Raw genomic sequence first — 57671 nt, 5'->3', positions numbered from 1 at the left:
AGTCAACAGTGTTAAAGGTAGTATGCAACAAGAACAAAAAGTCTTTGGTGATATTGCTAAAGCCCGTGAAGCATACGGATCTGCAAACAATGATTCAGATAAAATCAAAGCAAGCCAAGAGTTGGATCAATCTGTAGGTACTTTGATCAATGTCATCAATGAAAATTATCCAGAACTAAAATCAAACGACAATGTACAAACGTTAATGACTCAATTAGAAGGAACAGAAAACCGCATTTCAGTTGAACGCAAACGTTACAATGATGTTGTTAAAGAATACAACGAACAAGTGGTTTCTTTCCCTAAAAACATCTTTGCAAATATGATGGGTCTAGGTAAGAAGGATTACTTTAAAGCTGATCCAACAGCTAGCACTGTACCTTCTGTGAATTTTGATAATTCTACTAGCACATCTAGTGGGAAGTGATGATTCATGAAATTTTTTAGACGAGGTTTATTACCTAGCGTATTATTTTTCCTTGTCACCCTTTTCGTTAGCTTTCAAACACCAGCATTTGCTGAAAGCTTACCTGCTTCACCAGATCATTTTTATTTAGACCAACCAGGAATCTTGGATGAGACAACTAAAAATTTAGTTGAACGAAAAGGCGAGCTTTATAAAGAAAAACCAGAAGCTCCTCAAGTTGTTTTAGCTGTAATCAATTCGACTGATGGTGATAGTATTGATAGTTACGCACCCGATCTTTTTCAAAAATGGAGCATCGGAAATCAAAAAGAAAATAACGGTGTTTTGATTCTTTACGCAGTAAATGACGGTGAGCGGAATGTTCGGATCGAAGTTGGTTACGGCTTAGAAGATGTAATCACTGATAGTATTTCTGGAAATATTCTGCAACAGGCTAAGGATGATTTAAAATCAAGTAACCCTGTTTCAATCAATAAAGGTCTGCAGTATACATTTAATGCCGTAACGACCTTGATTGATAAACATTATGACTATCCTGCAGATAAAAATGCCTTGTCAAATGATGAAATAGAACAAGTTGAATCCGAAGACAGTTCAGATGGGGAAGGATTTTTCAGTGTTTTCTTTGTCCTTCTTATTATCTTACCGTTTCTATTCTCTAAAGGAGGACGTGGTGGTCGCGGCGGTGGTCCTTGGTATTGGGGCGGCGGCGGCTTTGGCGGCGGCTCTTCAAGCGGAGGCGGAAGCTTTGGTGGCGGTGGCGGCTTCTCTGGAGGAGGCGGTTCTTCCGGCGGCGGTGGCGCTAGTATTTAAGAACTGATCGCACCTATTTTGGCTATCTAAATAAAAAAAGAGTAGACCTTTTTGGTTTACTCTTTTTTTGCTCCCTAAAATAATATATACTCTTTAAATATAAAAGTATAGACATTTATAAAGTAAAGTGGTATATTATTTTTTGTAATCGATTACAAATCAAATATAAAGGACTGATTAGTATGAATGGTTTTATGGATTCTCTTGGCGAAAAAATCATGCCGCTTGCAAATAAACTTGGGCAAAATCGCTATCTCTCTGTTCTCAGAGATGCGTTTATGTTATCTTTTCCATTAACTATGTTCGGATCGATCATCGTTGTGATCAACAACTTACCTTTTTTCAGTGATGCGACCAAAGGAACTTTATCCTCTTTGTTTGGTAATGGTCAAAATGCAACAATGAGTATTATGGCAGTCTTCGTTACGTTCGGTATCGGCTATTATTTATCTAAATCGTATGATGTTGAAGGTATCTTTGGCGGAGCAGTTTCATTTGCTAGTTTTCTACTTTTAACGCCTTTCATGATGACGCTTGAAGATGGTACAGAAGTTTCTGGTGTATTATCTTTAGATCGTTTAGGTGCTAAAGGGATGTTTATCGGGATGATCGCGGCTTTTCTTGCTGGTGAAATTTATTGTAGAGTAACCAAAAAGGGCTGGCAAATTAAAATGCCTGATGGTGTCCCACCTGCTGTTGCTAAGTCATTTGCTGCGTTGATTCCTGCTATTTTAACGTTATCTGTTTTCCTATTTATCAATGCGATTGTGACAGGTCTATTCAATACAAATCTGCATGATGTTATTTACGAAGTCATTCAAAAACCGTTAGTTGGTTTAGGTAGTAGTTTACCTGCAACATTGATTGCCTTATTCTTTGTTCAATTCCTGTGGTTCTTCGGTTTACATGGTCAAATCATCGTCAATTCCGTAATGGATCCTATTTGGAACACCTTAATGTTAGAAAACTTAGATGCTTATAAAGCAGGAGAAAAATTACCACACATCATTACAAAACCATTTATGGAAACCTTTACGGTAGGTCTTGGTGGCTCCGGTATGACACTTGCAGTTATTTTGATCATGGCATTTATCATGAAGAAAAAACAATACCGAGATATTGGACGTTTAAGCTTAGCTCCTGGAATTTTTAACGTAAATGAACCCGTGATTTTTGGTCTGCCGATCGTTTTGAATGCAACGATTTTGATTCCTTGGCTCTTAGCTCCACTGATCGTTACAGTGCTTAATTATCTTGTAATGGTAGCAGGCATTGTTCCACCTCCAACTGGGGTTTCCGTTCCATGGACTGTTCCGATTTTCTTTAGCGGCATGTTAGCAACAAATTCCATCTTAGGTGGTATTTTACAACTTGTCGATTTAATCCTTGTTGGTTTGATTTGGTACCCATTCTTACGCTTATTAGACAAAGAAAAAGAAAGTGCGATTTAACTGCACTTTCTTTTTCTTTAATTGTCTATACATTCATAATCAGTTACAATACAGAAGAGGAGGTTGTAACGATATGAAGCCAAAATATGAAGAAATCGCAGATACCTTGCGTGAACGAATAAAAAATAATATTTACAAAACAGATACCTTGATTCCTAACCAAACCGACTTAGTAAAAGAATTCAACGTAAGTCGAATGACTGTAAAAAAGGCAATCGGGATTTTAGTCATGGAAGGTCTTTTATACTCTCAACGAGGTTCTGGAACCAAAGTATTGAATCGGTCTTTTTGGGATAAAGATACTTCACCTGCCAATGAATATGATGGTCTTAGCAAACAAATGCATGACCGCCATAAAGAGTTAAAAAGTGAAGTCATTTTATTTGAAGTGGAATTCCCTTCAAAAGAAGTCCAAGAACGGTTAGCTATTTCTAAAGAACAGCCTGTTTATAAAATCATCCGTCTTAGAATTCTGGAGAATGAGCCTTTTATTTTGGAACATACTTACATGCCTTGTGATCTAGTACCTGGTTTAACAACGGATATTCTGAAAGAATCGATTTATACCTATATTAAGGAACACTTATCGCTTGATTTTGCAGGAGCGTATCGAAATATTCAAGCAGATAAATCTGATAAATACGATCAACAATATCTAAACTGTAAAAAAGATGATCCGGTTCTTGAAGTGCAGCAAGTCGTCTATTCAAAAAATGGACGTCCTATCGAGTTTTCTTGTAGTCGAAATCGCTACGATCAAAGAAGTTATTCTATTTTAAATGTTGACTATGCCTAGTTAGAAAAAAGAATGGGAGGCCAAACCGTTTTCAGTTTGACCTCACATTCTGCGTTTTATTTATCTGTTACTGTATTTGTTTGAGCGACGGTTTTAAACCAATGCCCTGATTTCTTGATGGTTTTGATTTGTGTATGGATATTTGTAGAGATAAAGCCATAGCGGTTCTTATATGCATTTGCCCATGACCAACAATCGATCGGTGTCCATAAATGGTAGCCAAAACAATTTGAACCCTCTTCAATCCCTTGATGAACCCATTCTAAATGTTCTCGAATAAAATCAATCCGATAATCATCTTCAACTACTCCGTCTTCGTTCATAAAACGTTCCTCGCCAGAAATCCCCATTCCATTTTCAGAAACAAACCATGGAATATTATTGTAATTATCACGAATATTGATGGCAATATCATACAATGCTTTAGGATATATTTCCCAACCTCGGTCAATATTCATACGACGTCCCGGCATATTGTACTCGTCAAAATAACGATTTGGAAGCCACTCGCCCACACTATTGGGTGCAATATCTGGCGCTTTTACACGATTTGGATGATAGAAATTCACACCTAGAACATCGATCGTATTTTCTTTGATCACCGCTAATTCTTCTGATGTACTTTCCCAAAGGACACCATCTTTGATAAATAAATCAACTAACTCTTGTGGAAATTCACCATGAACAGCCGTATCTAAAAACATACGATTGTTAAATAATTCCGCAATATTTGCCGCCGCTAAATCTTCTGGACTATCAGAAGCGGGATATGTCGGTGTTAAGTTTAAAATGATTCCGATTCTGCCACCATCATTTTGGAGTCCTAATTTTCTAAATGCTTGAATCGCTTTAGCTGATGCCAGATTTAGATTGTAGGCTACTTGCACCGCTTTTTTACCATCCACTATTTTTGGATAATGGAACTGGTGTAAATATTCACCTTCAACAACTACGATGGGTTCATTATGTGTAAACCAGTCTTTCACCCGATCACCAAATAATTCAAAACATTTTTCAGCAAATTTCACATACAATTCCACCACATGTTTGGATTCCCAACCACCATATTTATGATACAGCTCAACAGGCAAGTCAAAATGATGTAAATTCATCACAGGACGAATTCCAGCTTCTAAAAACGTATCAATTACCTCGTTGTAAAAACGAACTGCATCTTCATTAACCGTTCCAAGCTCCAAATCATCCATCAAACGACTCCATTGAATCGAGGTACGAACGCTATTTAAGCCAATTTCTTTCATCAAAGTAATATCTTCTTTGAAACTATTGTAAAAATTTGAGGTTACATCTGGACCCACTTGATCGTAAAAGTCAGTTGGCTCGATCTCATACCAATAATCAAACATATTCGCATGTTTTTTATTAAAACGTCCTTCACTTTGTGGACCTGATGTTGCAGCTCCCCACCAAAAATCTTCTTTAAATGTTCTTTGCATCGCTATCCCTCTTTCATCGAATCATTTTTCACTCATCGTATTCACTATTATTATAAAGCGAACCTCAATAAATGTCTATACTTTTAATTGCAAAGTATACAAAAAAAGATAAGATGGATGTCATCTTATCTTTTAGAAAGTTTACTAAATAATCAATTGTTTTCTTTCATTATAATACTGTTTATACGCTAAATAAGTCGCAATGACCGAACCAATGCTTGTTGCAGAAAGCAGCATAAAAGTCACCATGATTTGATACTTTATCGCATGAACAGGATCCACACCAGCAAAAATCAACCCTGACATCATCCCTGGCAAACTAACAATACCAACCGTTTTCGCAGAATCGATTGTCGGCGCCATCCCTGTTCGAATGCTCGCTCTGACGATTGAACGTGAGGCTAGTTTGATATCTGCACCTAAAGCAAGTTTTTCAAGAACCGCTTGTCGTTGGTCATGAAACAAGCTATCCATATTCCGATAACATAGCCCAATCGCAATCATGGAATTGCTTGCGATCATCCCACTAATTGGAATAATTTGTGAAGGAATAAAACGAATCGCACCGGATAAAACCAGGACACCAATCGTCACTCCTGTACTGCAAAAGATCGCTAACAAAGAAATCAAAAAACTATTTTTAAGATGATTACTACGTTTTCCCGCATTCAATGCGGCATTAATGATGATGACCCCTGCCATCACGACCGTCAAAAGTGCATTATCTACTTGAAATACATACTTCAGCAGATACCCAACTAAAACTAATTGAATGATTGCGCGACACACACTAATAACAATATCCTTCGTAAACCCTAGTTTTTCTTTATAGCTGATTAGTAAGGCAACAATGACCAACATTCCAGCAAATAATAATGAAAGATCATTCACGGCTAAGTTCATTTTTCCTCCTCCAATCTTCCTGCTACGATTTTTTTAATGATTGTTGATTGCGCAATTTCTTCTGCGTCATGAGTCACACGAATCAAGGTCACATTTTGTTCTTGATTCAACTTCAATAGCCATTGATTGACGATTTGTTTACTCTCTTCATCTAAACCAGCGGTAACCTCGTCTAAAAGCAGAACTTCTGGTAGAAATATCACATTACGAATCAACGCAATACGCTGCTTTTCTCCGCCAGACAATTCGGTGATTTTTTTGTCGAGATAGCTTTCAGGTAGTTTTACTTCTTCTAGCAACTCTAGTACGTGGCTTTCTTGAAAGTCCTTTTTGCGTATTTCATATGGGAATATGAAATTATCCCGTACGGTTTCACCGAATAAAGAAGGTTGTTGAAAACAGTATGAGACTTGCATACGGTAATTTTCAGGTGTTAGTGTTGCGATATCGTCACCTTTAAAATAAATTTTTCCTTTTGTTATCGTTAATAACGAAGCAAGCAGCTTCAAAAAAGTACTTTTCCCCCCACCAGATGGGCCAGTGATCGTCAGGTGACTGCCTTGTTCGATTTCCAATTCAATACTGTTGATAATTTGTTTATTTTCGATTTCATAAGAGATATGATCCGCCTTTAGAATTAGTTCCAAATTCTTTCACTCCTCGTGATTTCTTCACTTTTTATCATATCATATAATATCAACAATATTTCATAATTTATTAATCAAAAATAAGTTATCAGATGAGAATATGGCTTGAACCATACTCACACCTGATAACTACTTATAGTATATCTTGTATATGTTTTCTTTGTGAATAGTCAAATTTAAACCTTTGGTGGCGTTACCTTTATTCCTGGATTGTTGTCAGTCTGATAGGTTCCTTCCTTAAGTTTTAGATTTTTGCTTAAATCTAGTACTGATAATTGATTATTCCGAACATCTAGAGAAATCAACTGTAAGTTTACGCTTAAATCAAGAGCTTTTAGCTGATTCTCCCCGATGCTTAAAAAGCGAATCGCTGGATTATTTTTTAAGTTAATAGCTGTTAGTTGATTTTTAGAAATATATAGATTCTCAAGTTTCGGATTCTTGGTAATATCAATCTCTTTTAACTGATTTCCAACAAGTTCTAAATATTTTAAGTTAGGAAGTTTTGACGTATCGATGTTTCTCACACTTGTTTTACCCGCACCTAGCTCTAATAAGGATGGATTGTTTGAGAGATCGATTTTTGCAATTTTAGAATTGGAGTCTACCCTTAAATAGTACAATTTGGGATTTTTGGTCACATCAATTGCAGCCAACTCATTTAATCCTAAATATAGATGATTCAATTCTGGATTTTTACTGACATCGATTGATTCTAATTGATTACGATAGATACTTAAAAAACTTAGTTTAGGATTTCGGCTAAGATCAATTGTCTTTAATTTATTCGTGCCTAATTGCAGCGACTCTAATTTAGTACAATTAGTTATATCAATTGAAGTTAGTTTGCTTCCTGTAGCGTCAATCCATCTCAATTCTGGATTATTCTTTAAATCAAGAGTTGTTATTAACGATCCCGAAACTTCAAGCCAGTTAAGCTTTTTATTTTTACTAAGGTCTAATGTTGAAAGTTTTCCATCTTGAAATTGTAGATACTCTAAATTAGACAAATACTCAATACCTTGAGCATTATCTACTTCCTGATTGTGATATCCGCTTAACACAATAGATTTTATTTTATCTGCTTCTTCTTGTGTCAGCGAATCATGTATCGATTTACCTAGTTGTTTAGCAATCTCAGCAGCAAAATTTGGTGCTGGGAATACGTCTTTAATACGTCCTAGGTTAACAGGCTCATTGCTGTTCGTATAAACATTAAATAGGTAATTTGTATCACTCTCTTTTTTCCAATTGTTATTTTCATCTAAAGAGTGGCCTCTAAATATTTCTCTGCCTATTGCACCCAGTTCTGCTGGAATAGGCATTTTATCCAAATTACTTGGTTTAGTAAGCTTAATTACGACAGAAAACTTCTCTTTCGATGTAATTGGAATTGATTGCTCTAGTTTGATTGTTGCTGCACCAATGTCGGCTTTGGTTCCAACTGCCACTTTGGTAAACCCTTCTAATCCTTTTGTTGGTACACCATTTGGATTAACATATATCTCATAAGGAACATTTTCAACGGCTGTCCGAATACTGATTGCATCAATTTTTTCTGCTTCTTTTGGTGCATCAAATACATGACCGAATGTTTTGCTGCTCTTTGTCTCTATGCGCCTTCCTCCATTTATAACTCCTTCACCATATTTTGCTTTGTAATTGTCAGGGCTTTCGACAGAATTAACAAAATATAGCTCTTGATTACGAAGGTAAGCATCTTCATAAGAGATATAATAGTACCCCTTTTGTCCCCAATTCGTTCCCCACGTATTTTTTGCAATAAAGGCGCCATCTCTAGCAGGTTTATATGTGAATTTATTTTTCGAAAAAGAATCATCCCAACCAACAATAGTGACCACGTGGTCAGGGTAATCAACTGCGTTTTGCACCAATACATTTTGTGAATCATGGTCAGTCCGATAAGATTGTAGACCATTTCTAGAGGAAGTAACATTACCATGGTTATAAATTGCGCTCTTAATTTTATTGATTCGATTGGTAATTTCATCTGCCGTATTCGTTTGGAAATTTGTCAATGCAGGTAATGTTGTAAATCCTTGAACATGAACCGCTGCTGGAACTTTTTCCAGTTCTTCTTTTGAATGAGAGCCTGGTCCGTCACTAGAAAAATCTTTTTCTAAGACTGGTCCTTGCCAGCCCATCGCTCTTTCAAAAACCATATCTGCACCTGAATATCCATTCTCCTCTAAAAGACGTGCATAGTAATCTCCGGATAGATCCGCTTGAATACCAGTTTTATTTACATAATTTTGTTCAGTTGCCGTCACTGCCGCATACGCCCAACAAAAATTACCTACTTGTTGTTTTACAGGTGTCACAGTTCCCATTTGCCTCGGATCAAAAGCAGCTGGATAACTTTCTGCTATCGCTTGCTTTGATAAACCAAAACTACAGAATGAAAATACCGCTAACACACCAACACACCATTTATTTTTCTTTTTACTAATCATTTCACAACCCCCAATTTTCTTTTTTCAAAAATACAAACTTTAAGTATTACAATGATAAGTATAAACAGATAACATTATTAAAAAAATAGATTTTCGTCAGACAAACATAGAATTTCTTTAGATTTTCACTATTTTTCTGGATCAAAAAAAAGAAAATCAAAATCTTCATCAAAATGGAAGCCTGATAACTAGGTGCATATTATCCATAGAATAAAATACAACCGTTTTTGAATAACAATTCATGGAGGAGAGAGACTTATTCGATAAAAAAATATATCCTAACTTCTGCTTTATTTTTTCCATCTTCAGTTATTGCCTTTAAAAATATTATCATGTTTAAAGGCAATAAAAAAAGTACATGAAAATCACATCATGCACTTTTTATTTTTCTATTCTATTAAGCAATCTTTTTGAGAGTTTTATTGCGTCCATTTGTCCAAGAAAGATAATGTTTTTGACAATGCCTCTTCTGATTCCGGTGTACGCATATTCATCTGATATCCGTGGTTGACATCAAGTGTATCCGGAAAGAACAGGCTAGTAGTATCAACCCTGTGTTTTTTCAACGCCTCTTCATACTCTTTGGCTTGTTGCGTAAAGGTCTTCTTATTTCCATCTGTTATGAATACAGGAGGAAATTGAGTTGTAATATATGGTTCAAGATTGTATTTGTCGCCTAATTTAGGATCATTTTTCCAAAAACGCTCACCAGTTAAAGCCCAGCCCATTTCAAAAACGCTCAATTTAAATAACCAATTATCGACTGGATAATCTTGAATAAAAGATAACTTATAAGGGGCACTATACAGAATTAGGCCTTTTATCTTGATCTCATCATCAATCGTTTGTTTATCTATTTTGTTATACGTTTTATTATACCTAGCTGTACCTAATTGCGCTGCAAGATACCCACCAGCAGACGATCCAGATAAAAAGATATTATTATTGTCTAATTTGAATTTATCCGTGATTGTTGGAAGATCATTAATAAAATCAGTTGCTTGTAAAATTTGATCATCTAAAGTTGCTTTAGGAGCTAATTCATAATTAACAGATATAACCGCATACCCTTCAGCTGCCAATGTTGGCCCAAAATATTTAGCCATGTTCTTATCTCCAGTAATAAACCCACCTCCATGGAAAAATACGACTATCGGAGGATTGGATTTTCTTTTAGGAATATATATATCGTATTTATTATTAGTGAAGCTTGAATTATATGATATATTTTTTTCAGTATAACTATCATTTTTAAGTTGCGAAAAGTTATGGGGCGGAGTGTATCCAGGAAGCTTAGGCGTTCTACTTTTTACTACGTTTAAAAATGGAACTGGTGAAATAAAAAGAAGTAAAATTGTTAGGACTAAAACACTGGAGATAAATAAGATAAAAATTTTTACGTATTTAGGCATGTTTGTCTCCTTAATTTTTCTTGCTAATAGAAAATTACAACTGATTTAATCTGTTCGACTGAAGATTACCTCGAATACAGAATTTAACCAACTTGGTAATGTATCGAGATAAGAGTACCGGTCAATATATATACTATTAGGTATATCCGTATAAAATGTATCTTTATTCGTATAGATCAATAGATCTATATCTTTGACCTCCATATTCTGAATACTATCTACAAAAACATTAGAATATACATTTAATGTTTTCGTTAAAAAATGAATAAACTTCTTTTCTTCAAGCATATTCATATCTGTATTAACAGCGATCACTTTTAAAGGATATATTGCTTCTGGAGGGAACATATTCATGATAATCTGTTGATATTTATAAAAAAGGAACTGTGCATTTTCTTTAAAAATACCATTACTATTTTTATGAAAATAGTTTAAATAGTTTTCTAAAAGGCTTTCTACCTTAGGGTTTGCTTCTAATTTAGATTCTTTTCGTTGATAAATATGATTTGTATTAATATACAACAAACAATATACATGAGACGAAAGCAGAAAGTAATTTAATTCTTCTATTTCTGTATCACTAAAATTCGTAACATATTCAGAAAAATAGTTCTTAAACAAATCATTTATTTTAAACATATCGGATTTATTAAAATTTTTAGTCGTTTTATAATTTCTATTCGCAATTATTGATAATGAAAAATAAGCTACTTCATCAACAGACAATAAGAATTCCTTTTGAAAAAGTTGATTCATAAAGTTGAAAAAAACATTCCCTTTAAATAGCTCATTAAATAAAGGCTCGGTATTTTTATAATAATAAGACTTATTGAATCTTATTAGTAGTATCGCTAATCTATATTCTAACACTCGTTTTGACGACAATTTGATTTTTTCGTTTTTGAAAAGATTAGATAAGACTCTTTTTACTTTATTTTCATCAATTACATCAAAAGGCCATTCGTAACCTTTGAAGATCTCCCAAACAATCTCTTCCAATATTCTTCGAATCAGTGGTTCTGGTCCTACTAATTCATATGTCCCCTGTCGACTTTTTATATTTATCCCAAAATGATTTGCCAAAATATTTATGTCGCTTATTTTTTTTTCAAATGTTGATTCACTTAAAAAAAACTCTCTACAAAAATCTGATTTGCTTATTTTACCATATAACAAAAGTTGAAAAACTAACTGTGTTGGCCACATGTCAAAGATTTTTCTTCTATAATAAACTCCAAATAAAAATTCATCATAGATTTCTAAGCGTATTCCTTGAGATTGAGAATATTGTAGGGAAAAACTTTTATCGTCATTTTTCTGGATAATTCCTATATATTTTAGTAACGTCGGTTTTGAAATATTCACTCGACTTTGAATTTCTTCTTGATGCATCCACTGATCGTTACTTCTGTGTAACAATTTCAACATTTCTAGTATGGTTTTCGTTTCCGAATCCAATAGTTTTTCTAGTCCTACTATAAGCATATCCATCTCTCCAATATATCTTATTAGTTACATGGTATTACAGTTGATATTTTTATTAAAATATAAGAATACCAGTTTAGTCAATAATAATGGATTACGCTCTTGGACATATTTTTACAGAGAGAATCAAAATAGTTTTCTTGATCTTTAAACTATGAAAAAATTAAATTATCAATAAAACTATATAATCATCATTCGAGTTGAGTTCCCTTATGCCATTTATTTTTGACACTTATTTGCTTTTTTGGTCTGAAATCTCTGCATAAAGTTCTCTAAAGGTTCCTACTTCGTCATAGACTGCTGCGATTTCTTTCAAAAATTCTTGTTCTTTATCTAAACCACTTGTATTTGAAACGATTGGTAAATAATCGTCGGTGATTGGATTTTCTGATTCCTTCATTCGTTTCTCATAGCCAGCTAAACCTGTTTCAAGTTTTTTTTCTGGCAGTTTCATATTTTTTCCGATTGCTGTGATCAATTCTCTTTGATTGTCATTTGGCAATGTCCCTTTAATAGGTGCAATTTTAACCGTTACGATCTGGGATTTTAAATAGGTTTGTGCTTGATCTACTGAATACGCATAGGTCAAAATAACTTCTGAAAAAACTTGCAGTTCTTCTCCTCGATAAAATGGATATAAAGTCCGAAATTCCAGTTCCTTATTTCTGGCAAAAATGGCATATTGTACAGCGCCAAGTTTAACTGTTTTAGAGGTTAATTCTTTGGTAAGCGTGTGTTTGGTTGTCTCGTAGTAGTTTGAAACCGTTACGTTGTATTTATCTTGAAGTAAATCAAAAGCCTTCGCTTCTTTTTCGATTTTTGAATAATCTGCATCGCCAAACGATCGGTTTCGCTCACTAGACCAACTAAGAGCGTGTTCTGCTTGTGAGAATCCCGCATAACGATCCGTTTTTCCACATCCTATCAAGACCAGTAGTAAAACAAGAATCATTAGACTCATACTTCGCTTTTTTTGACTCATCCTGGTACCACCACCCGAACAGATTCTTTTCCTGGAAAGGCGTCTTGTGAGAAATTCAATTCAACAGGACTTTTATCCTGTAATTCGTACAGAACAACACTTTCTATTTGTTCTCCCAAATTTACAGTGTTTGTTTGTGTTGCAGCTAATTCTTTTACGTCTAATAGATCAGATTCTTGTGGTAAATTTCCTATTAATAAGGTTTTGCCATTTTGAGTCGCGGTCACAACTTCCTGCCAGACTGAAGGGTGTGCCGTTTCTAGTCCTAAGTTGGTAAACATATAACGGATCGCCAGCATTTTTTTCCCTTCTGCTCCTGTTACTTGACGCACGGCCGTTGTTTCTATTTTTATGTCCTTATTTTCAATTGTTACAATATCCCCTGCTTCTTTTTTCAGAGCTTCTTGCTCTTTTTCAGCTTCTAACTTATCAAAAGAACGCTCTTTGAAGGTCTCAACAGACGCATCTATTTGTTCGGATCGTTTCTTATATGCGTTATCATCTGCGGAATAGAACGTCACTTGGACAAAGCCATGTTCTGTCCAGATGTAGTATAAATGAGCCCAGACACTTTTCTCTTTAAACGTTGTATTTAAAGTATATTTATACGCTGGTGCCTCTCCTATGGTGATTTTTTTCATATAGATATCCTTTGCTTCTTTATAACGATAGCGTTCCTTGAGTTTTTCTCTGGTTTGTTCTCCAAATCCTTTTTGCACAACATCTTTTACCGGAATAGTGGAAATAAAAACATAAGAATTACTTTTAGTATCTTCTCCACTAAAAGCGGTTTGAAGACCATATTCTTTGTTCGGTTCTTGATCAGCTTTCCAAGCACCAGGTAGTTGGAATTCATAGGTAACACCTTCATCATTAAACTGTGTGTGTGTTTCGTCTAATTGTTTGGTGCAGCCTATTAGAAACAAACTACTGATGACAATTGTTAGCAGTGCCAAACTAAATTTTTTCATTGACTTCCAGCCTCCGTCTCTCTTTTTTATGCCAATAAACGTATCCAATAAACAACAAAAAACTGCTAAGACATAAGAAACTGCCAAGTTTCATGCCTTTGGGATAATAATTCAATTGAACAGTATGCGTCCCTTTTGGTACTTTGACGGTAATCAGCGCATCCTGCACTGCCTTGATTTCTACTGGCTTTCCGTCAACTTGTGCCTGCCAACCAGCATCATACGGAATCGTTGTAAAAATTACTTGTTCTTTTTCAGTTGTAACTTCCGCGTACACATGATTTCCTATTACTTCAAAATCGACTTCTTTTTGTTTGATTGCTGCGATTTCTTGATCCAGGATTGCTGTTTTTAGCATCAGAACAGATGGACGAAGCACTTTTACAACAGAACTACCTGTAAACTTGGCTGTTACTTTGACTTTTTCGGCTTTTTCATAGTAGCCAATCGTATAATAAGAACCCGTTGCAGAAAGACCACTGCTCGTTTTATTACCTGGGACACTAACTTCTACAGAGCCGTCATCTAATCCGTTAGATGCTCTAGTGTCTAAGGTTAAATAGGCTTGGGTTTTTTCAGGAATATTGACCTCCCAAGTGATACTTTTTTCTTCATTATTATTGGTTTCTTCTGAAAAATAAGTAAAATCGCCTTCTTCCCGAATAAACATATTTTTTCGAGAAACTTCATTTAATCCAGTAAATTGGAATAATGGTTCTTTTTGTTCAGAAAGATACTGAAGCAATGCTGTTTGGTTATTATTGTTTTTTTTCTGAAAAATGCCTTGATCCGTTAACATCCCTAAAGGTAACGCATTCTTATTTTCATATAGAGCATAATTTCCTTGGGTTGCGATTTTTTTAAACCCATATTTCTTTGGATCATTTTTGGCTATATTGTATTTCACACCTAATAAGTCATCCATCAAAATGGTATTATTTTGATATTGAATCGTAAGATTGGTTCCAGGAGATCGATACCCTAAGCGGTCTAAGTACTGAGAGGAGTGGCGATTACGAATCGAAGAAAACATGGTGACTCCAGAATAATTGTAATTAAAACTATCTGTACGGCTAATTGAATCAATATTTTCCAATCGATAGAAGCTATCATTTCTTGATTGGGCTTTTTTCACAAGCGGCTCGATTTGTTTATATCCGTCTGTATAGCGTTCTCGGCTCGTATAGCCCCACTCTCTATTGATACCAACCATGATTTGCTGTGTATTAAAAAAGAGTTCACCGCAGACACAAGCGACAATCAAACTTGGCACTAACCACACATGTTTGTCGACTTTTTCTTTTAATACGAATAAAAGAAGGTAAACAATCAATAACACTACTGTTAGAATCAATGATTCTTGCGTGATATAGCCATATCTTTTTTTATTGGATATGATTGCTACTAGAATGAATAGCCCCATGATAGACAAGGCACAATTCCCAAGCACATTCAACTCTTTTTTCTCAAACTTCTCTAAACCAAAGCCAGCTAAAATCAAGATAAGACTCGAGTATAAAAAGCTAAATCGAAACAAAAACATATTTGGTGAATGAAGTCCTTGCCAAAATAGATTCAATGGCTGTATATAAACACTCACTACCATAAATAGAACGAGCCCTCCATATAACAGCTTATTTTTCAAAGGGATTTTTTTACTAACAAAATAGAAAATAAAAAATAGCAATGGTAACAATCCGATCGAAATAAATGGACCACTGCCAAACTTTGAGGTATCATAGACACCAGACATACTTTTGACAATAAAATCCCAAGGTCCTAAATCATTCGTAAAAAAGCTCGTGACTGCATCTAGTTTTTCTCCGTTTGCCCGTAAATCAATCACAGAAGGTAAAATAATGATCATCGAAGCACCACCAGCAAGAATCGATGTGATGAAATAAGGAATCACCGCTTTTTTATATAAAGTCCAGTCTGTCAGCGCACGAACAAAGAAGTAACAAAAACTAAAAAGCCCTACCATGAACGCCATATAATAATTTGACACAAACAATAAAAAGTAAACTATAAATAACAAACCAGGCTTTTTTTTATCCATTAATCGTTGAATGCCCAGTAGAACAAGTGGAAGGTAAATCAACGCATCCATCCACATCAACATAATCGAATAAGCCACAGTAAAGCTCATCAACGCATAATAAACGCTTAATGAGACTTTTACCCATTGCGGGAGACGAAATGTCTGTTGCGCAAAAATCCAAAAGGTCACACCCATGGCACCGATTTTGGTCAGTAAGATAACATACATTGCATCCGGCATATTAAGATTATCAAAAAAGAACACTAAAAAACTGAACAAACTATTTATGTAATAGCTCATCAAAGAAACAAAATTCAATCCCAATGACCCATTCCATGTATAAAAGAACGACTGCTCGCCATGGAGGAGATTGTTAAAACCAGAATAAAAATTGACCAGTTGACCAAATGCATCGCTTGCCAAAATCGTTCGATCACTTGTTGGATAAATCCCTAATCGATAATAACTCATCGCCATGATCAAAACGGGTAGAAAAAAACTAAGAGCTAACGCTAAACTTTTTTTATTTAAAAAAACTTTTTTTACTTGTTGCTTCATTTATTTCCTCACTTTTCTTTACTTAACCAAACCGAGCCTATTTAATGGATAATACCTAAAGGTCACGACTCCTTCGATCTTATTTTTATCAATCAATCCTAATTCCCGACTATCTGTTGAATGTCTTCGATTATCTCCTAAAACAAAAAACTGATTCTTAGGAATCGTAGAAAGTCCTTCTAATTGAGCGGCTACTTCCCAACTAACACGAATTTTTAATGTCCCATCTGGTAAATCAACGCCAGAAAGGTGTTCTTCATTTGGCGGAGTTGGATTACTTTCGGCCATCTGAAAATTTAAATAAACCGTATTTTTATCCAACCAAATACGATCTCCAGGTAGTCCAATAACTCTTTTAACATAAGATTCATGCTTTTCTTCTCTCGGCTGAAAAGTGATCAATGAATAGCGGGTTGGTTCTGCATTTTTCATACTAAATAAGCGATCCTTATTATGTAAGGTAGGAAGCATAGATTCACCACTGACTACGTGTGGCTTTACCTTTACTAAAAATAGAATGCCGAAAAGCAATAATAGGAAAAAACTGATGCGTCTTAAAACAGTCCCCATGTTTTTCTTCGATCGTAACTCTTGTTTACTCATTTGTTTGACGTCTATCGTAACCATCCTTCTTTCATTTTGACTCATCCTATTAAAATTGTTGGATTTGATGAATAGGAAGTACTCTCATTTCGACAACCCCTACAATCTCTTTTTCGTCGATATAGCCATATTCTCGACTATCCGCTGCATAGGGACGATTATCTCCTAAAACAAGATACTTTCCTTTCGGTATCGTGGTGATTTTAGGGAACCAATCTTCGGTATAGGAACTTTTCGCACTCTTTGCCCGTTGAATTTCTGTTTCCAAAAAGCGCTCGTATACTTCAGTATCATTGATATAGAGCTTATCTTCTTTATAATAGATTGTTTCTTGCGGCATCCCAATGACTCTTCTCACCGATGTTTCCTTGCTTTTAGCATCTTTATATACAATCAGTTTAAACCGTTTTGGCTTTGCTAATTTATTGACAAAAACCCACTCACCATTGTTTAAAGTCGGAATCATAGAATACCCTTTGACTTTGGTAAATGAAAAGGTAAAGACCGATAAAAGAAAAAGTACGACCCCAAGGAAAAATAGACTCAATCCAAATTCTAGCAACATTCGTTTGATACGAGCTTTTCTTTTTTTCTTTTGTCTCTGTTTTCTCTCAAGAAGCCGCTTAGCTTTATTTTTTTTCTTTCTATTTATTGCAGAATTTTTTTTATTTTTAGGGTGTGAGTGATTCGTCATACTACGTTTAGCACTCATATTAAAACCCCTTTGACTGAATTTATTTTTTCTGTTTTAGTGCCGCTTCATCAACGCTAAATTGCTTGAATAACTTGGTTTGTGTCTTCTTGATTCGGTTCAAATCATCCATATAGGACACAATCGTTTCCTGGTTATTTAATTGCTCACTTGTTAAGGAATAGAGATTCGTACCATAATCACGGAGTTGTACATAGTATCGATTAAGTGCCTGTTGCCCTTCTTTAGACAAACTATTAGACGGGGTTGCACTTCCATAAGAAGCCAATAAGGAACTCAACTCCATTAACTTTTCTTTTATTTCATCACCACTTGCACCATTTTGAAGACTGACTAAATTTTTATTTACCTCGTCCGTAATAAAATAGCTTTGTACAATAATATTGCCATCTGTTGAAGAAAGATTCGTCATTTCATACTGCCGAGCATAAAAACCACTGCCCATGAAAGAAAAGCTGATCATTACTAATACAATTGCTCTCTTTAATTGTGCTTTTTTCTTTTGTTCTACTCTTTTTTTAGCTCTTAGCCAACGTTTCCTTCTTACTTTCTTTTTGGGACGTTTTCGGTTTAATTCATTCATCTCTTTCGTTGTTACAAAAAATTGAGCGAAAGAAAAGATACCTAGACAAACACTGATGAAGAAGGCAGAAAAACAGCCAATAAAAACCCAACTTAGTATCGTCATCTTCTAGCTCATCCCCCAGTTATCTTTTCTTTTTTGTTTTTTTACGCTTCTTTTTTTGTTTATTGGATACAGCTCTAGTCACTAAATAAATGAGTAGGAAAATAACTAAAATCCCGCCAGCGATCATTAAGATCATCTTCCAATTGATCCCTCTATCTTGTATCAAAGAGACATCTTCTGCATTATATTTATCTGCATCTTTTTGCGTGATTTTAAACTCTTCTTGCCACTCCCATTTTTTGTCACCAGCCGTTACACGGATACGCCCTACATAGTCTCCAGCAATAAAGGATTCTCCATTTAAATTAATTGGAAAAGTCATTGCAGAATTTGGAGCCATACGATAATTTTCTTTTTTTGTTTCATATAAAACATCATCTGATCCCTTTTTAAAAATTTGAGCATCAACGGTCATACCTTCTACATATGTGGCTTCAGTATTGGTAAAATCGACTAGAAAAGTATTACGATAATTGGTTAAACCTGCATATATTTTATTGAATGTTAATTCAGGTTGGATTTTTGTATCTGACTCGCTTAACAGCATACCAATGATAAAAGCATACTTATTCACAACGCCTTGAGCGGATTCACTAGCTTTTTTTTCTGCTTCTGTCTCAGATTTTTGTAAATAAATTCCCCCTGAAATATACCCATCATATTTCTCTTGTGGCATAGAAATTTCTGCCGCTACTTTTTGTGTTCCTTTTGGCGGTATCGTCACCTTTTCAGGGACTTTCACAATATCTTTTAAATCATATTTCAAAGAAGGATCGTTTTTTAGCTTCGTCGGACCATATTCAATCACTCCGTTACTATTGGTTTTGGCACTATGAACAGACAAATCAACTGAAAGATCTTTATCGGTCATATTGTATAGCTCAATGTCAACGGTTTGCTTTTGTTCAGGTTTCATCCGCAAATCAAAATATCCTGCATTCCCAACTTGGTTTTCCGGCTTGATGATCTTATAGCTATAGCCGATACTTGATGCATCTTCGTTGGCATATGTAGTTTGTGGTATCAGTATCGTTAAACAACTTATGTATAATAAAAAATATATACTTCGTTTCAAATATCGTGTCATAATGTTTTCCCTTCTAGTCTTTTAAAAAATAGGTTACCGATCCAGACGGATCGGTAACTCGCTTGTTTCTTTTAACAATCAAAAGTCGGTGATTGACTATTTAGCGGCCGTTAATACCCAAGTTACTTCCCCTTTATAGTCGCCTTCAAAGATTGATTTTTCTTTACCAATCGTTAATTTAACAGATTTAGTAGAAGCTTCTTCCCCAGTTGCTGTCAATTTACCAAAGTGGATATATGTTTGTCCTTGACCTTGGTCTTTGTTTGCCCCATTGTTATCTACTACAATGGCTGGTGCTGCTTCTGAAACTTCCGCAGATGTTTTCACTGCACTTTCAGGTAGAGCGATTTCTTGCGCTACATTTGTTTTACGTCCGATATTTCTATAAAGCAATGTCGCACCATCTAGTTTACGATCTACGCTTTCAGCGCCTTCTTTGACTGTTGTTGTCATTGGTTTAGTGATTTGCGCTGTTAATGTATAGTTATGGTTCAATGTGCTACGGACATCCTTGATCGCAACGTTATTGGCCATTACACCATTTTTTTCTGTATAGTTTTTTGCCCAGAATACACGATCATTTCCATCTGTCACAACCGCATTTTCACCAAAACTTAATGGCGTCACATCTTGGATCCCAAAAACAACTGGTTTAAGTGGACGAGTGATTGTTCCTGATTCGATATCTGTATCTTTTTCACCATTTGAATCCGTCAAACCTGGACGTGTTGTATTTGTATCGTCCTCTGTATTACGTGTAAATTGGATATCCATATCCCCTTTAAAGGTTGTATCATCCGCTTTTGTGATTCCTGGTACTGCGACTGCAACCCCAACAGCTGCTAATAGTGCAGCACTACATAATTTGTGTGTTAATTTCATTTGTGTTTCCTCCTAGTATTCTTTGTTTTATTTATGGTAGCTCGGAAATAATCCAAGTTAACACCGTTGAGTAAGTTCCTGGCTCTTTTTTTGTGCCGCCAGGAAGTGATAAACGAACTGCTTCGTTCATATAAATAGCTTGATTTTCCTTAGAAATATCAATAACTGGTTTTCCATGTTCATCCAAACGAGGATTTAACGTGGCTGTTTCTTCATTTAGATTATCTTTTGATGCGCCAAAAACCACGCTCCAAGTTCCTCCGCCTGTTCCTTTAGACGCTTGCGCTAAGGTATACGTTTCCCCAATATTGTTCAAGCGAATCACCTCTTTTGACACTGAAGGTAAATGGCTTGCTCCATTGAACGTATTGACCCAAGATTTATCAAAGGAAAGAACGGCACCATCAAGCTGACTGCCCGCTTTTTTTTGATTGGTGAATTGTTGTTCTTGTCGCACTTGTAGACTCCACCCGGTTTGGTTTTCTCGATAATCCGACACTTGAATAAACTGCCCTCTAGGAGCAATAGCTCCTTTAAACAGCAATGCATCTGAAGGATAGGTGCTGTCACTTACGGTAATTTTGTTACGACTAAAATAAAAATTTGGAACAAAATCGATTCGTAAGGCTCCTGTCGTATGCCCATAATCACCATCAGGTTCCAGCTCTTTACTTGGGTTTTCTGGATCTAACACCCCATAATCTGGGTCTATCAGCCCTTTAAACGAAATACCCATATCCCCTTTTTCTGACGTTTCGGCATAACTCGGACTAACGGGACTGCTCAGACCAACCGCGAAAAATAGTAACGTAGGGATCCAATGAATTTTTTTCATAGACTCATTGCTCCTTCCCTTTATTTCGATCTCGTTTTCTTAGCAGATACAAGAAAATCACTAAAAGAAGTAAGAGACTTCCACCAATCGAAACACCGTATTTGACTAATTCTCCAGTTGATGGGAACCTGCCCTTAGGCTTAGTTACTTTCTCTGAAGAACTAGCAGTCGGCGGTTGACTACTGCTGCTTGACGTTTCATCATCAAATAAGACAATTTCTCCTTTTGTTGGAACTTCTGCCCCTTCTTGGGCAAATGCAACTCTTCCATTGATCATTACAAGAAAGAGTAAAAGAAGAGAGGAGATGATGAATCTTGTAACATTATTTTTTTTCATTCGTTTCCTCCATCCTTTTATTTTGCATTTTCCAAAGTAATCGTGATTTGTGCTTGGTATTTCCCAAGTGCTTTAATGGCGCCTGGCGCAAGATCCAACATGAAGCCGTCCCCTTTAGACCAGCGTTCTTGTGTGATATCATAACGGCCTGAAACTGTATTTAAGTGACTGAAAATCACGCTACTTTCATCCGTCAATGTCAACTCATCTTCTTGATACTTGTACTTGATCGAATCAGGAAGTTTCACTCGTTCATCCTCTAAACTCGTTAAAGGTTGATCGACTTTTGCCTTGAGGTTCCATTTCACTTTATCTGCTCGTGTATCGGATACAACCAAGGGGTTCCCTATGATTTTAGGGTCTTTAAATTTCACCGCATTAATCGTCGCTTTTTTCGTTTCAAAATCTAACACATCTGGTGCTGATAGAATTTTTAGAGAGCCATTGAATTGATAGCTCACTTTATTTTCACCGTCCACGATCGTCATGATTTCGTTATCCGGTTTTTTCACTAAATCATAATTTTCTTCCTTTAGCGCATTCAAAATATCCGTGATCGCTGTGATTTTAGTCAGATCGACCGTTGTATCCAATGCTTTTACATCTGTATACGCTTCATGTAATGGATTCCCATTTTCATCTAAGAAGTCTACTGTTAGTTTTGCATTAACCCGAATTTGAATCGTTTTTGTTTTAATTGTCGTTCCTTTTTTTGCTTGAATCGTAGCTGTATGTGTTTTTGTAGTGTCCGGATCATTCGTCAATGATGTTTCCGTAACGGACAACTCCACCCCTTCACTCAAGCCTGTTGCAACATCCCACGCTATAGCACCAGATTTTTTTAGAATAAAGGATTTCAACTGTTCATCTGTCAAGCCCGAAACTTCTGCTTTTTTGACCGCAATATCTTCGGCTCCAATTATTAATCCAGACGTTGGCGGTGTTCCTTCCACAACCATGACAGGTACTTTGATCACTGTCGTTTGAGAGGAATCCTGTTTATCTGTCATCCGAACTTCTGCATATTGCAGACCAACTTTTGAGGTATCAACAGGTTTGGTTGGATTGACATATTCAAAGGTTGCTGTATGACCTACCATAACAATAGGGTCTTTGATCAATCCCTGAGCTGTCTTACTCCAAACACTGTCTTTTTTGATTGTTTGGGCAATTGGTGTTCCGCCTAATTTGTATACATTGACTTTGATAGAGTAGTCTTGAGAAGGTAAACCATTCATCGGACCGTCTGTTTCATTAACTGCTTGCATCAACGTCTCGTATTTATGAATAGATCCATATTTTTCATTCTCTTGTTTCGGCAAAGTACTTAACGGAATTGTTAAACTGCCATCGAACTCTTTGACATTATTCGATGCAAAAGGAAATCTAGCTTCCTCTCCATTAGGATACGTTACATAAATCGTGCCCTGCTCGTTTACAGTTGGAATTTTACTTAACTTATAATCTGTCTTTAGCTCTTCAGTAGAATCTGAATAAATGTTGAACACTTCCGGATTTGCCTTTAGTTGCATATAAGGGATTTCTTGTCCCGCAAAAACTTCATAACCTGTTTTCAACGCTTCATCAGGAGCAATGTTTTTCCACGGCGCACCTAATTGATATCCCGAATCGACACCTGATGCAATAACTTGTCCTTCATTATAGTTTCTACTTTCAGTACCGTTTGTAAGAAAAGAGTTTCCAAAATAATTTGTGCCTTGTGATACACCAATAAGTGAATAAGCCCCAGCAATATACTTGCTATAATCTGATAGCCAATTTCCTCTACCATCTTTTAGCTTGACTGTAAATCGATTACCTGATGATGGCTGCATATAAAATCCACTATTATTTCTCAGCGCATATATCGGTACACTATCCACATAGTAATCGGTATCTACACTTTCTAACATTGAAAAACTCTTCGTAATATTCGAAAGGTTATACATATCCAGCTTGACTGAAAAGTTTAAATTACGGCTAATCGATAAATTGTAGACATACATAATATTGTTAGCCTCGTCAACTAACACTTCTTTCAATTCATTTCCTTTACGTAGGAAATATTTAGTGGATATATTTGAAGCTGCTCCAGACCAACCTAAGCCAGCTGTTCTCTCCCAAATGGTTCTGTATAATACCTGGTTGTTTACTCCTGGAATAGTAGCTACTCTACCTGTACCAGCAGAGTATACATATCCCCTATTTGATTGATCTTGAATTCTAAATCCTACATCATTTGCGATACTATCCGTTAATCCCCTGTTAAGAAAGCCTATCTTAGACCCATTGATTGGGTTGGTGATTACACCATCAGTAGAATTCAATGGAAGATTTTGCCACTCTTGTATATCAGTTGCCCCAAGGACAGCATCAGGAACAACCAATACACTGATATTTTGTTTCAGTAACTCTGTTCCTAGCACAACTGTTACAACGACTTCATTTTTCCCTCGACTAGAACTATTGATTGAAGAGCTGGTGATTCTTGTATCTAAGTTTTCACCTGTGGTTGTATCCCACGCTTTCAAAGACATTTTTTGTGTTAATATACTGATAATTTGTGGAATTGTTTTCCCTTTTGTTTCACTAACTTTTAGAATCGGTACATCATAACTTACTCCTACTTTTGAACTGACAATCACTGTTTGATTTTCTAATGTTACAGTCACCGGAATTGGAATCACTGTTGAAACTGCTGTATTAGTTTTCTCAGTCATTTTTATATAAGCCCAATGAAATCCCGTATTACTAGAATCAAACTTATTAGCAGGTACTGTTGGCGTTCCCGCTTCATCCGCTACCCATTCATAGGTTGCGTTACTGGCGGTTGTCGTACTCAATGTTTGATATTTCGAAAAAATACTGGCAGCATTGGTTCCCATCGCCAAATTTCCCTTTTGTACAATTGTAAAATAATTAGGTGCTTTTATATCAGCACCAAATACCAACACATCTCTTTGAGTTGTTGCCTTTTTTTCTCCTGTTTCTGAACCTAGCGTTACTTCAAATTCTGCTTTATAGGTCCCAACAGATTTAGTAGCAATCGTAGTGCTCAGAACATCTACTGCTACTTCTTCTCCTGTTTCTGTGCTCCAAGCCTTAACATTCGATCTAGTTTTTACTAGTTGTTGCAATTGTTCCGCTGTTTTGTTTTTTACCTCATCTGGATATAAAATAATTTTTCCATTGACATTACTTGTTTGAATGCCTACTTGATTATCTAATAATAAGGTAGTTGATGTATCCGTAATGGTTACTGGAATAGGTACACGTATACTCGATAGACTATAGCTTTCAGTAATTTCCACATAAATTAGTTTAAATCCTGTCTCGGCGCTACTTGGTGTAGCTGGAGAACCATCTGCAGTCACATATTCATAATGAGCACCAAATTGTGGATTTGGGATGACCAATTCTGAAAAAAGTGTCTTACGCCCAGCTTCCGTAGTTAAATTGGGAAAAGGTGTATTTTTAGCTAAAGTGAAGACCTTTGGTGTAGCTTTCAAACCTTCTGGATTTTCAACTGGGTCCAATGCTCTTAAGCTAGAACTAGCTTTGACTAACGAATTTTGCTCATCTACAGATTCCTTATTCGTTTCAGGCTTATTTAGACTTTTTTCACTCTTCTTATCTGGACTCGCTAAGATAGGTGCAACTGGTTTGAACATAATGTTTAGTAGAACGATCCCTAACAATGCTACCCCAATAGTGACACCCACTATTTTCTTTTTTGGGCTATTCATTTTCTTCTCCTTTCTTTAAAATTATGGTATTGATTGAATCATTGAATTTCTTAAGCCACCACCTCCTTGATTCCCTTCAATATCTTATTAAGATCTTCAAGGTTTCGTTACAAAAGCATAGCCTTTTGTCCGAATGGTTTTAATATAACTTTGACCAAAACTATTTTTGCCTATTTTTGTCCGTATTTTGAAAATACTGTTGGCGATCAAATATTGACGCATTTCATCTGCTTTTTTATCTTGTCCCCAAACTTCCTGATAGAGCTCATCATAGGATACTGTCGTTCCTTTATTCTCCATTAAAGTACTTAAAATTTGATATTCTATATTTGTCAACTGTATTTCTTCCTCATCATTTTTGATGAAGCTATTATTTTTCAAGTTAAGCTTTATCTGGTCAGGGCTCTCTTCTTGTTCTTTTTCAGAATGTACTTTTTGTGTAATCACATCTACTAAACGTCTTAATTGAATAAACGTCACTTCGTAATCTACATCTTCTCTTGCTATGCCATCTACTCCTAGCTGTAAATACACTAAATCAATTGTCTTTATTTTATTTTTCGTCAACAATAATAGATAGCCATCGAACTTACTTCTGGCTTTGAGAATTGTTTCATAACATCCGACAGAATCAGAACTGTCTATTTCATCAATTATTAAGATTTCCAACTTCTCAATTTTATATTCAAAATTTTCTAATTGAAGAAACTGGGGATCAAAATTTAATTTTTTCAATACATTCAAATATGGTTTTTTGGTATTATTTGATGTAGAGAGGATACCGATAGCACACATGATTAATTCCACCTTTCTATTATTTTTTTTGTTTGCTTTATAAAATGGTATTTGCTTAAAGTTATTTCGGTTAATACCGTGATAAATATTTTAATCTTAATAACTTATTTTTATTTGTAAATAATCTTAAAAAAATTTATTTTCAATCGATATATTAAATAATAAATCATAAAAAAGAATTTGTGGCTCATGTTTTTTTATTAAATATAAAAATTTTTAAGTTGATAAAATGTACATAAATCAACATTTATCAAAAAAAAGAAGACTGATTCCCAAACCAGTCCACTATTTAATATTTATTTCATTTTTTTACTGTTTTAGTATATTAACTATTTTTATAACAATAGTTTAAATGGGTTTATATAGAATTATTACATTAATTCTTCTAACTAAACCATCGAAAAGTAACAGTAACTATCTAATTTTCCAATTTTTTAATCCAGTCTTAAGCTCTATTTCGTTCTTGGCAGAAGAACTACATTTTTTATCCATTGAATCATGAGTGAAATATGCTCTTGTTCTGGTTGAATAATTTCACCATGCGGCATGTCGTGAAGAACTAGCATATCTATATTATTCTTTTTTGAAAGATTATCCCTAAAATAGTTTAGCGAAGTTTCTATGTGCACTCGTTGGTCATTTGCTCCATGTATTATTAGACTAAGCGAGCAAGCTAAGGGAAGATGATGAATGGGAGACGCTTGTTTCAACAACTCATCCGAAGCAAATTGTCCATAATACTCTGTTACAGCACTATCCCCTAAATTTTTGTCACGGGTGTAGATTAAGTCTATAACAGGAGCCAAGCCAACTACCTTATCAACGATATCCGCATTCAATAATGAAAGTTGTCCGCCTACCGAATGACCTATTAAAATAATCGCCATACCTTTAAACCTATTTTTAATTTGGATGATTGCATTCCGAACATCCTTTAAAGGAATTGGCCATGGATATTTTTGTCCTCTTCTGTATTCCACATTACAACTGATAAATCCTTCATTAGCTAATTTTTGTTGCAACGGAGTCAAGGTCGCATTCGTAAGTTCCGTTCTCCAGTAACCTCCATGTATTAGTACAATAATGGGGCCACAAACTTGTTCTTCATCGGGAATCATTAAATCAAAAAAACACTCTCTGCTTGCACCATAACTAATTTTCTGTGTTTTCATTTTAAATCATCCTCCTAATTTTTGGACTCACAATACATACAGATAAGAGTATGAAGTGATTTATATTACGGTATTTATATCCTTATCTCTAATGGAAGAAACGTTTTTCTCTGACTCTAATCAGACGGTTCCTTTGCTTTATTCAATAATAAATCATCAAAGCGAGCTTGTGCATCATACTTTTTTTATTAAATATAAAGATTTTTAAGTTACTTAAAAATAGAAATATTACTATTTACTGTAGCAGTATAACTAAAAAAAGAGCTTGAGACATAAGTCTCAAGCTCTCTTTTCAATTTTTGAAGCGATGTTCCAGTTATCCTGTTATGTTGTCTTTTTATTTTTTAATTGTGCTATTTTTATTTTGTTTTTTAGTCCAAATCGCTTGTTGCTCTTCCTTTATAATCTTTTCGTATTTTTTAGGAAAAACATTTCTAAATGAATCTGAATCCGATTCGATCACTGCTATGACGCCAGGTATTATATCTTTAGGATCATCTTGCTCAATTGGAAATGAAGTATCAGAGGCATCAATAAAATTAATCTTAGGATCATACCATTTTTTCAAATTTTTAATTATTTGATCATTAAATCCAGTTTGATAAGGTCCAGGATTTATTGTAGCAACTTGAATCCCAAAAGGCTCCAACTCATCGGACATGGCTTCGGCAATCGCTTCTACTGCATGTTTCGAAGCTGCATAGGCACCACTGAATCGTCCTCCAATAAATCCAGCTATTGAAGATATAAATATTATTTTCCCTTTTTTATTGCGAACCATTTGTTTAATGAAACCTTGCGTAAATTCTAAATTAGAAAATACATTCACCTCAAACTCATGTCTAACAAGCTCTACAGGGATCTCTGAAATTGGTCCCCCTTCTCCAATACCAGCATTATTAACTAAAATGTCAATATTTGGAAAGTTTTTCCAAGCATATTCTTGGTCTTTTTTCGAAGTAATATCAATTTTTTCAACAGCTATTGTACATTTATTTTGTTCTGCAAGTTGTTTAACTTGAATGATTTGGGAAACTGTCTCTACTAATGCGATGACCTCATGTCCTCTTTTAGCTAAAGCGATTGACCAGTCTCGTCCAAAACCACTTCCAGCTCCTGTTATTACTATTTTTTTCTTATCCATAATCAATTTCCTCCATTTTATCTATTTCTTATTTATACTCTTTAGTTAACATAACGTTTGAATATAGAATCCATAAAAATTGTATTACAAGTGTTTAGTCCAATAGCTTTTAGATTTTTGATAACCTAAAATCCATAATACGCAGGCTACTATTGTAAATACTAGCAGAATAAACCAAGCTACAGTATAGGTATTGAACTTATCTGCTAACATAGATACAAACATTGCTCCTAATGACATCCCTGCTTGCATCATACTATTTACATAACCATAGGCTACACTATAATTTTCGCCTTTAAATATTGCTCCTATCAGTAGTGGTGGTACGACAGCTCCTAACCCCATCCCTAAACCATAGAATACAGATAATAAATATAAACCTTCGTTGCTGGACGTACTCATCAATAAGATGAATGCCAGGGAAAATCCAGCAGTTCCAAAAATAATACTATAGATCACACCTTTTTTATCATTAAGAATTCCCATAATCATTTTTCCAAATACTCCGACAATAGAATAGATGGAAACAGCTAATGAACCAACTATAGCGCCATATTTTATTTCAAAAGCAGCAGGAAATTGTCCTACAGATCCACTATGAACAATACCATTTAGCAACATGCCTATAAGAATCAACCAAACAAATATCTTTTTTTTATAAGATTTAAAATCGTCCCAGATTCCTTTGTCAACTATAGGCACGTTATCAATCGTGTTATCTTTTGTTAATTTTTCTAAACCTATATCTTCTGGTTTTTCTTTTATAAATAAAGTCGTCGTTAGCATTGCTGTCAGAAAAACAATCACTCCAATTATTAAGTAAGTTTTACGCCAGCCAAAATTTTCTAATAAAGAAGTACTTAGAGGACTAAACAAAAAACCACCTATTCCAGTACCTGCCATAGCTAAACTCATAGCAACACCTTTTTTATATTCAAACCAATTATTTATAAGTATAGAAACAGGGATTGTCCCTACGTTAAGGTAGAATACACCTAAAACAAATGATATTACATAATGCATGTATATATTAGTGACAAGTCCGTAAGAAGCAAAAGATATACTATATCCTATAATGCTAAAAACTAAATGTTTTTTCAGTTTCCCATTAGATAAATTTTTGGAAATAATAGGTGATAAAAAAATACCCATTGTTTGAAGTATAGTATTGCTTAAGGTAAAACTACTTTTACTTATGTTAAATTCCGTTGTTATAGGAATTAAAAATTTGCTAGCCATTGTTACAACAGGCGGAATCATACAAGCCATTAATATAAAACATGCAAAAACGATTCTCCAACCATAGAATACTGTTGTTTTTTTCACTATATTGTTCTCTCCCTCAAATAGGTTGTATTTTAAGAAACAGCGACAACATATTTTCGTCTAAACATCTCAATAAACGTATTGTCTAAATTTAAACCATCATATAAGTAATTATCAAAGGTTCCATATTTTTCAATAATTACCTTTTTGGCATAGTTTAAGTAATCTAAATTGACGTTTAACGCTTTAGACAAGGCATTAATTTGTTGATCTGTTAGTTTATCCTTCCATTTTTCGATCAGCCTTTCATTTTCTAATTTTCTCATGATATTAGTTCTCAAATAATCATCAATCACTTGTTCATCTGATGCGCCAGCTATCTTCAAAATCAAAGCAGCCCCAAAGCCAGTACGGTCTTTTCCTGCAAAACAGTGAAATAAAACACCATAATCACTGGCTAGCAAATCTTTTAAAAAATGACTATAACCGTTCAAAGCAGATTGACTGACAATTATTTCTCTATATGTGTCTAACATTTTCCGATGAATAGTTTCTTCATCTTGGCTATTTTTAATCATATCTGAAAAAGAAACATTCTTCATTGTTGCTGTTGCAAGAATATCAATATTCTGATTGATTACTCCATTGATATCAGTATCGGGAGACTTCACAATTTCTTTTTGTTCTCTAAAATCATAGATTTTGTCTATATTGCATACTTCTTTCACAAAATAGATATCATCTGATGTTAAATTTACTAATTCTCCACTTCTAAAAAATTTGTCTTTTACTAAAGTTCCGTTCGATACGGCTATACCACCAATATCTCTAAAATTTGTAATAGATAAATTCAATTGGGTATCCTCCTTATAATAATATTTTTATTCCGCTTATGGTGATTTTCTTACTTTTATAGGTGACTACCCTTTTATCAAGATAGAGACTCAGCATAACTTTATAAGTCCTATCTTAACCTCTATAGATCTGAATAAATACTTCTGTTCAAACCTCTTCATCATCAATTAGTTCAGATTTACTTTATTCTTCTATGATAGATTAAATGCCGCAAGAAAATATTGTATACCTACCATCATAAAATAAGCGCCTACAATGAACGTTAATGTTAGAACTGAACTAATAGGGTTATATAGTAAGAAAATACCCGCAAAAATACCTAAGATATTTAATACAATTAAAAAATAACGTTCAAATTTAGAAGTACCTTTAATCATGCTACTAGTAAAAACACCAAAAATAGAATTAGCTATAAAACTGATTGAAAATATATAGGGCAATATTACTAAACTAACACCGATTTTTGTTATCAGTAAAATACCTAACATAATATCGATTATTGAAACTAATATAAGTAAGAAGCTTCTTTTACTAAAAAGTATTTCATATATCCCTTTTATAATAAAAGTAATACCAAAGACTATAGCTATTGATAATAAACTTCCTGTTGGATTTCTAAAAGCTAAAAGTGAGACTATTAGGTATAAGATTCCTAATAAAAAATAGCCTAGATTTATTTTTTTGCTTCCCTGTGACATATAAATCACCTTCACTTTTCTATAATTTTTTTGTTAATTTATCTGTGCGTTATCTGACTATCCTTATAAAGTGTCCTGACCACATTTTTACGAGACGTAATATAAATAGTTACTGTAATTTTTTTCTTGCTTCTCTAGCTAGTTCTTTTTGTAGCTTTTCTGCTTCTTTAACTTCCTGTTCAACTTGGCTGAATGAATGTCTATAAAACACAGCACAATCATTCGCATCAAAAAAGTTATTAATTTCATTGATATTAGGTTCTTCCACTACTAGAATAAGAGCTAATTTATAGTTATCTAGTTTTGAGATGACTTGATTAATAACTTTTTCAGATTCTACGACTTTATTATCATCTGAAGCAAGACCGATTAAAGCGCCTATACTTCCACCTAGTAACATACCCAAAGGTCCAGAAATCAGACCAATTAAACTTCCAATTAATCCACCACTTGCCCATCCAGAAGCATCATTTTCGAAATCAAAGCCATCTTTTACTACGATACCTTCACCTGTATTTTTTATCACACATCCAGAAAGTACCTTTGTACTACCTGACCAGTTTTTCATAGTTGATAAGACTTCGTATGTCTTACCTTCATCAGAAAAAATAACTACAATAACATTTTTCATTTCGCATTCTCCTATTCTCTTTTGGAATTCATTATTCTAAAAAATAATGTTAAACTACACTCAATACATTACTATAGATAATAACGATATGTAATTTACAAATCTCTTTTTTTGTAATGTATCTAACAAAATATAAAAAAAGTTTTAAAAAGAGGTGCTAGAATGAAAAAAAAAGAAAATATAACTAACCGATCTTTACAGAAAACACTGTTAGAACTCTTAGAAACAAAAAAATTCGAAAAAATAACTGTAAATGATATTTGTGTAAGAGCGAAGATAAGTAGAACTGCATTTTATGATTATTATTTAGACAAATTTGACCTATTATTAAAATCTATGGATCAGCTAAGAATAGATCATACTGTCGAATTTCAAAATAATCACATGAAAATAGAAGATATTGTACACTCCATTATTAGTAATATTTCCGCCAACAAAAAAATTTTTTATAATATTTATAGCAGTAGAGATGTCGATGAGATACGCTCAATACATGAAGAATCATTTAGGAAGAGAATTCTCTTTTTTATAGAAAATACTAGTTTAAAAATAAAAAGTGATATGCCCGTGGATGTAATAGCCATTTTATGTTGTTCAGGTGTTGTAATTATTTTGAGAAGTTGGATACTTATGCTGAACTCATACTCTGAAGAGGAAATAATTGAATTTTTAGTGGTCTATTTATATAACAATATAATAGATTAACACCTCTATATAATCGAAAGTGTGTGCTTATAAAAACAACACCGCTGGTGAAAGAAGTATTTTTTCTGGTTAAAAGTCATTAACTATAATCCGGATATTTCATATAGACCGTGGGAAATAATTTGATACTCAAGAAATAGACAAGTTGATTGAAACACCTACTATTACTCGTTTATCAAGTAAACCTCGTTATCCATATGATAAAACTGCTGTGGAAGTAACTGACAAATTGTTTAACGTGGAATTTTTTTGGCCTAAGAACTTTAATGCGATCGATCAACTTTCATATTCTGTTCATTTACCTCTCTAAATGAGACAAACACCCATGAGGGCTATAGCCCTCATGGGTGTTTGTCTCAATCTCTCGTATCGTTTAAAGTCTTGATTTCTTTTGCTTACACCGTTTATTCGGATTCCTTCTGTCTGGGAGCATTGTGTCCCAGATTCGTTCTTAAAATTAGTTTCTTAGGTGAATTTTTCTATCGTTTATTTTTATGCCCTTTATTAGCAGTTATTCCGTGTTTAGTTTTCTTTTGTTTATACTATTTCAACTATTCTTTATATTCCTCCTTTACTTATTATTTATTTGCCTAATAAATTAGTTCTGAGATAAATATTAATATAATTTTCCAGTTCATCCATAGTACAAGACTCACTAACTACCCCTAGCTTAATAAGTCGACATACTCCTGAAAAACAAAATTCGATTGTTACATCTAACGGTATTCTATTTTTAATTGTTAATTCTTTATTATTAACTAGTTCGGCTATCATTTTAGAGAATGGTATTCGGAAATAAGATATGATTGTACTACTTTTACTGCTTCTAAAAATATTACTTATTTCTTTTTTTTTTCTTTAACATTTTCACACAAAAAAATAGTAATATCTTCTATAAATATATGTTTGTCACGCTTAGTAGAAAGATAGTGATCTACTGATGATTCTATGACTTTTTCTAGCAAATCGTACTTATCTTTATATTGAGAATAAAAAGCAGGTCTACTAACCATTGCCTCGACACAAATATCATTTACTGTGATATTTTCAAAATAATCATCCCCTAATAGATAGATGAGCGCCTCTTTTAATCTAAGTCTAGTTCTTCTCCTTCTTAAATCCAATTACCTTATCTCCTTTTTAAACTAATTTGATTTTTCAAATTATGCTGGACAATTGTTATAACACTCTAGCTTGCATCCTCACTTCCTATCAAGTAAGGGACACAATCCATTTCCACAATCGATTCTTGCAAAAAAATTTGATTATAGCTCTGCCAATACGGAATAATTTTATACAAACAATCTACCAATTGATATGTTTATTTCAATCGTTTTATTCCTCTTACTGATTCTTTTGAAAAACTGTACAAACTTATTTCTTTAACTCTATAGAATTTCCTTCACTAGTCCATAATGATTATCAGTCATTTTTCCTCCAGTATATCCATATTGATCTGATAGGATAAATGCGAGACATTAAACTGACAATTTCTGTATCACTATAATAAAAATAGGTGCTAACTTATTATTTTTAGTTATCATGCCATAATTTTCCTCCTTTATTTTATATGCCTATTACAGAGTAGTTAACTACGAAAGTCAATAGGCATATATGAATCAATTCTATGATTTTATGGTTTTAATCGTTTATCAGTTTCACCAGTCTGCTGCTTATAATTTCTATAATATGCCCTTAATAAATGTAGTTGTAACTCATTCTACTGATCATTTTTTGGGAAACTAAATTTACCAAAGACTTGTTCTCTCTAATTAAAATAAAGAAATTTAGACTTCGCTCGCAAAATCAAATAGAAGGATTAAGAAGATGTAGAATTATTGATACTGAGGACCTTATATCTTGATTTAAAAGCTATAATAGTGGAAAATAAGTCAAATCGAAAAGAGCTGATTTTTTCCCACTATCTAGACAAAGGTGTTTATATTTTTGGACAAAAAAAATCCAGATACCAAGCAAATTAACTGGTATCTGGATTTTTCTTTAGGACTTATGTCCCAAACATAAATACTTCTAAAATTAATATTCAAACTTAATCTGCATCCCATTAGGATCTTGAATCACTACGTGCTCATTTCTCTTCACATATTCAACAGAGGTTTCATCAAGTTGCTTAGTAAACAACTCAAACGCTTCTCTAGAAGGCAACTGGAACGTATACCACGCTAACCCTAACTGATTCTCACCAATTAAAGCTACACGCTCTCCATTCCAAGTGTTCGTCCCAATATGATGATGATACTCACCTGCGGCAAAGAATTTCGCACGTCTGCCAAAATTTGATTTTAAAGAAAAACCAAGCTTTTCATAGAACTTCTCCGTCTCATCTAAATCTGCAACTTGTAAATGAACATGCCCTATTCTGGAACCAGGTGCCATACCTAACCATTGCCCATCAGCTTCAGCAACCACAGCATCACCATCTAACTCTTCGGTCACACCAATGATTTCTCCATCTGCTCGAATATCCCATTCTGTCATTGGTTTATCTCGATAGATTTCGATACCATTACCTTCTGGATCGCTTAGATAGATTGCTTCGCTGTAACCATGATCAGCTGCACCGATTTCAATATTATTTTGTAATAGCCATAACAAGCTATTCCCTAAATCTTTACGCGTTGGTAAGAGAAAAGCGGTATGGTACAATCCTGTTGTTTTATCATTTATGATAGGATCAACAAGCTCTTCCAGAATCACAATTGCTTCAGAAGAATTCTGTGCACCTAAGAAAGCTGTATTTTGTTCTTTGTTCAATAAAACAAGGCCAATCATCTGTGTATAAAATTCTGTCATTACATCCAGATTTTCCACTTTCAACTTCACTTGTTTTACGATCGTTTCTTTAGGTAATGTGTATACCATGCTCTTCTCCTCCATTTGCGTTAATTAGTTAAATTCTAAGAAACGTGCGCTATCTTCCATGTATTCTTTTTCGCCAGCTTCAGCTTCGATTGAACCGAAAACAAGTTGTGCTCTTAATTTCCATTGGCTTGGAATAGACCATTCTTTCGCAACGGCTTCATCGATTACTGGGTTGTAATGTTGTAAGTTTGCACCGATATTTTTTTGTGCTAATGCAGTCCAAACGTTGGCTTGTGTCAATCCACTTGCTTGTTCTGACCATACTGGGAAGTTATCTGCATATAATTCAAATTGTTCTTGTAAGTTTTTAACGATATCCATATCTTCAAAGAAAAGCAGTGTACCCGTTCCCGCTGCAAAGCTTTGTAATTTAGCTTGTGTATTTGGGAAGGCTTCTGCAGGTGTTAAAGGTTTCAACGCTTCTTCTGTCATTGACCATAATTTTTTATGCGCATCGCCGAATAAGAAAACCACACGTTGTGTTTGTGAGTTAAATGATGTTGGGCTTTCTCTAACAACTTCTTTCACCAAAGCTTTGATTTCTTCTTGTGATTGAGGTAAGTTATCTCCTAAAGCGTAGATTGAACGGCGTTTTTTTAATGCTTGAATAAATTCTGTCATGTGTATTGCTCCTTTTCATTTTCAATTAGTTTTTAGATTACTTTCACAGTATATCGTCTTACTAAAAGTAAGTAAAGAGTTTTGACTTACTTTTTATAAGTTTTTTTCAAGATAAAAGAAAAAAGCCTAAGACAATAGGTTTCTTGCCTTAAACTTTTCTATTTCTATCTAAAAATCAACAGCGCTACAACTGTAATAATTGCCGGAATACCTTGTTTTATCAAAATCGATTTAGATGAAGTCAGTCCTCCATAGACTGCAGCAACAACTACACAGATGATAAAGAACATTACCACGCTCCAACTATTAGCAGCAAAAAAGGCCCCCCATAAAATTCCTGTAGCTAAAAAGCCATTGTACAAACCTTGATTTTTAAATAATGTTTGTACTCTTGGATCATTCAAAAATTCTTTATCCAATCCAAAACTACGTTGTGCCGCAGGAGAGGTCGTTTGAAACATTTCTAAATATAAAATGTAATAATGTTCAATTGCAACGATCACAGCTAAAACTAAAGGAATAATATGCATGAGATTTCTCCTTCTATTTCCAATTTGTAATGTCAGTAGCTGGTAGTCGGTATGAAGGATAACCTTCTTCATTTGCTTTACCGATCGAAACAATCATCACTGGATAATAACGTTCTTTATCCATATCCAATGCTTCTGCAATTTTCTCACGCTCAAAGCCACCAATAGGGTTTGTATCGTAGCCATACGCACGAGCTACTAGCATCAAGTTCATCGCAGCCAATGCGCCATCGATCGTCGCCATTTCCTTTTTATCTTCTGTAGACATTTGCTCAAACAAAGGGCTCAACATCTCTAGTTGACGTTCTTTCACTTCTTGGGGCATTAAATTTTGTTCAACAGCTGTACCATAGATTTTTTCAGCATGTTCAAAGCTATTTAAATCACCAAAAATCACGATCATCGCAGCTGATGTTTCATTTTGTACTTTATTAAAACGGACAAGAGGTGCTAAAGCTTCTTTCCCTTCATCACTTTCAACAACAGTAAAGCGCCATGGCTGCATATTCACTGAAGATGGTGCTTTAACAGTATCATTAATGATTTGCTCCATTTCTTCTCGGCTGATTTTAACTGTCGGATCGTAGTTACGAACCGATCTTCTGCCTTTCATAATCGTATCAAAATTATTTTCTTTATATGTGTTTTCCATAATATCCCTCATCTCTCTCTTTCGTTCGATTATTTTCGAACATTAAAAATATATCATTCCCTCCGTGATATGTAAAGTAGAATGTTTATGTTATAATCTGTTTATGAAAAATAAAATAGCCGATAACAACCATGATCCTGTTCTTCAAGCGCTTCAAGCTGTCAGTGATCCAATTCGTTTGAATATCCTTACTTGCTTATTACTTGATGGTGAAAAACGAATTACTTCAGAAAAATATAATATTGTAAAATCGACTTTATCTCACCACATAAAGTTACTGAAGGATGCTCAGCTGATTCAAGAAATCAAAATGGGAACAGCGAAAACCTACGTTTTAAATCAAGAGTACATTCAGCAAGAGTTGCCTGGATTAATAGAACTGATCCGCTTTAGAGCAGGAAACACAACTAAATAGACCATCCTCAACAAATTCACCTGTTGAGGATGGTCTATTTTATTTAGTCAGCCATTTTGATAACAATTTTCCCTACAGCATGATGTGTCTCACTTAATGCATGCGCATCGTAAACACCTTGTCTAGAAAAAGGAAAGACTTCTCCAACTACTGAAATCACTTTTCCAGCAGCCATTAAATCAGCAATTTCTTGTAATTGTTTCCCGTTTGTTTGAAGCCAGATGCTTTCGGCTTTGATGTTTTTTTCTTTCGCCAATGCTTCATCTGCAATCCCAACGATTGAAATCAAACGTCCTGTATTTGGTTTTAACACAGAAAAACTTGATTTTTGGATATCGCCACCCATTGTATCAAACACTAAGTCGATATCTGTTAGGACATCTGCAAAATTCGTTGTGTGATAATCGATTATTTCATCTGCGCCTAGTTTTTGGAGCAATTCATGATTTTTTTCACTCGCTGTTGTGATGACGTAAGCGCCCGCTTGTTTCGCAAGTTGGATTGCATATGTTCCTACCCCACCAGCTCCAGCATGAATCAAGACTTTTTCGCCTTTTTGAAGTTTTCCATGATCAAAAAGCGCTTGTAACGCTGTCAAGCCAGCTAAAGGAACAGCTGCGGCTTCTTCAAAAGAAACATTTTCAGGGATTTTCGCTAACAAATCAGCATCAACGATCGTTTCCTCTGCATACGTACCAAAACGTGTAGTTTCAGGACGAGCAAAAACTTTATCGCCAACTTTCCAGTCAGTTACATCACTACCAACTTCTGTGATAACACCTGCAACGTCCCAACCTAAAATAATCGGGAACGGCCAGTCAAACATTTGTTTTAAATAGCCTTCTCTTAATTTCCAGTCAATTGGATTGATGGATGTGGCATGCTCTTTAACAAGCACTTGGTTTGCTTTTAACTCAGGTAAAGTTACGTCTTGTTCCGTTAGTTCTTCTTTACTGCCATATTGATTGATGACTACTGCTTTCATATTTAAGATTCCTCCGTTTTTAACTAAATGTTAACCTAGTATACTCCTTATTTTTTATTTAGGTAAAAAATATGCTTACAAAAAATAAGAATTTGACACAAAAGTGCCTATTTGCGAAGCTTTCAACGCTTAGTACTTTAGCACTTAGAAAATAAAGGGAGCAGTGTGATCGAAGTGTAACGTAGTAGTAGCTTTTTCACTACCGTTTATTCAAACTTTAAGGGGCTGAGATACAACTCTTCGAGTTATATCTCAGCCCCTAATACACTAGTTCTTATTCATAACGCAACGATTCAATTGGATCGAGTTTCGCTGCTCTACGTGCTGGTAATGTTCCTGCAAGGAATGCAATTCCCATGATTACCAAAATGATAACAGCAGATGAAGATGATGAGAATTGAATCAATGTAAAGCCTGTTAATGATTTCAAGAAGGAATCAGCAGCAATTTGATTAATCAACGCTCCTGCTCCAACTGCTCCTAAGATCCCTAAAAGAGAACCTAAAAAGCCAATCAACGCCGCTTCTACACTAAAAATCGTGAATACTTTCCCACTGCTAAGTCCCATTGCTTTCATCAAACCGATTTCTCTTGTACGTTCTTGAACTGACATATACAACGTATTGATGATTCCGAAACTTGCTGCTAATAAGGCAATCGCACCAAACATTGTTAGGACACCTGTAATTGCATTGATCACATTTCTGATCATGCCGATTTGGTCTTCTACTGTTTGTCCCATGTAACCCGCTTTATCTAACCGTTCTTTTACATCTGCGATTTCTGTCTTAGTCACATCTTTGCTCATTTCACCCATGATCAAACCGTATTGTCCAGTCATCGCTTCTGGTAATCCTGCTTCATTGATTTTTGAAATTTCATCAACAAGCGAACGGTTCAATAAAGACATTCCACCTTGAATCAAGCTAGTATTACGTACACCAACGATGGTCGCTTCAACTACTTTTTCCTCTCCAGTAGCAGCAGAAGGTGCTGCGATTTTAACGGTTTTACCAATAGCATCTTCACTTGATTTATATCCTAAAGATTTCACATATTCTGGTGCTAGATTGAGTTGAAATTCTGAACTATTTTGGTCAAGCCCTTTGCCTGCTTCAAGATCTACATTCAATTCTTCCACCATCGGCATTCCTGAAAAAACATATTTCTCATTGTTATTTCCTGAAATATAACTTGTTGAAACAGATTTCATTGCCTCTGCGTTTTTGATACCTTTGATCTCTTTGATTTTCTCAAGATCTTTACTATCTAAAGCTTCCTGTTGTTGCATTGAGCTTGTTTTTTTGTTTTCATCATATTTTTCTGGTTCGCCATCTTCACTTGGTCCCCCAGTCATTTTGGGTTGGATCATGATTTGATTTTGGCCGCCCACGCTGCCGACTTGTTTATCGATGTAATCATTGACTCCAATATTAACGCCTGTTGTAAGCGAAATGGTAAATGCCCCAATAAAGATGGCTACTATTGTTAAAATTGTCCGCCCTTTATTCCGCATTAAATTTGAACTGGCTGATTTTAAAATATCACTAAATTTCATCTACTCGTTCCCTCCCACAATTAATCCGTCACGCACATGGATTTGTCGATCACAGCGTGCCGCAAGTTCTGGATCATGAGTGACAATAATCAGTGTGATCCCTTTTTCTTTATTTAAATCAAATAACAGCTGCTCGATCTTCTCACCCGTTGTGGAATCTAAGTTTCCTGTAGGTTCATCTGCAAAAATGATTTTAGGATTATTGACCAATGCACGCGCAATACAAACCCGTTGTTTTTGTCCACCAGATAAGTTGTTAGCCTTATTATTGATTTTATCATCCAATTCAACAGCTTTCAGTGCTTCAAGCGCCATTTCTTTACGTTTGTTATTTGAAATACCACCGATTTTCAGCGGTAACATGACATTATTTAAAACTGTATCTTTAGAATTCATGAAAAATTGCTGAAATACAAAACCAAATTGTTTATTTCTTGTTTTATCTAACTCTTTTTTGCTGATGCTTGTTACATCTTGGTTATTTAATAAAATTTCTCCTGAAGTTGGTTTATCTAATAATGCCAAAATATGCATAAATGTCGATTTCCCTGAACCGCTTTTCCCAATGATTGCAACGGATTCACCTTCTTCGATTTTTAAATCCACACCTTTTAATGCATCAAATTTTGATTCATTACGGCCATAACTTTTCTTTATATTTCTTGCTTCAATTACAGACATGCTTTCCCCTCCATTGATTCTATCCACTTACTTTTTTTGTTATATAATACTTCGTTCACCCTTTTTTCATTTTACTCCCTTCTACACTATTCATTTTGCAGGAAGTTCTCTAACTTGTCATGGTACCTAAGACCTATCTCTTTGTTAGACCTAAGTCAAAAAAACGTTTACATAAAAAAACAAGCGGATCTGGCTAGAGAAACCAAATCAACTTGTTTTTTAATTATTTTATTAACGTGACTAAACGCAAAGCTCGCTTTGACGCTCGTCTTAGATTTCCACTCGCATGAGTCATCGCTTCTTCTAGCGTCATAACCTGATCGATGATCGGAACGATCACTGATATTCCCTCATCATAAAAACTGGACTCATCTCCTGAAAAACGACCAACAAAAGCAATGACTGGAATACCATATTTTTTGGCGATTCTTGCAATGCCAACTGGTACTTTTCCTTGTAAACTTTGGTTATCCATTTTCCCTTCACCCGTGACTACTAAATCAACTTGTTGAATCAACGTTTCCAGTCCCGTCTGCTCAGAAATAAAGTCAAAACCTGAACGTGAAGTACCCTTCAAAAAAATTCTGATTGCAAACCCCAGTCCTCCTGCAGCGCCATCTCCTGGAGCTGATGATTCACCTTTGAGTACAAGAGTTTGATAGTGTGTCATTGCCAGTTCATACTCATCTAATTCTGCTTTCTCTAGACCTTTTTGCTGTCCGAACATTTTAACTGCTCCATCTGGCCCAGTCAAAGGACTTTTCACATCTGCTGCAATCTGAAAATCGATCATTTGTATCCTAGGATCTAATCCCTCTTTTGAAATACTATTTATCTTAGCAAGACTACTACCTTTAGCTGACAACTTTTGATGCTCACTATCAAAAAATTCAATTCCTAATGCACTTAATAATCCCATACCACCATCTACTGTTCCAGTTCCACCCAAACCAATGACAATGGTTCGAGCACCTCGATCAATTGCAGCTAAGATCAACTGGCCAGTTCCATAAGAAGATGTGTTTTTGGGATGGGTTATAGCTGTGTCGTTTAAAAATTGAATACCAGAAGCCGCCGCCGATTCAATAACAGCCAGTTTTTCTGCCTCAAACCAACCAAAATAAGCCACAATCATTGAGCCGTCTAATGCTTGTACATGGGCTGCAACTTTTTGACCGTTATTATTTTTCACGACAGCCTCAACCGTTCCTTCACCACCATCGGCTATCGCAACTTGCTCAATGGTATGCCCTTCTTTTGTAACGACATCGGCAATGATTTGATTCGCTTCAATGCTGCTTAGAGATCCTTTCATAGAATCAATTGCTGTCAATATCTTCATCTTGCCCCTCTTTTCAAGAATGATGTGCTTTTTATTTTTCTAGCATTCGATAACCAATCCCAATCTCTGTCATAATATATTCTGGCTCGACTGGATTGTCTTCGATTTTTTTACGGATATTGGACATGTTCACCCTCAGTGTTTGGCTTTCATTACTATAGGGTCCCCACACTTTTTGAGAAATATACGTATGCGTCAATACTTTTCCAACATTTTCAGCAAGAACTTGGATGATCTTATATTCATTTGGCGTTAGATGGATCACTCGTCCCTCTTTACTAACAGTATGATGTTCGATATCGATACACAATTTGCCATTGATTATCTTTTTTACTTCAGTCAGATTCGCTCCATTTGTAGCATGCCTTAGAGCAGTTCTAATTCTGGCAAGTAATTCTGGCGTTCCGAAAGGTTTTGTAATATAGTCATCTGCCCCTAAATCTAGTGCCTCCACCTTATTGTCTTCATGATCACGAGCAGAAATAATGATGATCGGCACAGGTGAGGTTTCTCGGATTTTTTTCAACACTTCGATCCCGTCTTGATCGGGCAAACCTAGATCAAGCAAAATTAAATCAGCTGGCCACATCCGAAATGTTGAGAACCCTTCTAGTGCTGAATAAGCTAAACGGATATCATGCTTTTCTTTTTCCAACACTGCCCCAATAAATTCAGCAATCACATTATCATCTTCAATAATCAAAATCGTTGCCATTATTTTGTCTCCTTTCTTTCCAATGGTAAAGTAAAGGTAAATACTGCACCACCTTGTGGTCGATTAGCCACATTTAGTGTCCCATCATGGGCCATAATGATTGTTTTTACAATCGATAGGCCAATCCCCATACCGCTTTTAGAGTCAACAGGTGTATTTTGTTTGCTCATTCCATCAAATAGCAATTTGATCTGTTCGCTCGTCAATCCTTTTCCTTGATCGGCTACTTCAAAGGTCACATCTTTACTAGTAGCTGTAACGGCCACAAAAATCGGCGCATGACAATTTGAATGACGAATCGCATTTTCCATCAAGTTGAATAACACTTGCTCAATCAAAATCGAATCCATCGGCACCATAACAAATTCGTCTGGCAAGGTCACACTGATTTCACTTTCGGGATAACTCTTTTTAATACGCTGAATAGCGGATGAAACGACTTCTTCCGCCGCTTCTTTGCTTTTAGCCACTTTCATGGTTTCTTCATTGATACGGGTGATCGACAGTAGATTTTCCACCATGCGGATCAGCCAATCAGCATCATCTTTAATGCCTACAAGTAGTTTTCGCTTCGTTTCTTCTGGTAATTTAGTTGTCTCATGGTCATTTAAAATCGTTTCTACAGATCCAGAAATACCAGTTAATGGTGTTCTTAAATCATGAGAAATAGCTCGTAATAAATTCCCACGCATTCGTTCTTTTTCATTTTCAAATAGAATTTGTTGTCTTTCTGAAGTTAAGTTATTTTGTTCGATTGCTAATGAAAGCTGAGTAGAAATTAGTTCAATAAAGGTAATGATTTCGTCTGTGATTGGGTTTTCTTTACTTTTTTCAATTCCGATAACAGCTAAGGTCACACCATTTGATAAAACAGGTAAATATAAAGCTTTAGCCCCCATCAACGTATCGGTTCCATATCCTGCTTCTTTTTGATTAACAAAGACCCAATTGGCAACAGCTAATTCTTCTAGACTTCTTAATGGACCTTTGATTGGTGCTCCTGAAGGATTTTTAAGTTCTTCTTCTCCGTACAAGACGACTTCTCGGTCCAACATATTCGATAGATATTCAGCAGTCGTTGTTAAAATCTCTTTTTGATCATGTGTCACAAGATATTTCTTATTCAACTCATATAAAATTTCTAATTGATGCTCTCGTTTCATGGCATAAAAAGCTTGTTTTTTGATCTGCATCATTAAATTACTGACTAATAAGGCCACTAATAACATGAAGATCAACGTCACTGGGTATCCTTGTTTATACACCGTCAATGAATATAACGGCTCAACAAAAAACCAGTTAAACATCAGGACACTGGCAATCGATGCCAACGCTGCCCAAAGATATCCTGTGGTTAGTCGAGCAACCAGTAAGACAAACAGAATATAAATCAAAATCAAATTTTGATCCCCAATATGAAAATAAGAACCTAATTCAGAAAGTATTGTTGCTACAGTAAGTAAGCCACATGTCATATAAAAATCTTGCCACGTGAAAATACTTTTCAGATTCTTTTTCTTTGTTGCGTATTTATTCAATAAATACTTACTAGATTGGTATGGAACTAAATGAATGTCCACATCTGGAATGAATGCAACTAACTCATCTTCTAGATCAGGACGATATAAGCGTAGAAAACGTGACCGCTTGATGACTTTCCCCATCACTAGATCAGTAACGCCGCGCATTTTCACATACTGAACAATTGTTTCTCGTTGGTTATCACTTTCTAAAGTAACGACTTCGCCACCTAGTTTTGTAGCTAACTTCGAATTTTCGGATTCAGCATGTTCAGACGTATCCTCCAAAATTTCTAAGGCGATCCATTCTGTGCCCAAAGCTTGTGCTAAACGAGCCGTCCAACGTAAACATTTTTTGGTCATATCTGGATTTTTTTCGTCAATGATCGTCAATAACTTAGAATGAATCCCTGTACTTTTTTGTGTTTCTTGCTGATTTGTCGTATTGATATGATCTGATGCTTTACGAATCGCAAGACCTCTCAATAACGTCAAATTATCTGTGGTAAAAAAATTTGCCATTGCTTTTCTAGCATTTTCAGAGTGATAGATTTTTCCTTGTTTCAATCGATCAAGTAATTCTTCTGTTTCAATATCAACAACTTTTAGTGAGCTCGTTTCAAAAAATGTATCTGGAACTGTTTCTGAAATATGCACACCTGTAACTTGTTCAACAACGTCATTCAAACTTTCGATATGTTGAACATTGACCGTTGTATAAACATCAATGCCAGCTTTTAATAACTCTTCAATATCCTGATATCTTTTTCTATTTCTGGCACCAATAGCATTCGTATGGGCCAATTCATCCACCAAAATAATATCTGGTTTTTCTTGTAGTGCCGCATCCACATCAAATTCATTGATCGTAATGCCTTTGTACTCATATTTTTTTGTAGCTAAAGCAGGAAGGCCATTCACTAATGCTTGTGTTTCAGGGCGAGCATGGGGTTCCACATAGCCAATCAGCACTGTTTTCCCTTCTTCTTGTTGTTCATGGGCTTCTTTAAGCATCGCATAGGTTTTTCCCACACCTGCTGCATAACCGAAGAAAACCTTCAGTCTACCAGACCTCAGGCTTTGTTCGTTCTTCTTCCATTTTGCTAAAAGTTGTTCTGGATCTAAACGTTCCTCTTCCACTTTTTGCTCCATCCTTTATTCTTAGGTGAGACAGAAGTGTTCAACTCCAAGAATTATGAAGGTGTTGCTTCTGATCCTACCATTTATTCAGACTCATCCAGCATTTGATTCACACCCAAAACATTCACACGTTGTGACGTGATTGTGCCAATTTTGATGCCAGTGATGTTTTGTTTGATTATAGCACGGACATCATCTTTTTTCATATTTCTGGCTGTAGCGATTCGCTCACTTTGAAAAAGGGCTCCTTCAATTGAAATTTCAGGATCGACACCACTAGCTGAAGCTGTTACTAAATCGACAGGAATATCTGTTCCATCGATTTTTTCTACTCGCTGTTCGACACGCTCTTTTTGTTCTTTTGAAACGGGTGATAATTGACTTACCTCTGTAGGGCGTCCTTGGAGATATTGTTCTCCTTCAAACTTCTGACCGATCAATTTGGACCCGATCACAACTTCTTTCCCAGCTTCTTGTTTTTTGACTAAACTGCCGTTAGCTTGAGCTGAAAAGACAACTTGTCCAACAAGTGTGACTGCAACTGTATAAACTACACCGCACAATAAAGTAAATACTAGAATACTTTTTAATGATGCAATCATTATTTTTTTCACGGTTCTTCTCTCCTAACGTTTAAGGCTGAACAGGCTCATCAGCTTCGTCTGAAAAATAGAAAAAATCGATTGTGGCGCCTTTTGACACACTCTATTTTTATCTTTTTTCCGAGGAGCTAGCCTGTAAAGCTAGATATTTTAAAAGTGTAATGGACTTGATTTGTTTTGACCGAAAATGGAAGCAATGTTCCTTTTAGTCACTTCGCGCAACAAGCCGTTGTAAAACAAGTCAATTAATATAAAACAACTGTCAAAAGGATATCGATCAATTTGATTGCGATAAAAGGTGCCACGACACCGCCCAATCCATAAACTAATAAATTGTGGCGTAAAATCTGACTCGCTGGTTTCTCTTTATAAGACACACCTTTTAAGGCCAACGGAATCAACGCTACAATAATCAGCGCATTATAGATGATTGCTGATAATATTGCCGTTGTTGGGCTCGTTAATCTCATGATGTTCAACGCATCCAATGCAGGATAAATACTGAAAAACAACACAGGAATGATCGCAAAGTATTTCGCAATGTCATTAGCAATACTAAAGGTTGTTAAGGCTCCACGGGTCATCAATAATTGCTTACCGATTTTTACAATACTGATCAATTTGGTTGGACTGGAATCTAGATCGATCATATTGCCCGCTTCTTTGGCTGCTTGCGTTCCTGTATTCATCGCCACTGCCACGTCTGCTTGAGCTAAAGCTGGCGCATCATTTGTGCCGTCTCCAGTCATGGCAACTAAGTGTCCTTTTTCTTGATAGTCACGAATCAAACTCATTTTATTTTCTGGTGTTGCTTCTGCTAAGAAATCATCTACTCCTGCTTCTGCTGCAATGGCAGCAGCCGTCATTGGGTTATCCCCAGTGATCATAATGGTTTTGATCCCCATTTTGCGCATATCATCGAATTTCTCTTTTACACCATTTTTCACGATGTCTTTTAAGTAAATGACGCCGTAAACTTGATTGTTTTTAACTACTACTAGCGGTGTTCCACCTTCATTGGCTACCCGTTGAACAATCGCATCACATTCTTCTGGATATAGACTACCGTTTTCTTCCACATATTTCTTCATTGTATCGGCGGCACCTTTACGGATTTCATCGCCTTGATAGTTGATACCGCTCATTCGTGTTTTGGCTGTAAACTCAATAAATTCGACTTCAACATCATTTAATTCTCGACCACGGATATCAAATTTTTCTTTCGCCAAAATTACGATACTTCGTCCCTCAGCTGTTTCATCTGCTAAAGAAGAAAGTTGCGCCGCATCCGCTAAGTCGTATTCTTTAATGCCTGTCACTGGAATAAATTCGCTAGCACGGCGGTTTCCTAATGTTATGGTTCCTGTTTTATCCAATAACAAAATATCAACGTCACCGGCCGCTTCGATTGCACGCCCACTCATCGCAATAACATTTTCTTTATTCAACCGACTCATCCCGGCAATCCCAATGGAAGAAACCAGTGCACCGATAGTTGTTGGTGCTAAACAAACAAGTAAAGCAATGATCACGGTTAAAGATAACGCAGAACCTGTTCCTACTAACTCGCTTGAGAATTTCGTAAACGGCAGCAACGTCGCCGAAACCACTAAGAAAATAATCGTTAGCATAATCAAAATAATTTGTAAGCCGATTTCATTCGGTGTTTTCTTGCGTTCTGTTCCTTCGACCATGGAAATCATTTTGTCTAAGAAAGACTCACCATTTTCAGCCGTCACTTTGATCACAAGATAATCTGATACAACCGTTGTTCCACCGGTTACCGCACTACGGTCACCACCTGATTCACGAATTACTGGAGCCGATTCACCTGTAATAGCACTCTCATCTACAGAAGCTGCTCCATCTATCACATCACCATCCATTGGAATTTGTTCGTTGACCGCAACATAGACAAGGTCGCCTTTTTTTAGTTCGGATGATTTGATTTGTGTAAATTTTTGATTCTTTACATCATCTAATGAATTGACTTTATGTGCTGTAACGTCTTTTTTAGCTTGTTTCAAACTTTCAGCTTGTGCTTTTCCGCGTCCCTCAGCAATTGCTTCAGCAAAGTTAGCAAATAAAATCGTCAGCCATAAGATAATGGCGATCGCTAAGATGAAAAATGGATTCGCATCTGTATAACCAAAGAATGTTAAGACATAAAGTATGGTCGTTAAGATCGCTCCTGTATAAACCACCAGCATCACTGGATTTTTGACTTGAATGTTTGGCGCAAGTTTTTTAAAAGAAGATTTAAATGCATCCATATAAACACTGCGCTTGTTTTGCGTATTTTTCAAAAGAATCCCCTTCTTTTTCTTATTTTGTAATGAAGTGTTCTGCAATTGGCCCCAATGCCATTGCTGGTAAGAAGCTCAATGCCCCAATAACTAAAATCACAATGATCAACATTGTTACGAACGTTGCATTTGTTGTTGAAAGTGTGCCTGATCCAGTTGCTACGATTTTCTTTTTCCCTAAATTAGCAGCAAGATAAATGATCGCAAGCATTGGAATAAAGCGAGAAAGGATCATGATCGTACCACCTAAAATATTTAAAAAAGTTGTATCTGCAGTCAATCCAGCAAAAGCACTACCGTTATTGTTCGCTAAAGAAGAGAACCCATACAGGACTTCAGAAAATGCATGAGGACCTGAATTCGTCAACCAACTCATTGCTTGCGGATTTAAAATAAATAACATGGTTCCAAGTAAAGTTAAAAGAAGTGGTGTTAAAATCACTAAGCAAACCATTTTCATATCAAAAGGCTCGATTTTTTTCCCTAGATATTCCGGTGTACGTCCAACAAGTAAACCTGCAATAAAAATCGCTAGCAAGATGAACGCAATCATGCCATACAAACCGCTACCTGTACCGCCGAAAATAATTTCACCTAACTGCATCAAGAACATTGGTATCAATCCGCCCAGAGGCATAAAACTGTCTAACATGGCATTGATCGAACCGTTAGAAGCAGCTGTCGTACTTACTGCCCAAAGACTAGACCAACCAATACCAAAACGCATTTCTTTTCCTTCTAAGTTCATTTGACCCAGCACATGATTAAACTGTGGTCCATAATACTCACTCAAGGTTACACCGATCATCGCCGCGATTAAAAATCCAAGTGAAACAATCATGATCGTTCTGCCTTGTTTCCAATCCTTAACGAATAATCCGAATGCAACGATCAAAGCGGCTGGAATCAATAGAATCGAAATATTTTCAACAAAGTTACTGATCAAGTTTGGGTTTTCAAACGGATACGTAGAGTTTCCACCATAAAAACCGCCGCCGTTCGTTCCTAATTGTTTGATTGCTACTTGACTGGCTACTGTTCCTAAAGGTAAAAAGATTTTTTGGCCTAGCTCTAAACTTGTTGTTTCAACAGAACCAGCAAATGTTTGCACCACACCTTGAGAAATCAAGATCAATGAAACAATAAATGACAATGGCAATAAAACATATAAGGTAATTCTCGTTAAATCTTGCCAGAAATTTCCAATATATTTTGTTGTTCGATTGGTAAATCCTCTCAATAAAACAAACAATACAGCAATACCCACCGCTGCTGATACAAAGTTTTGAACCGTCAACCCGAAAGCTTGCGTAAAGATCGATAAGGTATCTTCTCCAGCATATGCTTGCCAGTTCGTATTGGTTACAAAACTTGCAGCTGTATTAAAAGCCAGCGAAAAGCTAGTACCCGGAAGTTTTTCTGGGTTTAGCGGTAAAAACTGTTGCCCCATCATCATCGCCATAAGCAATATCAGAGAAAAAATACTAAAAAACAAAACGCTGAAACTATATTGTTTTGCATTCATTTCTTTTTGAGCAGGTGTTCCTAAAAACTGGTAAATTTTTTCTTCGACTGGATTGATGATTTTCGTCAATATCGTTTTTTGTCCAGTCATGATTTTATGAATATAAAAGCCTAGCGGAATTGCTAAACCGATCAATACAATAAAAAAGATAGCTTGCTGAATAAAAATAGCGCTCACTGTTGATCCCCCCAAAATAGTTCATAGAATAAATAAATTAGCAGTAATGCTGCAATAATGCCGGAAATAATCGTCATCAAAATTCCTCTCCTTCATTTGATAAAAGTATGATATCAAATTCTGTATAAAGATAGTGTTAAAGTTGGCGTTGTTTCTTTATACAATCTTTATACGTGAAGAAAACAAGGTTTAAGTACGCAAAAAAAAACTCTAAAAACATCTTCTAGAGTAGCTTTTTAAATAATTAATCTCTTTTGTTTTTATTACACAGAGGAAAACAAACGGTGATTTCAAGTGATCAAAATAATGGATTTATGCATAATATAGCGTATTTTACCTTGTCGCCTATCTTACAGTCTTGCGACTGAACGGAGGTGTCCTCTTTATGTTTTTAGCGTTTATCTGTCCACTTCTTGTTGGGATCTTGATCTCGTTATTCGAGTGTTGGTTAAATAACAAATACAAGAAGTAACAGAAAATAAGGCGACATTAGCCAAAAAAGCCCCTGGAGATCACACTCTCCAGGGGCTTACTCTTTATGTTTTTTATTAGCAACACCATTATACCATGAGACAATCCTTGATATCAAGAACAAAAAAGTATTTCTTACAATAGTTTTTCGATATCATCCGCAATTTTTACTGGCTCCACAGTCGGTGCAAAACGTTTTACAACATTTCCCTCACGGTCAACTAAAAACTTAGTAAAGTTCCACTTGATTGCGCCTCCTAGAAGTCCACCCTTTTCACCTTTCAAAAAATCGTACAACGGGTCAGCGTTCTCACCGTTTACATCGATTTTTCCAAATGTTTGAAAAGTCGTTTGGTAGGTCAACTGACAAAAATCACTGATTTCTTGATTGGTTCCTGGCGCTTGATGACCAAATTGATTACAAGGAAAATCTAGAATTTCTAACCCTTGCTCACGGTATTTTTTATACAATTCTTCCAAGCCTTCGTACTGAGGCGTAAAACCACAACCTGTCGCTGTATTTACGATCAAGAGTACTTTTCCCCGATAATCTTCCATTGAAACAGTTTCATTTGCAGTCGTTTTTACCTGATAATCATAAATACTCATTTTACTTCTTCCTCTCCAGTTGCCTATCTTAACTAAATACTAGCTAGTAGAAGTCTATTCGTCAAGAAAACAAACTCTGTTTCTCATCGTATCGGCGTCAACTCTAACAGCACGATCCCATTTGTATCTAGTGTCACATAATAATTAAAGTCATCATCGATGTGCGTATCAAAGACTTTGATCTTCGGGCGAGTACTATCAACAATATATTTTTGTGTTTCTAAATCAAGCGCTTCAGCATTTCTGAACTCTTCATACGTGTAAAATAACGCTCCATTATGACGATTAAAGTCAATTTGCTTAATCTGATACGGCGCTGATTTAATCGCTGCTAGTTCAATCTCAAAGGTCACCGCCTGGCTTTCAAGAAATGCCTCTTCTGAAGAAAGATGAGGGTCAAAATAATTCGTATTAAACAATAATAATTGATATTTCCCATCCAAATAAGTCAGCAAATATTCTTCCCCTTGTGCCAAAACCTTCCCTTCCATCCTTCTCGCTAGCCACAAACAAAAATAGACAGGTCTTTTTCCACTGTAAAAATGGAATAGTTCCAAGCCATCATTTTTCAACGGACGTTCTTGTGTTTGTTTCTCATACAACTCGATATTCAGCCAAAATCCAAACCCAGACACTAACAGATCCAACATCAAAAGATCTTTTAAAATAATTGCCCCTCTAAAGAAAGTGCCATTACTATTTCTAGTCATTCCGGTCAAGGTATTCCATTCCGTAAGATAAAGCGGTAATTTGATTTCGTATTCTTTTAAAATATGCTTGATATGCAAGGTTTTATTCAACACATATTGGTGATAATTTTTTAAATCGGGAAACGTGCTGTCTAAATTTTGAAACACATAATTTGGCTCCGCAGAAAATGACAAAAAATCACAATTTGCAGCAATCGTCTCGCAAAAAAATTGCGTTTGCTGCGGATCATTTTGCTCAAAAAATGGATCAGGTGAAGGAATTTCTGCGCCTACTGCTATTTTAGGAGCGATCTCAAATAGACTTCTTTTTACTTCGAGAAATACAGGATAGTACTCCGCAAGGTTTTGTTCTTTAAATAGACAATTAATCTTCCATTGCTCCGTCATTTTTGCCCCGAATTTATTTTGAACATGACAAAAGAACTTACGGTAAATATCTTTCACACTAACACTCAACTCTTTAAATTCTACAAGAGATAATTGATAAAAAATATTTAACCGAGCCTCTTCTAAAAATGTCAAAACATAGTCCCACTCTTCAAATGCGGGAAATGAATTCATCATTGCTTCTTGATGGATCTGAACCGATAGTGGAATTTGTGTAAATAGAGTTTGGATGCTAATATACTTGATCCCAATTTGCTTTTTTATGTCCAGAATTTCAGCTTGGATCTTCTTAGAAGCTAAAGCTTCCCATGATCCAACATGTATAATTACATCTTTTTTTAAATAATCAGATTCAAATTGCTCCGTTGTGATATGAAGCTGTTTCGTCTTTAATGATAATTCTGATGGTCGAGCTTCTTCTAACCCCGTTTGAATATAGCTGTACAATGGTACCAAGATTTCTTTGATCTGAAGTTCAGTTGTTTGGATTACTTGATTGATCTTCTGTGGTGCTTGCGTTTCTTCTAAGTGTGAGGAACGATAACTAGTTGGCGAATCATTAAAGATCTTTTTAAAGTGTTGACGATAGGTTTTACTATTGCTAAAACCGCTATCTAAAGCAATTTGCTCAATACTTTTTTTCGTATACAAAAGCTCTGATAAACTATGCTTTACACAAATCGTCCGCACATAATGAGAAAAGTAGTCCCCTGTTTCCTTCTTAAAAAATTTCGATAACGAGGATTCTGACATAAAAAAATGTTCCGCTACATCAGATAAGAGAATCCCTTCGTGATAATGTACTTCGATATATTCCAAAATCTCTCTTAATTTTTGATTATCAGAAGGGTGATATTCGGTCACTTCTTCTTTTTGAAAATGATGAACGAGAGATAAAATGATCTGTGTTAAAAACAAAGTGATTTTGAGCCTTTTGGAAGGATCGTCGCTAAATTCAACTAAACATAACTCAGCAACTTGTCTTCTTAAAGCTGCGATCGCCTGCATCTTCCCATGCTCTTTTTGAATCGGTGTACAGTCAAAACGAGTATAGAAAAAAGCGGGAAATTGAGCCGCAAAAAAAACACTGTTGATTCTCAATTCTAAATAAGAACAGCTTTGTGATGAATTCGCGGTCATAAAAAGATGATCCCCAGTATTGACCACAACCAGTTCACCTGCACTCACTTGATTCGTTATTTCCTCTATCGTTATAAACATGCTGCCTTTTAAAACAATCAAAATCGTCGTTTCCTTGCATAAGGCAGTCTGTTCTGTTAATAGCTGTTGATAATTGATCTGATAATTTTCATTTACAATCATTTAATGACCTCTTTTATTTATTCTCTTCTTATTATAGCACTAGAAATAGAAAATATCGTCTGTTAGATAGCCTTTTATTTTCCTTCCTATATATTCCAAAAGGGATTTCTGGAATTTAGAAATTCCTATCATTGTGAACTTTTTAATTAAGCATACAATATGAAGTGTAATTGAAAGGAGAATATAAGATGGACGATTTACGTACACAACTATTCACATTGCTTCAACAAAAAGAAGCTGACATGATCAAGATTCGCCGACATTTTCATGAGAATCCAGAACTATCTTTTCATGAGACTGAAACGGCAAAATACATTGCTGATTTTTACGCTGGCAAAGAGTGCGATGTTCAAACAAATGTGGGCGGCGGTAACGGTATTTTAGTCGATATTCATGGTGGTAAAAAAGGCCCGTTCTTAGCGATTCGAGCTGATTTCGATGCCTTGCCGATTCAAGAAGATACAGGATTGCCATTTGCTTCCAAAACACCAAACGTCATGCATGCCTGCGGACATGATGGTCACACTGCCTATATGATGATTTTAGCGGATTCATTGATTGAACTAAAAGATCAATTAGCTGGAACGATTCGTGTGATTCATCAACCAGCAGAAGAAGTACCGCCAGGTGGTGCAAAAGGAATGATCGAGGCTGGTTGTCTAGACGGAGTAGATCATGTTTTAGGAATTCACGTGATGAGTATGATGCCGCTTGGTGATGTGCTTTATCATCCAGGTTCTGTTCATACAGGTCGGGCAACCTTTAAGGTTATTATGCAAGGAAAAGGTGGTCATGGTTCTACACCGCAAGATGCTAACGATACAATCGTAGCTGCCTCTCAATTTGTCACAGCCGTTCAAACTATTGTCAGTCGCAGAATCGATCCATTTGATACTGCAACTGTTACGATCGGTTCATTTGACGGTAAAGGTTCAGCCAATGTCATCAAAGATTCTGTGACATTAGAAGGCGATGTTCGAATCATGAAAGAAGAAACACGTGCAATCGTTGAAAAAGAATTTAAACAAATTTTAGATGGGATCTGCCGTACATTCGGAATCAGCTATGAACTTGATTATACCAATGACTATCCTGTCTGTGTCAATGATGCCAAGACCACTGAAATGGTCGCAAAAGCCTTATCTGAAGCACAAATACCCGAAGTGAAGCAATTGATCGAATGCGGTCCTCAAACCCCTTCTGAAGATTTTGCTTATTACGCAAAAGAACGTCCAAGCTGTTTCTTTTTCGTTGGTGCTCATAAAGAAGGAACACCAATGTATCCGCATCATCATCCAAAATTTTATATTGATGAAGATTGTTTATTGATCGCTGCCAAATCAATGGGTGCAGCAGTTTTACATTATTTATTTGAAGGAGTTTAATCATGAAAGCAACAACACATACAGCAGCAAATGCTGCAACATATAAAGGGACAAATAAATTACTGATAGGAATCGTATTAAGTGTTTTGACCTATTGGTTGTTTGCCCAATCTTTACTAAATATGGCGCCAGCCGTTCAAAGTGACTTAGGTGTTTCTTCTGGCGTTTTAAACATAGGAATTTCCATGACTGGTTTATTCTCAGGTATTTTTATCGTTGTAGCTGGAGGCCTAGCAGATAAGCTGGGTAGAATGAAATTAACGTATATCGGTCTTATTTTAAGTGTTATTGGGTCAGGGGCTTTAGTCATTGCACACGGACCTGTTTTATTTGTCGGTGGACGGATTTTACAAGGTTTATCAGCTGCTTGTATCATGCCTGCTACAATGGCTTTAGTTAAAACATACTACGAAGGAAAAGATCGGCAACGTGCTTTAAGTTACTGGTCAATTGGTTCTTGGGGCGGTTCTGGTTTATGTTCGTTCTTCGGTGGTGCCATTGCTAGTTCTTTAGGTTGGCGTTATGTCTTTATTTTTTCAATCATCGTTTCAATTTTAAGTGCATTATTGATTTTTGGTACACCCGAAAGCAAGGTTGAATCTAATAGTAATAGTAAATTTGATTCAATCGGTTTACTTTTGTTTATCGTTTCAATGGTTGCCTTGAACGTTGTCGTTTCTAAAGGGTCAGAATTAGGCTGGACTAGTCCCATTGTCCTTATCTTAGCGGCAGTAGTTATCATTGGATTGATTGCTTTTTATAAAGTAGAACAAGCAATGGATAATAGTTTTGTAGAATTTTCTTTATTTGAAAACCGCGGCTACCTTGGTGCAACGATTTCAAATTTCTTGTTAAATGCGGTTGCCGGTACTTTGATCGTAATCAACACTTATGTCCAACAAGGGCGTGGTCTTTCTTCTGCTAAAACAGGGATGTTATCGATCGGTTACTTGTGTCTAGTTTTGATCACGATTCGCATCGGTGAAAAATTATTGCAAACGATCGGCGCAAAAAAACCAATGTTATGGGGCACGATTCTTTCTGGTACTGGTGTTGGTTTGATGGCTTTAACTATGGTTACAGGAACTGCATACTTTGTCTTAGTTTTTATTGGCTACAGTTTATTCGGAATGGGTCTAGGTATGTATGCAACACCATCTACTGATACTGCGATTTCCAGTGTACCGAATGAAAAGGCCGGTGTAGCTTCTGGTATTTATAAAATGGCCAGCTCACTTGGCGGAGCATTAGGAGTAGCCATTTCTGCTGCTGTCTATAACGGCTTTAGTGCTGGAGGAAATTATACTCAAGGAGCTACATTCGGCTTACTGACAAATATTCTTTTCTGCGTTTTAGCTTTAGGTTCTATCGTATTTATTATTCCAAAAGAAAAACAAGTATAAGGAGAGAAACTATCCATGAATAATCAAGAAGCATTACAATTATTAAAAGAAGTTGTTCAAATCAAAAGTATTTTAGGAAAAGAAAAACTAGTTGCCGATAAACTACAAACGCTCTTTGAACAGTATGATATTCCTTGTGAACAAGTTGAATATAGTGAGGGACGTAATCAGTTAGTTGCTACATTAAAAGGCAATGAAGCAGGTCCTGTCTTAGGTTTTTCAGGCCATATGGATGTCGTTCCTGTAGGCGAAATCCCTTGGGAGGAAGATCCATTTGCAGCAATTGAAAAAGATGGTTTACTTTATGGACGCGGCACATGCGATATGAAATCAGGCTTGATCGCAGCTGTTGTTGCGATGATTCGTTTAAAAGAAGCAGGTGCTAATTTCAAAGGATCAGTCAAACTCTTAGCTACTGTGGGAGAAGAAACTAGTGCTATCGGTTCTGGTCAATTAGTCGACAAAGGCTATGCCGATGATCTAGACGCATTAGTGATCGGTGAACCAACAAATGTTGAAATTGGTGTAGCGCACAAAGGTGCTTTATGGCCTCGCATCACAACTTACGGGAAAACAGCGCATGGCTCAATGCCAGATCAAGGAGTAAATGCGATTGAGCATATGCTTTTAGTTTTAAATGCCTTTAAAGAAACGTTTGATTTCTCTCAATCTGTGGATGAATTAGTGGGTGCATCGACTTCTAGCCTAGATATTATCAATGGCGGCAATGGTACAAATGTTGTACCCGATAAATGTACAGTAGAAATCGACATTCGCACAATCAAAGCACAAGATCACACTGAACTGAAACAACAATTCAAAGACATGTTGGATAAATTAACAGCAACAGTACCAGATTTTAAAGCCGAAATTGAATTCATCAATGATTTACCCTCAATGAAAACTGAACTTGACGATCCATTCACTGTCTTAACACAAAAAGTCGTTTCAAAAGTGACAGATAGCCCAGCTAATACATTTGGTATGACAGGTTATACCGACGGCTCTCAATTTGGACGAGTAAAAAAAGAGTTCCCAATTTTGATCCTCGGTCCAGGTGAAACAAAATACGCACATCAACCGAATGAATTCGTTGATATTAATGATTTTTATCAAATGATTACAATCAATGAAACTCTTGCAAAAGAATTTTTGAAA

General features: G+C 35.6%; 50 protein-coding genes (2 of these 50 running past the window's edge). 9 read left to right on the top strand and 41 right to left on the bottom strand.

Features of this window, described 5'->3' with window-relative positions; genetic code table 11:
- The 4 genes from A5821_RS14990 to A5821_RS14975 all read left to right on the top strand — a co-directional run.
- Window positions 1-427, top strand: the 3' portion of a protein-coding gene (locus A5821_RS14990; protein ID WP_010770804.1) for a LemA family protein. 173 nt of this gene lie to the left of the window's left edge; 427 of the gene's 600 nt are visible here — the last part of the coding sequence; its start codon lies beyond the left edge, outside the window; its stop codon occupies window positions 425-427.
- A gap of 6 nt (window positions 428-433) precedes the next feature.
- Window positions 434-1240 carry a TPM domain-containing protein gene (locus A5821_RS14985; RefSeq protein WP_086315525.1) on the top strand — a complete coding sequence of 269 codons (807 nt, stop codon included), beginning with the start codon at window positions 434-436 and terminating at the stop codon, window positions 1238-1240.
- 182 nt (window positions 1241-1422) lie between these two features.
- Complete coding sequence (gene celB, locus A5821_RS14980) at window positions 1423-2691, top strand: PTS cellobiose transporter subunit IIC (RefSeq protein ID WP_086315524.1); 1269 nt, start codon at window positions 1423-1425, stop codon at window positions 2689-2691.
- A 73-nt stretch (window positions 2692-2764) separates the two neighbouring features.
- Window positions 2765-3487, top strand: a complete 723-nt coding sequence (locus A5821_RS14975; RefSeq protein ID WP_086315523.1) for a GntR family transcriptional regulator — start codon at window positions 2765-2767, stop codon at window positions 3485-3487.
- 56 nt (window positions 3488-3543) lie between these two features.
- Here the strand turns inward: A5821_RS14975 and A5821_RS14970 are convergent, their stop codons facing one another.
- From A5821_RS14970 to A5821_RS14855, 24 genes are all read right to left on the bottom strand, one after another.
- On the bottom strand, window positions 3544-4944 hold the full coding sequence (locus A5821_RS14970; RefSeq protein ID WP_086315522.1) for a glycoside hydrolase family 1 protein: 1401 nt from the start codon (window positions 4942-4944) through the stop codon (window positions 3544-3546).
- Between the two features lie 144 nt (window positions 4945-5088).
- Window positions 5089-5847 (bottom strand): ABC transporter permease, encoded by a 759-nt coding sequence (locus tag A5821_RS14965; protein ID WP_086315521.1) that lies wholly within the window; start codon window positions 5845-5847, stop codon window positions 5089-5091.
- Window positions 5844-6494, bottom strand: a complete 651-nt coding sequence (locus A5821_RS14960) for an ABC transporter ATP-binding protein (RefSeq protein ID WP_170923053.1) — start codon at window positions 6492-6494, stop codon at window positions 5844-5846. The genes A5821_RS14965 and A5821_RS14960 overlap by 4 nt, the downstream gene beginning before the upstream one ends.
- Before the next feature lie 176 nt (window positions 6495-6670).
- Window positions 6671-8968, bottom strand: coding sequence for a lectin like domain-containing protein (locus A5821_RS14955; protein WP_086315520.1), 2298 nt, complete (start codon window positions 8966-8968; stop codon window positions 6671-6673).
- A gap of 419 nt (window positions 8969-9387) precedes the next feature.
- Window positions 9388-10380 carry an alpha/beta hydrolase gene (locus A5821_RS14950; protein ID WP_086315519.1) on the bottom strand — a complete coding sequence of 331 codons (993 nt, stop codon included), beginning with the start codon at window positions 10378-10380 and terminating at the stop codon, window positions 9388-9390.
- A gap of 45 nt (window positions 10381-10425) precedes the next feature.
- Window positions 10426-11865, bottom strand: coding sequence for a helix-turn-helix domain-containing protein (locus A5821_RS14945; RefSeq protein WP_170923052.1), 1440 nt, complete (start codon window positions 11863-11865; stop codon window positions 10426-10428).
- 232 nt (window positions 11866-12097) lie between these two features.
- Window positions 12098-12847: a hypothetical protein gene (locus tag A5821_RS14940; protein ID WP_086315517.1), complete on the bottom strand. Its 750-nt coding sequence runs from the start codon at window positions 12845-12847 to the stop codon at window positions 12098-12100.
- Window positions 12844-13818, bottom strand: a complete 975-nt coding sequence (locus A5821_RS14935; protein ID WP_086315516.1) for a DUF5067 domain-containing protein — start codon at window positions 13816-13818, stop codon at window positions 12844-12846. The genes A5821_RS14940 and A5821_RS14935 overlap by 4 nt, the downstream gene beginning before the upstream one ends.
- Entirely contained in the window at window positions 13805-16417 is a 2613-nt protein-coding gene (locus A5821_RS14930) for a YfhO family protein (RefSeq protein ID WP_086315515.1), read from the bottom strand. Before A5821_RS14930 ends, A5821_RS14935 begins: the two co-directional genes overlap by 14 nt.
- Window positions 16418-16435: 18 nt before the next feature.
- On the bottom strand, window positions 16436-17020 hold the full coding sequence (gene lepB / locus A5821_RS14925; RefSeq protein WP_249921881.1) for a signal peptidase I: 585 nt from the start codon (window positions 17018-17020) through the stop codon (window positions 16436-16438).
- Between the two features lie 49 nt (window positions 17021-17069).
- A complete protein-coding gene (gene lepB / locus A5821_RS14920; protein ID WP_086315513.1) occupies window positions 17070-17732 on the bottom strand; it encodes a signal peptidase I in 663 nt (220 codons plus the stop codon).
- 22 nt (window positions 17733-17754) lie between these two features.
- Entirely contained in the window at window positions 17755-18420 is a 666-nt protein-coding gene (locus A5821_RS14915; RefSeq protein WP_086315512.1) for a hypothetical protein, read from the bottom strand.
- A gap of 19 nt (window positions 18421-18439) precedes the next feature.
- Complete coding sequence (locus A5821_RS14910; protein WP_086315511.1) at window positions 18440-19507, bottom strand: DUF916 and DUF3324 domain-containing protein; 1068 nt, start codon at window positions 19505-19507, stop codon at window positions 18440-18442.
- A gap of 96 nt (window positions 19508-19603) precedes the next feature.
- On the bottom strand, window positions 19604-20389 hold the full coding sequence (locus A5821_RS14905) for a WxL domain-containing protein (protein WP_086315510.1): 786 nt from the start codon (window positions 20387-20389) through the stop codon (window positions 19604-19606).
- Window positions 20390-20420: 31 nt separating this feature from the next.
- Window positions 20421-21224: a WxL domain-containing protein gene (locus A5821_RS14900; RefSeq protein ID WP_086315509.1), complete on the bottom strand. Its 804-nt coding sequence runs from the start codon at window positions 21222-21224 to the stop codon at window positions 20421-20423.
- A gap of 4 nt (window positions 21225-21228) precedes the next feature.
- Window positions 21229-21561, bottom strand: coding sequence for an LPXTG cell wall anchor domain-containing protein (locus A5821_RS14895; RefSeq protein WP_086315508.1), 333 nt, complete (start codon window positions 21559-21561; stop codon window positions 21229-21231).
- Window positions 21562-21578: 17 nt separating this feature from the next.
- Window positions 21579-25307, bottom strand: coding sequence for a hypothetical protein (locus A5821_RS14890; RefSeq protein WP_086315507.1), 3729 nt, complete (start codon window positions 25305-25307; stop codon window positions 21579-21581).
- A gap of 96 nt (window positions 25308-25403) precedes the next feature.
- Window positions 25404-26102, bottom strand: coding sequence for a winged helix-turn-helix domain-containing protein (locus A5821_RS14885; RefSeq protein WP_086315506.1), 699 nt, complete (start codon window positions 26100-26102; stop codon window positions 25404-25406).
- A gap of 452 nt (window positions 26103-26554) precedes the next feature.
- Complete coding sequence (locus A5821_RS14880; RefSeq protein WP_086315505.1) at window positions 26555-27274, bottom strand: alpha/beta hydrolase family protein; 720 nt, start codon at window positions 27272-27274, stop codon at window positions 26555-26557.
- A gap of 337 nt (window positions 27275-27611) precedes the next feature.
- Complete coding sequence (locus A5821_RS14875; protein ID WP_086315504.1) at window positions 27612-28418, bottom strand: SDR family oxidoreductase; 807 nt, start codon at window positions 28416-28418, stop codon at window positions 27612-27614.
- Between the two features lie 84 nt (window positions 28419-28502).
- Window positions 28503-29744 carry an MFS transporter gene (locus tag A5821_RS14870; protein ID WP_086315503.1) on the bottom strand — a complete coding sequence of 414 codons (1242 nt, stop codon included), beginning with the start codon at window positions 29742-29744 and terminating at the stop codon, window positions 28503-28505.
- A 32-nt stretch (window positions 29745-29776) separates the two neighbouring features.
- The gene (locus A5821_RS14865; RefSeq protein ID WP_086315502.1) at window positions 29777-30538 is read right to left on the bottom strand and encodes a tyrosine-protein phosphatase; all 762 of its coding nucleotides are present in this window, start codon (window positions 30536-30538) and stop codon (window positions 29777-29779) included.
- 192 nt (window positions 30539-30730) lie between these two features.
- Window positions 30731-31237 carry an HdeD family acid-resistance protein gene (locus tag A5821_RS14860; protein WP_086315501.1) on the bottom strand — a complete coding sequence of 169 codons (507 nt, stop codon included), beginning with the start codon at window positions 31235-31237 and terminating at the stop codon, window positions 30731-30733.
- 109 nt (window positions 31238-31346) lie between these two features.
- Window positions 31347-31868, bottom strand: coding sequence for a DUF1269 domain-containing protein (locus A5821_RS14855; RefSeq protein ID WP_086315500.1), 522 nt, complete (start codon window positions 31866-31868; stop codon window positions 31347-31349).
- A gap of 162 nt (window positions 31869-32030) precedes the next feature.
- On the opposite strand from A5821_RS14855, the gene A5821_RS14850 reads away from it, so the two are divergent.
- A complete protein-coding gene (locus tag A5821_RS14850; protein ID WP_086315499.1) occupies window positions 32031-32573 on the top strand; it encodes a TetR/AcrR family transcriptional regulator in 543 nt (180 codons plus the stop codon).
- Window positions 32574-33412: 839 nt separating this feature from the next.
- On the opposite strand, the gene A5821_RS14845 is transcribed toward A5821_RS14850, so the two are convergent.
- The 5 genes from A5821_RS14845 to A5821_RS14825 form a co-directional block, all read right to left on the bottom strand.
- Window positions 33413-33697 carry a TetR/AcrR family transcriptional regulator gene (locus tag A5821_RS14845; RefSeq protein ID WP_339098838.1) on the bottom strand — a complete coding sequence of 95 codons (285 nt, stop codon included), beginning with the start codon at window positions 33695-33697 and terminating at the stop codon, window positions 33413-33415.
- Between the two features lie 913 nt (window positions 33698-34610).
- Complete coding sequence (locus tag A5821_RS14840; protein WP_086315497.1) at window positions 34611-35456, bottom strand: VOC family protein; 846 nt, start codon at window positions 35454-35456, stop codon at window positions 34611-34613.
- A 24-nt stretch (window positions 35457-35480) separates the two neighbouring features.
- Window positions 35481-36077: a nitroreductase family protein gene (locus A5821_RS14835; protein ID WP_086315496.1), complete on the bottom strand. Its 597-nt coding sequence runs from the start codon at window positions 36075-36077 to the stop codon at window positions 35481-35483.
- A 164-nt stretch (window positions 36078-36241) separates the two neighbouring features.
- Window positions 36242-36607: a DUF1304 domain-containing protein gene (locus A5821_RS14830; RefSeq protein ID WP_086315495.1), complete on the bottom strand. Its 366-nt coding sequence runs from the start codon at window positions 36605-36607 to the stop codon at window positions 36242-36244.
- Window positions 36608-36620: 13 nt separating this feature from the next.
- Window positions 36621-37259: a nitroreductase family protein gene (locus A5821_RS14825; RefSeq protein ID WP_086315494.1), complete on the bottom strand. Its 639-nt coding sequence runs from the start codon at window positions 37257-37259 to the stop codon at window positions 36621-36623.
- A 103-nt stretch (window positions 37260-37362) separates the two neighbouring features.
- On the opposite strand from A5821_RS14825, the gene A5821_RS14820 reads away from it, so the two are divergent.
- Entirely contained in the window at window positions 37363-37674 is a 312-nt protein-coding gene (locus A5821_RS14820; protein WP_086315493.1) for an ArsR/SmtB family transcription factor, read from the top strand.
- Between the two features lie 43 nt (window positions 37675-37717).
- On the opposite strand, the gene A5821_RS14815 is transcribed toward A5821_RS14820, so the two are convergent.
- From A5821_RS14815 to A5821_RS14765, 12 genes are all read right to left on the bottom strand, one after another.
- Window positions 37718-38659, bottom strand: a complete 942-nt coding sequence (locus tag A5821_RS14815) for an NADP-dependent oxidoreductase (RefSeq protein WP_086315492.1) — start codon at window positions 38657-38659, stop codon at window positions 37718-37720.
- A gap of 274 nt (window positions 38660-38933) precedes the next feature.
- On the bottom strand, window positions 38934-40217 hold the full coding sequence (locus A5821_RS14810) for an ABC transporter permease (RefSeq protein ID WP_086315491.1): 1284 nt from the start codon (window positions 40215-40217) through the stop codon (window positions 38934-38936).
- Window positions 40218-40898, bottom strand: a complete 681-nt coding sequence (locus A5821_RS14805; protein ID WP_086315490.1) for an ABC transporter ATP-binding protein — start codon at window positions 40896-40898, stop codon at window positions 40218-40220.
- A gap of 223 nt (window positions 40899-41121) precedes the next feature.
- Window positions 41122-42240, bottom strand: a complete 1119-nt coding sequence (locus A5821_RS14800; RefSeq protein ID WP_086315489.1) for a glycerate kinase — start codon at window positions 42238-42240, stop codon at window positions 41122-41124.
- A gap of 31 nt (window positions 42241-42271) precedes the next feature.
- Window positions 42272-42955: a response regulator transcription factor gene (locus tag A5821_RS14795; RefSeq protein WP_086315488.1), complete on the bottom strand. Its 684-nt coding sequence runs from the start codon at window positions 42953-42955 to the stop codon at window positions 42272-42274.
- Complete coding sequence (locus A5821_RS14790) at window positions 42955-45627, bottom strand: sensor histidine kinase (protein WP_086315487.1); 2673 nt, start codon at window positions 45625-45627, stop codon at window positions 42955-42957. The genes A5821_RS14795 and A5821_RS14790 overlap by 1 nt, the downstream gene beginning before the upstream one ends.
- A gap of 71 nt (window positions 45628-45698) precedes the next feature.
- Window positions 45699-46229, bottom strand: coding sequence for a potassium-transporting ATPase subunit C (locus A5821_RS14785; RefSeq protein WP_086315486.1), 531 nt, complete (start codon window positions 46227-46229; stop codon window positions 45699-45701).
- Between the two features lie 233 nt (window positions 46230-46462).
- Window positions 46463-48490, bottom strand: coding sequence for a potassium-transporting ATPase subunit KdpB (gene kdpB / locus A5821_RS14780; protein WP_249921890.1), 2028 nt, complete (start codon window positions 48488-48490; stop codon window positions 46463-46465).
- Between the two features lie 52 nt (window positions 48491-48542).
- Complete coding sequence (gene kdpA, locus A5821_RS14775; protein WP_086315484.1) at window positions 48543-50225, bottom strand: potassium-transporting ATPase subunit KdpA; 1683 nt, start codon at window positions 50223-50225, stop codon at window positions 48543-48545.
- Window positions 50222-50302, bottom strand: coding sequence for a K(+)-transporting ATPase subunit F (kdpF, locus tag A5821_RS17610; RefSeq protein WP_069635352.1), 81 nt, complete (start codon window positions 50300-50302; stop codon window positions 50222-50224). The genes kdpA and kdpF overlap by 4 nt, the downstream gene beginning before the upstream one ends.
- Before the next feature lie 529 nt (window positions 50303-50831).
- Window positions 50832-51305: a glutathione peroxidase gene (locus A5821_RS14770; RefSeq protein ID WP_086315483.1), complete on the bottom strand. Its 474-nt coding sequence runs from the start codon at window positions 51303-51305 to the stop codon at window positions 50832-50834.
- Window positions 51306-51388: 83 nt separating this feature from the next.
- Complete coding sequence (locus A5821_RS14765) at window positions 51389-53725, bottom strand: helix-turn-helix domain-containing protein (protein WP_086315482.1); 2337 nt, start codon at window positions 53723-53725, stop codon at window positions 51389-51391.
- A 188-nt stretch (window positions 53726-53913) separates the two neighbouring features.
- On the opposite strand from A5821_RS14765, the gene A5821_RS14760 reads away from it, so the two are divergent.
- The 3 genes in view from A5821_RS14760 to A5821_RS14750 are tightly spaced (at most 15 nt apart) and all read left to right on the top strand, a layout consistent with a single transcriptional unit that may run on beyond the window.
- Window positions 53914-55110 (top strand): M20 family metallopeptidase, encoded by a 1197-nt coding sequence (locus tag A5821_RS14760; protein WP_086315481.1) that lies wholly within the window; start codon window positions 53914-53916, stop codon window positions 55108-55110.
- Between the two features lie 2 nt (window positions 55111-55112).
- Complete coding sequence (locus A5821_RS14755; RefSeq protein WP_086315480.1) at window positions 55113-56513, top strand: MFS transporter; 1401 nt, start codon at window positions 55113-55115, stop codon at window positions 56511-56513.
- 15 nt (window positions 56514-56528) lie between these two features.
- Window positions 56529-57671, top strand: partial view of an ArgE/DapE family deacylase gene (locus A5821_RS14750; RefSeq protein WP_086315479.1) — the 5' portion only. The gene runs 3 nt beyond the window's last position; only the first 1143 of its 1146 coding nucleotides appear in the window; the start codon lies at window positions 56529-56531; the stop codon falls past the right edge of the window.

This window comes from Enterococcus sp. 7F3_DIV0205 (assembly GCF_002141365.2).
GTDB lineage: Bacteria > Bacillota > Bacilli > Lactobacillales > Enterococcaceae > Enterococcus_L > Enterococcus_L palustris.
The sequence above is the reverse complement of the archived record's forward strand: the minus strand, read 5'-3'. Positions and strand labels throughout refer to the sequence as shown.

What these genes read in the sequence shown, in the direction of transcription:
- A5821_RS14795 (WP_086315488.1), bottom strand. Translation starts at nt 42,955, where the DNA reads ATGGCAACGATTTTGATTATTGAAGATGATAATGTGATTGCTGAATTT.
- A5821_RS14970 (WP_086315522.1), bottom strand. Translation starts at nt 4,944, where the DNA reads ATGCAAAGAACATTTAAAGAAGATTTTTGGTGGGGAGCTGCAACATCA.
- A5821_RS14890 (WP_086315507.1), bottom strand. Translation starts at nt 25,307, where the DNA reads ATGAATAGCCCAAAAAAGAAAATAGTGGGTGTCACTATTGGGGTAGCA.
- A5821_RS14915 (WP_086315512.1), bottom strand. Translation starts at nt 18,420, where the DNA reads ATGACGATACTAAGTTGGGTTTTTATTGGCTGTTTTTCTGCCTTCTTC.
- A5821_RS14770 (WP_086315483.1), bottom strand. Translation starts at nt 51,305, where the DNA reads ATGAGTATTTATGATTATCAGGTAAAAACGACTGCAAATGAAACTGTT.
- kdpB (WP_249921890.1), bottom strand. Translation starts at nt 48,490, where the DNA reads ATGGATGCATTTAAATCTTCTTTTAAAAAACTTGCGCCAAACATTCAA.
- A5821_RS14800 (WP_086315489.1), bottom strand. Translation starts at nt 42,240, where the DNA reads ATGAAGATATTGACAGCAATTGATTCTATGAAAGGATCTCTAAGCAGC.
- A5821_RS14905 (WP_086315510.1), bottom strand. Translation starts at nt 20,389, where the DNA reads ATGAAATTAACACACAAATTATGTAGTGCTGCACTATTAGCAGCTGTT.
- A5821_RS14955 (WP_086315520.1), bottom strand. Translation starts at nt 8,968, where the DNA reads ATGATTAGTAAAAAGAAAAATAAATGGTGTGTTGGTGTGTTAGCGGTA.
- A5821_RS14945 (WP_170923052.1), bottom strand. Translation starts at nt 11,865, where the DNA reads ATGCTTATAGTAGGACTAGAAAAACTATTGGATTCGGAAACGAAAACC.
- A5821_RS14820 (WP_086315493.1), top strand. Translation starts at nt 37,363, where the DNA reads ATGAAAAATAAAATAGCCGATAACAACCATGATCCTGTTCTTCAAGCG.
- lepB (WP_249921881.1), bottom strand. Translation starts at nt 17,020, where the DNA reads ATGAGTAAACAAGAGTTACGATCGAAGAAAAACATGGGGACTGTTTTA.
- kdpF (WP_069635352.1), bottom strand. Translation starts at nt 50,302, where the DNA reads ATGACGATTATTTCCGGCATTATTGCAGCATTACTGCTAATTTATTTA.
- celB (WP_086315524.1), top strand. Translation starts at nt 1,423, where the DNA reads ATGAATGGTTTTATGGATTCTCTTGGCGAAAAAATCATGCCGCTTGCA.
- A5821_RS14850 (WP_086315499.1), top strand. Translation starts at nt 32,031, where the DNA reads ATGAAAAAAAAAGAAAATATAACTAACCGATCTTTACAGAAAACACTG.
- A5821_RS14825 (WP_086315494.1), bottom strand. Translation starts at nt 37,259, where the DNA reads ATGGAAAACACATATAAAGAAAATAATTTTGATACGATTATGAAAGGC.
- A5821_RS14935 (WP_086315516.1), bottom strand. Translation starts at nt 13,818, where the DNA reads ATGAAAAAATTTAGTTTGGCACTGCTAACAATTGTCATCAGTAGTTTG.
- A5821_RS14755 (WP_086315480.1), top strand. Translation starts at nt 55,113, where the DNA reads ATGAAAGCAACAACACATACAGCAGCAAATGCTGCAACATATAAAGGG.
- A5821_RS14880 (WP_086315505.1), bottom strand. Translation starts at nt 27,274, where the DNA reads ATGAAAACACAGAAAATTAGTTATGGTGCAAGCAGAGAGTGTTTTTTT.
- A5821_RS14975 (WP_086315523.1), top strand. Translation starts at nt 2,765, where the DNA reads ATGAAGCCAAAATATGAAGAAATCGCAGATACCTTGCGTGAACGAATA.
- A5821_RS14815 (WP_086315492.1), bottom strand. Translation starts at nt 38,659, where the DNA reads ATGAAAGCAGTAGTCATCAATCAATATGGCAGTAAAGAAGAACTAACG.
- A5821_RS14910 (WP_086315511.1), bottom strand. Translation starts at nt 19,507, where the DNA reads ATGACACGATATTTGAAACGAAGTATATATTTTTTATTATACATAAGT.
- A5821_RS14985 (WP_086315525.1), top strand. Translation starts at nt 434, where the DNA reads ATGAAATTTTTTAGACGAGGTTTATTACCTAGCGTATTATTTTTCCTT.
- lepB (WP_086315513.1), bottom strand. Translation starts at nt 17,732, where the DNA reads ATGAGTGCTAAACGTAGTATGACGAATCACTCACACCCTAAAAATAAA.
- A5821_RS14860 (WP_086315501.1), bottom strand. Translation starts at nt 31,237, where the DNA reads ATGTCACAGGGAAGCAAAAAAATAAATCTAGGCTATTTTTTATTAGGA.
- A5821_RS14830 (WP_086315495.1), bottom strand. Translation starts at nt 36,607, where the DNA reads ATGCATATTATTCCTTTAGTTTTAGCTGTGATCGTTGCAATTGAACAT.
- A5821_RS14875 (WP_086315504.1), bottom strand. Translation starts at nt 28,418, where the DNA reads ATGGATAAGAAAAAAATAGTAATAACAGGAGCTGGAAGTGGTTTTGGA.
- A5821_RS14885 (WP_086315506.1), bottom strand. Translation starts at nt 26,102, where the DNA reads ATGTGTGCTATCGGTATCCTCTCTACATCAAATAATACCAAAAAACCA.
- A5821_RS14900 (WP_086315509.1), bottom strand. Translation starts at nt 21,224, where the DNA reads ATGAAAAAAATTCATTGGATCCCTACGTTACTATTTTTCGCGGTTGGT.
- A5821_RS14930 (WP_086315515.1), bottom strand. Translation starts at nt 16,417, where the DNA reads ATGAAGCAACAAGTAAAAAAAGTTTTTTTAAATAAAAAAAGTTTAGCG.
- A5821_RS14950 (WP_086315519.1), bottom strand. Translation starts at nt 10,380, where the DNA reads ATGCCTAAATACGTAAAAATTTTTATCTTATTTATCTCCAGTGTTTTA.
- A5821_RS14760 (WP_086315481.1), top strand. Translation starts at nt 53,914, where the DNA reads ATGGACGATTTACGTACACAACTATTCACATTGCTTCAACAAAAAGAA.
- A5821_RS14790 (WP_086315487.1), bottom strand. Translation starts at nt 45,627, where the DNA reads ATGGAGCAAAAAGTGGAAGAGGAACGTTTAGATCCAGAACAACTTTTA.
- A5821_RS14765 (WP_086315482.1), bottom strand. Translation starts at nt 53,725, where the DNA reads ATGATTGTAAATGAAAATTATCAGATCAATTATCAACAGCTATTAACA.
- A5821_RS14835 (WP_086315496.1), bottom strand. Translation starts at nt 36,077, where the DNA reads ATGACAGAATTTATTCAAGCATTAAAAAAACGCCGTTCAATCTACGCT.
- A5821_RS14810 (WP_086315491.1), bottom strand. Translation starts at nt 40,217, where the DNA reads ATGAAATTTAGTGATATTTTAAAATCAGCCAGTTCAAATTTAATGCGG.
- A5821_RS14840 (WP_086315497.1), bottom strand. Translation starts at nt 35,456, where the DNA reads ATGGTATACACATTACCTAAAGAAACGATCGTAAAACAAGTGAAGTTG.
- A5821_RS14805 (WP_086315490.1), bottom strand. Translation starts at nt 40,898, where the DNA reads ATGTCTGTAATTGAAGCAAGAAATATAAAGAAAAGTTATGGCCGTAAT.
- A5821_RS14855 (WP_086315500.1), bottom strand. Translation starts at nt 31,868, where the DNA reads ATGAAAAATGTTATTGTAGTTATTTTTTCTGATGAAGGTAAGACATAC.
- A5821_RS14895 (WP_086315508.1), bottom strand. Translation starts at nt 21,561, where the DNA reads ATGAAAAAAAATAATGTTACAAGATTCATCATCTCCTCTCTTCTTTTA.
- A5821_RS14940 (WP_086315517.1), bottom strand. Translation starts at nt 12,847, where the DNA reads ATGAGTCAAAAAAAGCGAAGTATGAGTCTAATGATTCTTGTTTTACTA.
- A5821_RS14965 (WP_086315521.1), bottom strand. Translation starts at nt 5,847, where the DNA reads ATGAACTTAGCCGTGAATGATCTTTCATTATTATTTGCTGGAATGTTG.